This is a genomic window from Polaromonas sp. (assembly GCF_029945895.1).
Classification (GTDB): domain Bacteria; phylum Pseudomonadota; class Gammaproteobacteria; order Burkholderiales; family Burkholderiaceae_C; genus Polaromonas.
The window spans coordinates 1-53211 of record NZ_JAQSDL010000034.1; the positions used below are offsets into that span (position 1 = coordinate 1).

The following is a 53211-nucleotide window of genomic DNA, read 5'->3' on the forward strand; positions in this document are numbered from 1 at the left end:
GCGGCAGCCGCGCGGCGGGCGACACCTTCATCTCGCCGCGCAGGTTGCGGCAGGCGTCGACCAGGGTTTTGAGTTTGGCCACATGCGCCTCGGCCAACGCATCGATCTTGCCGGGCTGGCTTTGCGGATAGGCAGTCTGCCCGATGTACTCGCCCTTTTTCAGGCCGGCGACCGGTGCGACTTTTTGCCAGAGCTCTTCGGTGATGAAAGGAATCACCGGATGCGCCAGGCGCAGGATGGCCTCGAGTGTGCGGATCAGCGTGCGGCGCGTCGCGCGTTGCTCGGCGGGGCTGCCGTTCTGGATCTGCACCTTCGCAATTTCAAGGTACCAGTCGCAGAACTCGTCCCAGACAAACTGGTAAATGCTGCCAGCGACATTGTCGAGGCGGTACTCGGCAAACCCTTTGGCGACATCGGCTTCCACGCGCTGCAGGGTGGACGAGATCCAGCGGTCAGCCTGTGAAAAGCTCATGTAGTTGTGAAACTCGCCACCCGGCTGGCATTGTTCCTTGGTGTGTTCCGCCAGGCCGCAGTCCTGGCCCTCGCAGTTCATCAGCGTGAAACGTGTGGCGTTCCAGAGCTTGTTGCAGAAGTTGCGGTAGCCCTCGCAGCGTTTGCTGTCAAAGTTGATGCTGCGGCCCAGGCTGGCCAGCGAGGCAAAGGTAAAACGCAGCGCGTCGGCACCATAGGCCGGAATGCCCGCCGGGAATTCCTTTTCGGTGTTCTTGCGCACTTGAGGTGCCGTTTCCGGCTTGCGCAGGCCCTGCGAGCGTTTGTCCAGCAGCGGCGCCAGCTCAATCCCGTCGATCAGGTCCACCGGGTCCAGCACATTGCCTTCGGACTTGCTCATCTTCCTGCCCTGCGCGTCTTTCACCAGGCCGTGGATGTAGACGTGGTGGAAGGGCACCTGGCCGGTGAAGTGGGTGGTCATCATGATCATCCGGGCAACCCAGAAGAAGATGATGTCGTAACCGGTGACCAGCACACTGGACGGCAGGAACAAGTCCAGCTCCTTCGTTTTTTCCGGCCAGCCCAGCGACGAGAAGGGCACCAGTGCCGAGGAGTACCAGGTGTCCAGCACATCGGGGTCACGCACCAGGGTTTTGCCTGGTGCCTGGGCCTGCGCAGCAGCTTCGCTTTCGGCCACATAAACCTTGCCGTCCTCGTCGTACCAGGCCGGAATCTGGTGACCCCACCAGAGCTGGCGCGAGATGCACCAGTCCTGAATATTGCCCATCCACTGGTTGTAGGTGTTGACCCACTGCTCGGGCACGAATTTCACCGCGCCGCTTTCCACCGCGTCGATGGCTTTTTGCGCAATCGACTTGCCGGTCGGGTCCTTGTCGCTGACCTGGGTCATGGCGACGAACCACTGGTCGGTCAGCATGGGCTCGATCAGCTGGCCAGTACGGGCGCAACGCGGCACCATGAGTTTGTGTTTTTTCACGTCGACCAGGAAACCCTGGGCTTCGAGGTCGGCCACCACTGCCTTGCGCGCCACAAAGCGGTCCATGCCGCGGAATTTTTCAGGCGCATTGTCATTGATCGTCGCGTCCAGTGTCAGCACACCGATGATGGGCAACTGGTGGCGCTGGCCGACCGCATAGTCGTTGGTGTCATGCGCCGGCGTGACCTTGACGACACCGGTGCCGAAGGCCTTGTCCACGTAGTCGTCGGCGATGACTGGAATGTCACGGTTGCACAGCGGCAATTTCACGAGCTTGCCGATCAGGTGCTGGTAGCGCTCGTCTTCCGGGTGCACCATCACCGCCACGTCGCCCAACATGGTCTCCGGCCGGGTGGTGGCCACGGTCATCGAACCGCTTCCATCGGCCAGCGGGTAGCGGATGTGCCACATGAAACCGTCTTCTTCCTCGCTTTCGACTTCCAGATCCGATACCGCCGACTTCAGGATCGGGTCCCAGTTGACCAGGCGTTTGCCCCGGTAGATCAGGCCCTGCTCATAAAGCTGCACAAAGGTGGAGGTGACCACTTTGGACATCTTCGGGTCCATCGTGAAGTACTCATGTTTCCAGGCCACCGAGTCGCCCATGCGGCGCATCTGGCGCGTGATGGTGGTGCCGGACTCTTCCTTCCATTCCCACACTTTTTCGGCGAATTTCTCGCGGCCCAGGTCGTGGCGGCTTTTGCCTTCGCCCTGCAGCTTGCGTTCCACAACGATCTGCGTGGCAATGCCGGCATGGTCGGTCCCCGGCACCCACAGCGTGTTGTCGCCCTTCATGCGGTGGTACCGCGTCAGCGAGTCCATGATGGTCTGGTTGAAGGCATGACCCATGTGCAGGGTGCCGGTCACGTTGGGCGGTGGAAGCTGGATGGAAAACGAGGGTTTGGCCGCATCCAGCGTCGGTTCGTACATGCCGCTGCCTTCCCAGAGCGGGCCCCACTGGCTTTCGATGGCGGCCGGTTCGAAGGACTTGGCCAGGCTGTCCAGGCCTGGCGTGGGTACGGTCACCCGTGCATTCGGGGTATCGGCTGCGGGGGCTGCGGGCGTGGGCTTGGCGGAGTCAGTCATGGGGCAATGAAAAACGGCATCGCTTGGTGCAACACTGCACCAGATGCCGCCTTGGGTTGGAGGAACTGCCCTGATTTTATTCGACTCGTTGCGCCGGCGGGGCCGGAGCCTTCCTCCAGCCCGCGCCGCGTCAGGCGGTTTCGGCCGGCCTGGCCGCGGCGATGCAGGCTTGCAGCAGCGGCGTGTCACCGAGCTGGTTGGCCAGAATCAGGATCAGCCGGGCGTTCAGAAGCTCGGACTGCTCGCGGCTCAGGCCCTGGTGGGCGTCGAGCAGGCATTCGTAAAACGCATCCGCATCCTGAAAGTTGGGGGCGGTCTTGATGGCGGTTTCGGTTTTCATGGGAGGTTTTTCCGGATTCAGCGCAGGCCGAGGGTTTTTTCGACAGCAGCGACCAACTGGCCGTCCACCGCCTCGCCGGTGGCAGCCAGGTAGCCGTCGGGCCGCACGAGGGCCCAGGCGTGGCCAAACACATGGCAGGCGCCCTGCAAATGGCCGGTGCCCCGCACGTTGATGTCGCGCACATGTTCGCGCGCCTGCGCGCGGTCGTCCGGGCCGAGCACCTGTACGCTGCGCACCGGGGCGTGTTGGGCCAGCTGCCGCAGGCGCTGCAGCCCGGCGGCCGGGAGTTCGCCGAACACCAGTACCAGCAGGTCGCCGTCGGCCCACTGCAGCAGGTCGTTGACGGCACCTTGCGCGCCGTCTGCCCAGCGGAAAGCCACGTTCTGCACCGACTGCCCACCGGTGTTTTCGCAGATGGTCGAGTGCGTGTAGGTGTTGGCGACTGCCATGCGGCCGGTGTTGACCAGCGAGCGCGCGAACGGATACTGCTTGGCCAGGCTGATGGCGGCCGTGCGAAAGCAGCGCTCCATGCCGTCGGCCGGACGCAGGAAGCGTGCGGTGCGGTTGGTCACCTGCACGTTCTGCTGGGCTGCTTCAAGACGCTCCGCGTTGTAGCTCTCCAGCAGCGTGGCGCTGGCACGGCCGCCCAGCACGGCGGCCAGCTTCCAGGCCAGGTTGTCGGCATCGGCCACGCCGGTGTTGCCGCCGCGTGCGCCGAAGGGGCTGACTATCTTGGCGGTGTCGCCCATGAAAAACACGCGGCCCACGCGCAGCTTGTCCAGGCAGCGGCTGCGGTAGGCGTAGGGGCCCACCCAGATGATCTCGACCTCGACGTCCTTGCCGAACTGGCGCTGCAGGCGTTCGCGCACCACGTCCTCGCGGCTCACGGCGTCCGGGTCGGCATTGGGCGCCATCTGGTAGTCGATGCGCCAGACGTCATCGGCCATCAGGTGCTGCCAGACCGCGCGGTTGTCGTTGAAGGGTGCTTCGATCCAGGTGTGGCGCTCGACCGGCGGATGTTTGGAAAAACGCACGTCGGCGATGCACCAGCGGTCATCGCCGCGCTTGTTCTGCATGGTGGCGCCCACCCAGTCGTGAAAGGGCGTGTGGGAGCCGGAAGCGTCGATCACATGCTCGGCCTCGATCTGGTAGCTGCCGGCGGGCGTTTCCACCGTCAGCGTGGCGACATCGGCGTTCTGTGTGAAGGCGGTGACGCGCGACTTCCAGCGCAGGTCCACATGGCCGAGTTCGTAAATGCGTTCGACGAGGTAACCCTCGATGTAGAACTGCTGGATGTTGATGAAGGGCGGCTGGGTCGAGAGGTTGAAGTTGCTCTGCTGGCGCAGGTCGAAGGAGTAGACCTCGTCCTCACCGGCAAAGGTGCGGCCCACGCTCCACTGCACACCCTTGGCGGCAATACGCTCGTAGATGCCGAGGCGGTGGAAGACCTCCAGCGATTTCTGCGTGTAGCAGATGCCGCGCGAGGAGGCACCCTTGACGCCCACGGAGTTGTCTTCGTCCAGCAGCACGGCCTCAACGCCGTAACGCGCCAGCGCGCAGGCCAGGCTCAGGCCGGTGATGCCGCCGCCGACGATAACGATGGGGTGACGCCGGATTTGCTTTGCGTTGAGTTCGGGCGGAGCCACAAACGGGTATTCAGGCAGGACGTAGCCTGTGCCCTGGGTGAATTCGTAACCGTTGGTGAACGCCGTCCGGGCGTAGGCAGGTGGTGTCTCCAGCATGGCGTGTCTCGCTCTCGGCGTTGATTTTTTCAGTGTTTTCCGGGCCCAGCCCTTGTTGGGCGGGCGCAAGCAGCTATCAAAACAATAGTAAACGGGCGCGTCAAACGGCGGGTTTGCCGCCGAACTCCGGCCTGTCGTTTTGCTGCGGTTTCAGGGCTTCGGCGGCCTGGCCGGCCGCCTTGTCCTTGCGCCATTGCTGCTTGCGTGCTGTCCATTCGGCCAGGCGGGCGTGGGCGGTCTTGCTTTCCTCCTGCATGTGGAACTCGTCGGCCAGCTGCGCCGTCAGTTCCAGGCGCACGCCGTTGGGGTCGAAGAAGTAAATGCTCTTGAAGATGTGGTGGTCTGTCACGCCCAGCACCTCAACGCCGTCTGCTTCGAGGCGCGCCTTCATGGCTTCCAGGTCGGCCACGGTGTCGACGCGAAACGAGATGTGGTTGACCCACAGCGGCGTGTTGGGCGAGGGCAGGGCCGCCTCGTCGTTGCCCAGGTCAAAAAACGCAATGAAGGAGCCGTCCTGCAGGCGGAAGAAGAAGTGCGTGTAGGGGCAGTACTCGCCGGTGCTTGGAACGTAGTCGCTCTGGATGATGTGGTATAGCGGCAGGCCGAGGATGTCTTCGTAAAAATGCCGGGTTTCCTCGGCGTCTTTGGCGCGGTAGGCGTAATGGTGCAGTTGCTGCACCGCTGCGGGCGCCGGCAGCGGCGTGGTGGCAGGGCGCAGGGTGGGGGCGGTCATCTGGGCGGCCATGGCGATCTCCGGATTGGGTGGGTTCGGGTGTTTGAGCGCCCTGAAGTGAGCAAGGTTCAAATTCACCTATTCATAATGCATTTACTATAACGTAACTACTTTGCCCTGCCAAGTGCAGATCCGCTGGCAGCGGGCGCGATTATTGAGAATAATTATCAATTGCACTTGGCGTATAGCTTTTTTCTTTTTTTCAGATTGATGCCGGCAATTAGACGCAGTGCCTGAATGGGGCTATCGTGTTCTGGCCCTTGACGATGGCGTTCAAGGCAAGCCCCCTTTTCTACAACCACGAAGGAGATTTCCATGGCTGCTCTCAAAGGCTCCAGGACGGAAGAAAACCTGAAGGCCGCATTTGCCGGTGAATCACAGGCCAACCGCCGTTACCTGTATTTTGCAAACAAGGCTGACGTTGAAGGCCAGCCCGATGTCGCGGCGCTGTTCCGCTCGACCGCGGAAGGCGAAACCGGCCACGCGCACGGCCACCTCGAATGGCTCGAGCAGTGCGGCGACCCCGCCACCGGCATGCCCTTCGGCGCCACACGCGAGAACCTCGCCTCGGCTGTGGCGGGCGAGACCCATGAGTACACCGACATGTACCCCGGCATGGCCAAAACCGCACGTGACGAGGGCCATGACGAAGTGGCCGACTGGTTCGAGACGCTGGCCAAGGCCGAGCGTTCGCATGCGAATCGGTATACCAAGGCTCTGGCTGAGTTGGTGGATTGATTCATCCCTTCGCTACGCCGCCCGGGCGTAGCGATTTACGAAAGGGTTTTCCGTGAACCCTTTCCTAAATCCCACGACAAGAAGAGACAACACCATGGCTACAGAAGGCAATCTGCAGGCACCCACGCGTCACGCCATCGACTGGAAGAACCCGGACTATTACAACGAGGAGGCGACCTTCCACGAGATGGAGCGCATCTTCGACATCTGCCATGGCTGCCGGCGCTGCGTGAGCCTCTGCGGGGCCTTCCCCACGCTGTTTGACCTGGTCGACGAGAGCAAGACCGGGGAGGTCGATGGGGTGGACAAAAAGGACTACATGAAGGTGGTCGACCAGTGCTACATGTGCGACCTCTGCTACATGACCAAGTGCCCCTATGTGCCGCCGCATGAGTTCAACCTCGACTTTCCGCACACCATGCTGCGCGCCAAGGCCATCAAGTTCAAGAAGGGCGAGGTCGGTCTGGGTGAAAGGTTTCTGTCTTCCACCGATGTGCATGGCCAGTTTGCCGGCATTCCCATCGTGGTCCAGGTGGCCAATGCGGTCAATAAAACGAAGCCAGCCCGCGCTGTGATGGAAAAAGTGCTGGGCGTGGACAAAAATGCCTGGCTGCCCGAACTGGCAACAAAAAAATTCCGTTCCGGCGCCCCCGAGTCGCCGCCACACCCGGTCAAAGACGGCGCGAAGACACCCGGCAAGGTGGTGATCTATTCCACCTGCTACATCAATTACAACGAGCCCGGCATCGGCCACGACCTGCTCAAGGTGCTGGACCACAACGAAGTGCCTTATGTGCTGGTCGAGAAGGAAAAATGCTGCGGCATGCCCAAGCTGGAGCTCGGCGACCTCGATTCCGTGAATCACAGCAAGGAAGCCAACATCCCGGTGCTGGCCAAATACGCGCGGGACGGCTTTGCGATATTGAGCGCCGTGCCGAGCTGTACGCTGATGTTCAAGCAGGAAATCCCGCTGATGTATCCCCTGGACCCCGAGGTGCAGCTGGTCAAGGAACACATGTGGGACCCGTTTGAGTACCTGATGGCGCGCAAGCGCGACGGCCTGCTCAAGACCGAGTTCCCGGTGCCGCTGGGCAAGATCAGTTACCAGATTCCCTGCCATGGCCGGGTGCAGAACATCGGCAAGAAAACCGAGGAAATGCTCAAGATGGTGCCGGGCACCAGCGTGCACACACACGAGCGCTGCTCGGGCCACGCCGGCACCTTCGGCGTGAAGGTGCCCTACCACCAGCAGGCCATGAAAATCGGCAAGCCGCTGTTCAAGGCCATGGCCAGCCACAAGGACGGCGGCCTGCCTGACGTGATCAGCAGCGACTGCCCGCTGGGCGGCCACCACATTGCCCAGGGTTTTGAAGTCAACCAGCTTGGCGCACCGCCGCAAAAACACCCGCTGACCCTAGTCCGTACGGCCTACGGGCTGAAGTAGCCACGAAGGAGCCGTTTATGCAAGTCACCGGAAAAATCACCGCCGACAGCCTCATGACCCTGGAGGCCTACAGCAGGTACCGCAAGGACAACAAGGCCGCCGTCATGGCGCATCGCCGCTTGCGCAGCGTGCGCCTCGGAGAGCACATCAACGTGCAATTCGAAAGCGAGACCAGCATCCGTTACCAGATTCAGGAAATGCTGCGCATCGAGAAAATTTTCGAGGAAGAAGGCATCAACCAGGAGATCGAGGCGTATGCGCCCCTGGTGCCCGACGGCAGCAACTGGAAGGCCACCGTGATGCTGGAGTACCCCGACGTCAACGAGCGCAAGCGCGAGCTGGCCCGGTTGATTGGCGTGGAAGACCGTCTGTTTGTCGAAGTCGAAGGCCACCCGCGGGTGTACGCGATTGCCGACGAGGACATGGCCCGGGAAAACGACGAAAAAACCTCGGCCGTGCATTTTGTGCGTTTTGAGCTCAGCCCGGCCATGTGCGCCGCGGTCAAGGCCGGCGCCGGCGTCAAGCTGGGCTGCGACCACACCCACTACCCGGCGCATGTGACGATTCCCGCCGAGTCTCTGGCGTCGTTGGCCAGCGACCTGCGCTGAGCGGGCTTATTCTGCGTCGCGGCGTCCGGCCGCGTCTGGCTGTCGTAAAGTCGGGTCTGGCTTTACTTCACCCCCAGGGACCATGCTGTTTTTACTCTCGCCGGCGAAATCGCTGGATTTCGCTACACCGCCGCAGGTCGCCGTGCACACCCCGCCGCTGTTCGTCAAGCAGTCTGCCGAGCTGATCAAGGTGCTCAGGGAGAAAACCCCGGCCCAGGTCAGCGAGCTGATGTCGCTGTCGGACACGCTGGCCGGCCTCAATGTCGCGCGTTACCAGGCCTGGTCGTCGAAGGCCAGTGTCAAAAATGCCAAGCAGGCGGTGCTGGCCTTCAACGGTGATGTCTACGAGGGCCTGGACGCCAGCAGCCTGAAGGCAGCGGATCTCGACTGGGCACAGGCGCACCTGTGCATCCTGAGCGGGCTGTACGGTGTGTTGCGTCCGCTGGACCTGATGCAGCCCTACCGCCTGGAGATGGGCACGCGACTGGCCACGGCGCAGGGCAGCAACCTCTATCAGTTCTGGGGCGCGCAGATTGCCGACTACCTCAATGCGCGTGCGGCCGCCGACACCTCGCCGGTCATCGTCAACCTGGCCAGTGAGGAGTATTTCAAGGCGGTGGACCGCCGGGCCCTCAAGCCGCGGGTGGTCAGCTGTGTCTTTGAGGAGCTCAAGGGCGGCAAGTACAAGATCATCAGCTTCCATGCCAAACGCGCGCGCGGGCTGATGGTGCGTTACGCGATCGACAGGAAGCTGGCCACCGTCAGGAAGCTCGAAGGCTTTGACGCCGAAGGTTATCGTTTTGCACCGGCGGTGTCCGGGCCCGACCGGCTGGTGTTTCGCCGCCAGCCGGCCGGCTGAGGCCTGTGCCCACCATGCGCGACTACGAGGTCCAGCCCCAGCATGTAACACCCGAGGTGCAGGCCTGGGTGCGTGCCCAGGCCGCCCTGGGCCATACGGTGCCCACCATCCTCAAGGCCCTGCGCACTGCGGGTTGGCTGGCCGACGTGGCCCGCGAAGTACTCGCCGCGACGCTGCAGATGCCGCCCGGCGTGCCGGTGCCGCGGCCTGCCATCGGTGCAGCGCCGCGGCTGGATGCGGGCGACCGGCAGGTCGATGTGCTGATGCAGATGAGCCAGCCGCACATCGTGGTGTTCGGCAACCTGCTCAGTGACGAGGAATGTGACGCGCTGATGGCGGCCGCCAGGCCGCGCCTGTCGCGTTCGCTGACCGTGGCGGTCAAGACCGGCGGCGAGGAACTGAACGACGACCGCACCAGTCGTGGCATGTTTTTCACGCGCGGCGAGAACGAGCTTGTCAACCGCATCGAGGCGCGTATCGCCCGGCTGCTGGACTGGCCGCTGGAAAACGGCGAAGGCCTGCAGGTGCTGCAGTACCTGCCGGGCGCCGAGTACAAGCCGCACCACGATTATTTCGATCCCGCCGAGCCCGGCACAGCGTCCATCCTGGAGCGCGGCGGCCAGCGGGTGGGCACGCTGATTCTTTACCTGGGTGTGCCCGAAGCCGGCGGCGCCACGGTGTTTCCCGACATCGGGCTGGAAGTGGTGCCGCAGCGCGGCCATGCAGTTTTTTTCAGCTACGACCAGCCGGATGCATCGACGCTGAGCCTGCATGGTGGCGCACCGGTGCTGGCCGGCGAAAAATGGGTGGCCACCAAGTGGCTGCGTGAAAAACAGTTCCTTTAACACCCCTGTTGAGGCTCACTTCGTGTAGCCTCCTCTCCCCTTGCAGGGGACGGCGCCTGCGGCCTGGCAAAGCCAGTTCCGCGGCCCCTGCTGACAGAAGTCTGTGCACCCCCGTCCCACAAGCGGGGGCCGCGGGTCCGGCTCCGCCGGCCCTCAGGCGCCGCCCCCTTGAGGGGGGAACAGGCTACGCGGAGCGAGCCAGGACGGGGGTGTACATAATCAGCTTTATGAAAATCAGAGCAAACAACATCGACATCGAAATCGAAGACACCCACGCCGGTGACACGACTGGCCTTCCCGTGGTCCTTCTGATCATGGGCCTGGGCATGCAGCTGGTGGCCTGGCCGCCGGCCATGGTGCAGGCGCTGGTGGACGCCGGTTACCGCGTGATCCGCCTGGACAACCGCGACATCGGGCTGTCGCAGAAATTCGATCACCTGGGCCAGCCCAATCTGGTGTGGGCGAGCATCAAGTACAAGCTGGGCTTCGCAGTCAAGGCACCTTACGCGCTGCACGACATGGCGGCCGATGCGCTGGCTGTGCTTGACACGCTGGGCGTTCAGAAGGCGCATGTGGTGGGCGTCAGCATGGGCGGCATGATCGCCCAGCGGGTGGCGCTGGCGGCGCCGGAACGTGTGTTGAGCCTGACCAGCGTCATGAGCTCCAGTGGGGCGCGTGGTTTGCCGCAGGCCCACCCACACGTCATGCGTGTGCTGCTGAGTCGCCCTGCAGGCAAAGACCTTTCCTCGGTCACCGACCACTATGTCAGGCTCTTCAAGGCGATTGGCAGCCCGGGCTTTCCGGTGGACGACGCCGAATTGCGCGAGCGCATCACCGTTGCGGCGCAGCGCAGCTTTCATCCGGCAGGTGTCCTGCGCCAGATGGTGGCCATCGTTGCCGACAAGCGCCGCGCCGTCGAACTGGCGGGGTTGCGCGTGCCCACCCTGGTGGTGCACGGCAAGGCCGACCCGCTGGTGCCGTTTGCCTGCGGTGAAGACACGGCGCGGCGCATCCACGGTGCCCGCCTGGTCGGCATCGAGGGCATGGGCCACGACCTGCCCAAGGGCGTGGTTGAACGCCTGCTCGAGCCGCTGATTCCCCATCTCAAGGCCGCGGAGGCCGCATCATGAATACCCCCGACCAGTCCCAGCTGGGCAAACCCACGCCCTACATCGACCAGTACGACGCTTCGCTGCTGTTTCCCCTTGCCCGCGCCGCCAAGCGCGAGGAACTGGGCCTGAGCGAGAACCCGCCCTTTTTCGGGGCCGACATGTGGACCGTGTTCGAGCTGAGCTGGCTGAACCTGCGCGGCAAGCCGCAGGTCGCGCTGGTCCATGTCACCGTGCCCTGCGAGTCGCCCAACATCGTCGAGAGCAAGTCTTTCAAGCTCTATCTCAACAGTTTCAACAACACGCGTTTTGCGGATGCCCGCGAGGTGCGCGAGCGCATCCGCGCCGACCTCAACGCGGCCGTGGGCGCCGGCGTGGGTGTCAAGACGCTGGGACCGGAGTTGTTCGACCAGGAACCGGTGCACGAGCTCGACGGCCTGAACCTGGACCGCCTGGATGTGGAGTGCCAGCACTACACACCGGCGCCAGAGCTGCTGTTTGCCGACCACGAAGAACCCCCGGTCAGCGAAACCCTGGTGTCCAACCTGCTCAAGAGCAACTGCCTGGTCACCGGCCAGCCCGACTGGGGCAGTGTGCAGATCAGGTACGAGGGCGCGCCGATCGACCAGGAGGGCCTGCTGCAATACATCGTGAGTTTTCGCAACCACAACGAGTTCCACGAGCAGTGTGTCGAGCGCATCTTCATGGACATCTGGACACGCTGCCGGCCGCTCAAGCTGTCGGTGTACGCGCGTTACACGCGGCGCGGCGGGCTGGACATCAACCCCTTTCGCACGAGTTACCCGCAGGCGCTGCCGCCGAATATCCGCACGGCGCGGCAGTAGGCTGGGTGTCTGTCATTGCGGACCCGATCGCCATCCATGCCGCGATGGGTCCCGGATCGACTCCGGGATGTCAGGCCCCGCCACGTTTGCTACTTAATCAATAGCTGCCTGCGCCCGCCCCATAAGGGCTAGAGCCCGATTTCCTTGAAACTCTGGAGCGGGGACAGGCCTGCAAACTCGCCAGTCCGCTTTTCTTTCATCGCCGTCACCGCCTCACGCACATGCTGGTTGCTCCAGATCGCGCCCTGCAGCCAGCCCATCTGTTTGAGTGCGTCTTCCACCGAATGGTCACGGGTGTAGTGGATGGCCTGCTTGGTGCCCCAGATGGCGACGGGCGGCTTGGCGGCGATCTCTTTTGCGCACTGCAGCGCACCGGCCAGCAGGGCTTCGGGGGAGTCAAACACCTCGTTGACCAGACCGTAGCCCAGTGCTTTGGCGGCGCTGAGCCGGCGGCCGGTGTAGGCCAGTTCCTTGACCACGGCCAGCGGCACCAGTTTGGGCAGGCGCTGCAGGGTGCCGACGTCGGCCACCATGCCAATGTTGATTTCCTGGATGCAGAAAAAGGCATCAGCAGTCGCATAGCGCACGCAGCAGGCCGTCACCATGTCCACGGCGCCGCCTATGCAGCCGCCCTGGATCGCGGCGATCACCGGGATGCGGAGGTTCTCGAGTTTGGTGAAGGTGGCCTGCATGTCACTGAGCATGTCGAAGATGGCGGCACGGCCTTCGGGGCTCTGGTCGTCCATCGCAATCGCGCCTGAAAAGGTTTCCAGTGCCATGCCGGCGCTGAAATGTTTACCGGTGCTGGAGATCACCAGCACCCGCGCATTGCCGGCCTTGTGGAGGTGGGTCAGCACTTCATCAAGCTCGCGCCAGAAGGTCGGGTGCATGGTGTTCATCGCCTCCGGGCGGTTCAGCACCAGGTGGGCAACGTGGTCGGTGATCGACAGGGAAAAGCAGGTCAGTGGGTTCATGCCTGCCAATGTAAATCAGCGCGCCGGTTCCAGCCAGTCACACCTGAGACGGCCCCGGGCATGGGCGCGGGCACGCCAGCGCACGTACAGCTGCGGCGTGGCCATGCCCAGCAGGCACAGCGGACAGGCCAGGGGCGCGTCCAGCGCCAGGGCCGGCAGCCAACCCACCCAGCCCATGACCCACAGCGTTAGCACGGCGTCCCAGACCTGGTATTCCAGCGGACGCGTTTCCTTGTGCGCCAGATGCCACTGCTTGATGCGCTGCAATTCCAGCAAGGTGAGAGCGGGGTGCTGTGCGGATGTCGTGGGGAACGCCATAAAGCCTCCTGCAGAGTGCAGAGGCTTCAATGTAAGTTTCAAGCAAGCTTGTGTCAACGCCCGGCCTGCGGCGGCCCGGCGCGGTGGCCGGGCCGTTTCATCCGCCGCTATTTGGCGGTCGCGATGGCTTTGGCCAGGTCGGCGGTTTCCTCGCAGCTGGCGCAGATGGCCTGCAACCTGGCGAGCTGGGCTTCGGCCTGGGCCTTCTGGCCGGTCTTCAGGTAGGCGATGCCCGAGTATTCGAGCGCGCCCTTGTGTTTCGGGTCCAGGGTCAGCGCCTTGTTGTAGGCGGCAAAGGCCTCGTCGTATTTGCCCAGCCAGCGGTTCGAATAACCGAGGTAGTTCCAGGCATCGGCATTTTTCGGATTTTGCGCGACGACCTTGCTGAAGCTGCTGACGGCCTGGGTCCAGTTTTTGGCATCGATGGCTTTTTTGCCGACGACGAACTCGTCGATCCGGGCGTTTTCCACCGGCGTGGTGGGGGTGTCGGCGGCCAGCGCGGCTCCGGCCAGCACCAGACTCAGGACGGGCAGGGCGATCAGTTGGCGAAGGGTCAATGTAGTCATGTCAGGCTCCTTGGGGTTCGGTAACGGGGGTGCGCTGTCAATCAGCACCTGAGACAAACGGCGGAAACCGGAAAACGGATGCAAACCGGTCTGTCATGAAGCCCGGAAGGGCGGCGTCACCACAACTTGGCGCAGTTGCCACTGAACAGCACCGACGCGCTGGGGCTTAGGGCGGTAGGGCTGGTTTCCAGCGTGACCACCAGCTTGCCGACTTTGGACAGCAGTTTTTCCGATGTCTCGGGCAGCATGGAGACTGCCGAACCACTGGTCGGCACCGGGCCCAGGGCGAACGCCGGACCGCTCGCCGGAACGGCCCACAGCACCAGGGTGCCGCCGGCTGGCGCTGTGATCGGGCCGATGACCTTGATGGTCATGGTCTTGCCGTGGCGCAGGGAGCTGACCAGCAGCTTGCCATTGCCCTGGGCATCGGTGAGCAGGCCCACATAACTCTGCGGCAGTTTTTCGCCGGTGCGCATGGCCACCTGGTCACTCGACATGAAGAGGCCGGGTGCCGTGACAAACAGCACGCTGGCGGCCATCACACCGATGGCCAGGCCAGCGAAGCCAAAGCCCGCCGGCCTCAACCAGGCCATCCAGCCCAGCCAGGACGCCGGCGCACGCGGCGCCAGTGGCGCCACTGGCGCGACCAGGGTGCGCGCGGCAATCGCCGGCCAGAGCCGCGGCGAAGGCTGTTGCAGTGGGACTGACCGGGCGAGCTGGCCCAGCCGCGTTTCCCATTGCGTGACCAGCACCCGCAGGTCGGCCCGTTCGCGTTGCAGCCGTTCAAAACGGCGCCGGGCGCCACCCGTCAGCGTGCCCAGCACATACGACGAGGCCAGGTGTTCGAGCAGTTCGGGTTGTACATATCTCATGCCACCACCCCCTGCGCAGCCAGGCAGCCCTTGAGCCGGTCCAGCCCGCGTCGTATCCAGGCCTTGACCGAACCCAGCGGTGCGCCCATCTGCGCGGCCACTTCGGTGTGCGACAAGCCCTGGTAGTAGGCCAGCGCCAGGCTCTGCCGATAACTGCCCTCCAGCGCATTCATGCAGCCTTCAATGTGCAGGGCCTGGCTGGCCTGTTCGAGCAAGTGCATGGCGCTGGGCGCCGGCGTGCCGGTGGACGGGACATCTTCTTCATCGACGTCACCCGACTCGGGCAGTTCGTTCTCACGGCGACGCGTGCGGGCACGCAGGGCGTCCAGCGCCTTGTTGCGCACGATGGCGATCAGCCACGTCATGGGTTGAATGGTTTGCCCGGCGATCTCGCTGCGGTAGCCGCCGGCATTTTTCCAGATGCTCACATAGGCCTCTTGCAGCGCATCTTCAGCCGCCTGCCCCTGGCCCAGGATACGCACCGCCACGCCAAACAGATGCCGGTGTGTCCGCTCGTAGACCCGCGCGAAGCAGGCGTGCTCGCCCCGTGCCGCACCAGCGATCAGGGCCTCCAGGCTGCGGGAATCCGCAGGGGTGTTCAGCGTCATGCGGCCGAGTATAGGGAGTTCGGCTGGCGCGGCAAAGAGCGGCGAGCCGCTTTCCCCCCGGGCTAGATCCTGCGCCGGCGCGGCACCACACTCAGCTGCATCGTGGCCTTGGCGGGTGCGGCGCTCACGGTGGCCTGCTGCGGGGCGACGTCAATCAGCTGATCGGCGTGCCAGACCTTGACCTGCGCCGTGCCGTCGGGAACCTGTTCCACATTGGCGATGCCGTCGGCACCGGTCAAGACGGTCCACGGCGAGTCGCTGACATAGACATGGCCACGCATGGAGCCGTGGATGTGGCAGCCCAGCAGCACGGCGCCGGTTTTTTCAAACACGGCTTCGGCTGACTTTCCTGTTTTGCCGTCGGCCTTGCCGTCCAGTCGCAACTCGAAGCCGCTGCCAGCTGCGGCGTTGAATTGCGCAAATCCGGCAGCAGAGCCGCGCACGTGGTGCTCCCACGGGTCGTTGTTGACGAATTTCGCCCGGGCACCGACTCCAACCACGCTGACGGCCGGGATGAAGCGCATCTTTTCCTGGTTGATGGTCACCTGCAGCGGCAGCGGCGCCTTCGGGTCGCCCTTGTTGGCGGGCACGACGATCACCACGGCATCGGCCACGGGTTTGCCTTCCTTGTCCAGCACCAGGACTTGCAGGTTTCCGGCTGTGGCCCAGCCCGAGAGGGCGGCCAGTGCGAGGGTGAGCAGGGTTTTTTTCATGGCAGCGGATCCTTGGGGTGTCGGTAGGGTGGTTCAGCGCACGGTGATGGTGTCGCGGTGCATCGGGGCGAGCAACGCAAGCATCTGGTTCTGGGTGCGAAAGGGAATGCCTTTGGCGTCCATGCTTTGCTGCAACACCTCGACCAGGGCATGGAAGTCGGACTTCTTGATGTCCAGGTTGGCGTGGGCGCTTTTCATGTCGGCGCCCTTGTAGACGCAGGGGCCGCCGGACAATGCGCACAGCTGGTCCACCAGCTGCTCCTTGACACGCTGCTGGTTGGCCGGCTTGAAGTGCGGGCCGGTACGTGGGTCAGCCAGCAGGCGCACCATGAAGTCGTCCATCAGGGTGACCAGTCCGGCTTTTTCGCCGAAGGCCTTGTAGAGCTGGTCGACCTGCGGGGCGGTTTGGGCGAACGACGTGCCGGCTGCCAGGACGCTGGCGGCTGCGAGGGCGAGAGAGATCAGGGTTTTGTTCATGGCGATTCCTTGTCAACAGGTGGGGCGGTGCGGAAGGGGTTCAGAAAGCCAGCTGGGCCGACAGGTAGTAGCCGGTTTGCTTGCGGCTGGCGGTGGTGGCCGGAACAATCACGCCCAGGTCCACATAGGCCAGCGTGACGGAGACGTTCTTGTTTGGCGCCCAGGCGATGAAAATGTCTTTCCAGTCCTCCGAGCGCAGGCCGTTGCCCAGGCCGGCCGCGCGTCCGGCGGTCTCCAGCTTGTTGCGCATGAAACGGTATTCGGCGCCGACCGCGATGTTTTTGGTGAGAAGGTAGGCCACCGAAAACTCCGGCTGCAAGCTGTAACTGTTGTTGCCGCCGCCCAGTGTGGCGCCGTAGCCGAGCAGGCCGTTCTGGTTGGCCTTGGTGGCACGCAGCGTGCCGTTGACCAGCAGGCTCTGGCCCAGGAACAGCTTGGTGGCGCTGACATACAGGTCTACCCCTTCGCGTTTGGCGCCCAGCGCCTTCAGCGTGCCGTCCAGCCCGGTGGAGCCCAGCGTTTTGTACTGCACACCGACCGCCACTTGCGGCATCAGGGTGTCGGCGTCGAGCACGGCGTCGCCGAGCACGCGAACCTTGGCACCCACGATGGTCTGTTTCAGGTGCAGACCGGGCAGGCCCAGCGCGGTGCCGGTGATGCGGGTGTTGAAATCCTGCTGGGCGACCGACAGTTCATAGCGGTCGTTGATGCCGACCGAGGCGCCCACAATATTCAGGCCGTAGTCCCTGGTTCCGGCGGTGGTGACAAAAGCCGTGCCGCCGACCTCGCCCTCGGTGGCGTTGCTGCCTATCACGGCCCAGGGGGTGAGGCCGCCGCCGGCTGCGCCGTCAACGCTGCTGACGCCGCCGGTCAGCAACAGCTTGCCGGTGTCGGCATGGGCGCTCAGGCTGGCGCCGGCGCAGAACATGGCAGCGCAGGCGGCCAGCAGGGAGGGAGCGAATGTCATGGTCAGGTCTCCTGAGTCGGCACATGGCCGTGGGTGAAAAAATGTAAATAGTTGTATGCAGCTTGGATACGGCGCTGCCCGCGCGCTGGATTCAACTATTTCCGGCTTCGTTGGGCGGGCTGCCGAATCCGGCAGCCCGTCTCCTGCGTAACCCCGCCATGAACTTCATGCATGCACGCTTGTTGATGTGGCCGGGCCGGCTTGGCACCTGCCTGGCGGGTGCGGCCGTCACCGTGTTGCTGGCCGGTCCGGCGCTGGCCCAAGGCGGCGCGGCCCCGCGCGAATGGCGAACGCCGCCACCCGGTGACGTGTCGCGCGGCCAGGTGTTGTACGAGGCACGTTGCACCGCCTGCCACGCGGTGGACAGCAACAAGGTGGGACCGGCGCACCGCGGCGTGATGGGTCGCCGCGTGGGCAGCCTGCCGGGGTACCGGTATTCGGACGAACTCGCGCAGTCGCGCTTGCGCTGGACGCCGCAGACACTCAACACCTGGCTGCAGGACCCGGAAGACCTGGTGGCCGGCCAGCGCATGGGCTTTCAGGTGGACGACGCGCAGGAGCGCGCCGACCTGATTGCTTACCTGGCCACACTCCGGTAGGCTGTGCGGGCTTTCCGCCCGGTGCCGTGTTCTGGCGCCCGCATGCGGCGTCCATCGCCCGGTGTACCGGGCCGCCCTGGAGGACAATCGACATCAAGGGACGGTGATGGCCTGCAGTGGCTTGCGCGGGCGTGGCCTGTGATGTCTGTGATGTCTGTGATGTGATGGAGAAAAAGCATGTTTCCTCGTTGTTGGAAAGCGGCCCGATGGATGGCGTTGTGTGCGCTGGCGGCCGTGGTCGCGGGCTGTGCCTCGGTGCCCGGGGCCCGTGTGGCCCCGCCGGTTCAGGTGAAGGTCTTCGTGGCGGCGATGTTCGAGATCGGGCAGAACACCGGCGACCGTGCCGGCGAGTTTCAGCACTGGTATGAGCGTTACTGGATGGGCGCCACGCCTGTCGCGGTGACGGGTGCGCTCAATCCCGTTTATTGCAACACCGACGGTGTCTGCGGCGCGGTGCTGGGCATGGGCAAGGTCAACTCGTCGGCGTCGATGCAGGCGATTTTGCTGAACCCGGCCTTTGATTTTTCCAAGGCCTACTACGTGCTGTCGGGCGTGGCCGGAACGCCGCCATCGCGCGGCACCATCGGCGACGTGAGCTGGGCCACCTGGCTGGTGGACTATGACCTCGGCCACCGCTGGGCGCCCGAGGAAAACAAGGCGGGTGAGCCGACCTTCATGCCGCGCAAGGGGTACGAGGCTTACCGCCGCTTCCAGCTCAACCCGGCGCTGCTCAGCTGGGCCATGAATCTGACGGCCGACATGCCGCTCAAGGACTCGGAAGGCGCCCGCAAGTACCGCCAGCGTTATCCCGACAAGGCGGCCCGCAGTGCGCCTGCCGTCAGCACCGGCACACACATGACGGGGGACACTTTTTTCCACGGCCCCGGCATGTCGAAACAGGCGCAGTACATCGCCAGGCTTTACGGCGCCGACGACTACACCATCACCGAGATGGAAGCCGCCGCGCTGGCGCTGGTGATCAAGCGTACGCACGGCACGGATCGCGTGATGAGTTTGCGCGGTGCGGTCAACTTCGACCAGGGCAGCCCTGGTGAGACGACGCTGCAGCATCTGGATCCGGCGCCGGGCGAAACCGCCGGCGGCTTTGCCGAGACCGTGGACAACATCGCCGCGGTGGGCTCCCGGGTGGTCGATCACATCGTGCGCAACTGGCCGCAGTGGCAAGGCGGCGTGCCTGGCGGCCAGTAGACGGGAGCGCTTGCTCTCAGAACAGCGAGGCCGTGCTGTTTGCTATCGAATCAGGAGCTGCTTTCGCTCGTCCGTCAAGGGCTGGCGCCTGATTGGATGCTAAAACTTCGGGGCTGCCGAGCTTGGCCAGGGCGCCGGCGCGTACCCCCAGCAGGCGCAGCGGGCGAACCAGGGGGACGCGTTTGAGGCATTGGCCGCCGACCCGGCGCAGGGTCTGGGGGTCTGCCGTGAAGTAGGCAATGGTCTGGTCGCGCGTCGCAATCCTGAAGTCGTCGTAACGCAGCTTGATGCCTATGGTTTTGGCGACGTAACCCTTGCGCTGCAAGTCGTCGGCCAGCTTCTCGCACAGGCTGGTGAAGATGGCGCCCAGCGCTGCCCGGTCGCGCACCGCATGCAGGTCGCGCTCGAAGGTGGTTTCGCGGCTGATGGACACCGGCTCGCTTTCGGTGACCACTGGCCGCTCGTCGCGGCCCCAGGCGGCTTCGTGCATCCAGGCGCCGGTGGCCTTGCCAAAATGCCGGATCAGGAAGGCCGGTTCCCGGGCCGCCAGCTCTCCAATGGTGTGAATGGCCAGTGCCGCCAGCTTTTCACCGGACTTGGGGCCGATGCCGTTGATCTTGCGCACATGGAGCGGCCAGATTTTTTCCTGCAGGTCGGCCTCGTAAACAATCGAGATGCCTTTGGGCTTGTTGAACTCGCTGGCCATCTTGGCGAGCAGTTTGTTGGGCGCCACGCCGACCGAGCAGGTCAGGCCGGTTTTTTCGAAAATCTCTTTCTGGATCAGGCGCGCCAGCACGCGGCCGCCCTCACGCTGGCCGCCGGGCACGTCGGTGAAGTCGATGTAGACCTCATCGACGCCGCGGTCTTCCATCAGCGGCGCGATCTCGGTGATGGTGCTCTTGAACAGCCGCGAATACTTGCGCACCTCGTCAAAATCCACCGGCAGCACGATGGCCTGCGGGCAGAGTTTGGCGGCCTTCATCATGCCCATGGCCGAGCCTACCCCGAACTGGCGCGCGGCATAGGTTGCGGTGGTGATGACGCCGCGGCCCACATAGTCCTCGAGCAGCGGGAAATCGGCGACCGGGATGAAGCGCAATGCCCGTTCGCCCTGCGCTGCCATCAGTGCCTCGTCCACCTTGCGCCGGCCCCCGCCTATGACCACCGGCAGGCCCTTGAGTTGCGGGTAACGCAGCAGCTCGATGGACGCAAAAAATGCATCCATGTCGAGGTGCGCAATGCGGCGGATTTTCGACGCGCTGGAAGGGTTGGGCGGGAGGGGGGCGCTCACCCGGCAAACATAGCGTTGATCAGCCGGTCGCGAGGGGCTCGGCCGCAAAAGCCAGGGCCGCACGCAGCAGCTGCAGCGCCTGCGGGCTCGACAGCATGGAGTCGGGGCGGAACAACAGGCAGACCAGGCGGCGGCCGGCGTGGGCCAGGGCCACGGGCTGCCCCTGCCCGTCCAGTGCCCAGGCCTGCCAGCCGGCTGGCGGCTCGCCGGTCTGCAGCGCGGCGCTGGCATAACGCGCCGCAGCAAAAGGGCTGTCGCTGTACCACGGCGCTGCGGCGGTGGTGGTGCACAGCAGCGTGCGGCCATGCTCTGGCCGGCCGAGCAACACGGTCCAGCCGGAGGTGCCAAGCAGGCGCAAGGCTGCATCGCCAACCGCGACCAGGTGCTGCTCCGGACAAGCCGCCGGTTCACCTGCTCCGACGAGCAGGCCACAGGGCGCCTGCGGCGTGAGATCCAGGCCGAGGCCCAGCAGGCAGTCGCGCATGGCATTGCCAAAGGGGTCGCCAGCATTCATCAGGTGAACGGCAGCGGGCAGGGCGATGCCCGGCTGTGCAGCGCTGCGCGTGGCTGCAGGTTCCAGCCCGAATGCGCGCCAGAGCGAGAGTGTCTTGAGGCGGGACTCCTGCTCTTCGCGTTCCGGCGACGAGTCGGCCATCAGGTCACCGCCGGTGCGCACTTCAGCCACGTCGCCCCGGACCGCGGCGGCGCGCAGGATGGTGCCGGCGAGCGCATCGCCGTTGGATGCCACCTGCACCATCAGGCCGCCGTACCAGCCGCGCGGGCTGGCCTCGAGCTCCGCGATGGCCCGCAACGCTTCGGCCCGCGGGGTGCCGGTGACCATCACCGGCGCTGCCGTGGCCACCATGGCATCCCACGCATCGACGCCGTCGCGCAGCCGCCCTTCGAGCCGGTCCACCGCATGCACCACGGTCGCCAGCGACATCGGTCGGCGCCGGTCCAGCAGGCGCAGCGAACCGGGCTCGCACAAGGGTGCCAGGTCATTGCGCAGCGCGTCGGTGCAGACGGCCAGCGACGCGGCGTCCACCTCCTCATTGAGCAGCTCGCGCAGCGATTCGGCTTCACCCATGGCGCCGGGCCGGCGTGCCACGGTGCCGCACACGGGCAGGGTCTGGATGCTGCGGCCGGTCACGACGAGTTGCAGGTCGGGCGAGGCGCCGAACAGGCGCAGCCCCGAACCGTCGTTGACAAAAAAGCTGGCAGGTGCGGGATTGGCTTCGCGCAGGCGCCCGAACGCCGTCACGGCCGGCAACTGCACACGGCGCCGGTAGCTCTGGCTCAGGGTCAGGGAGACCAGCGGACGCTCGCGCAGGCAGTCCAGCGCGTCGCGCACCATGTCTGCATAAGCGCCCACCGGAAAATCGTCACAGGGTTCGGCGGCGACAGGGCGGGGGGTGGTCTGGATGGGGGCGGGTGCCGCGGGCGAGCCCGTTGGTGTGGACGCTGGCAACACGGGCCCCGGAAGGCTCAAGGCGACGTGATGCCAGGCGCCGGCACCGTCCCGCCGAAGCAGGTGCTGGCCGAAAAAGAGCATGCCCAGCGCGCCCGCGTCGTTGCCGGGTTCGGCCAGAAGGTGGGCCGCAAACGGCAGCGCGCCCAGAAGCAGAATATCGGGCGAGGGATCAAAACAGGCCAGAAAAGCGCGCAGGGCCGGGATGCCCGACGCCCGCGGACCGCGCACGACCTGGGAGCGCCAGCTGGCCAGCGCGGGCTGCGCCAGCAGGGCCTGGCCAAAGCCATTGAGGACCTCGACGTCCAGCCCGTTGCCGTAAAGACGCAGCGCCAGCGCGGGCTCGACCAGCAAGGTGGCCTGCAGCGGATGCAGGGCGGGAATGCCGGCATCCACGCCGAGATACATGCCGGGCTGTGTTTCCAGGCCCGCGAGAGCTTCCTCGACCTGCGCCAGGCTGGCTGCGCTGCGCCTGACGCGCAGATCGATCATGGGGGCGCTTATTCGACGGAGATGCCGGTGCGCTTGATGATGGGGGTCATCACGCGCAATTCCTGCTGCATGAACTTCTGCAGGTCCTGCTCGGAGCCGCCAATGGGTTCCATGTACTGGGCGTGGAGTTTTTCCTTGACCTCCGGCATGGCGAGCACGGCGTTGATTTCCTGGTTCATGCGCCGGACGATGTCGGTTGGCGTGCTGGCCGGGGCCATCACGGCCATCCAGGCGAGGTTTTCGATCTCGGGCAGGCCGGCTTCCTTCATGGTCGGGATGTCAGGCATGAGCTGGCTGCGTTTGGCGGTGGAAACTGCCAGTGCGCGCATCTTGCCCGCCTTGACCTGGGGGATCACCGCCACCGCGGGCACACAGGCAAACTGCACATCGCCCTGCAGGATGGCCAGGATGGACAGCGGCGAGGAGGCGTACGGAATGTGGACCGCGAAGGTGTCGGTCTTGACCTTGAGCAGCTCCACACCGAGCTGCGACAGGCTGCCGACGCCAGTCGAAGAGAAGTTGAACTTGCCCGGGTTTTTCTTCATGGCATCGACCAGCTCCATGAGCGTGGTGATGCCCGAGTCGGAACGCACAGCGCACACATTGGCCTGGCCGCCGGCCAGCACCACCGGGCGCAGCTCGGTGAACGGGTCATAAGGCAGCTTCTTGTAGAGCACGGTGTTGTACACCAGCGGGCCGTTGGTGCTGATGACGAAGTTGTAGCCGTCACCTGCCGACTTGGCGACAGCGCCGGTGCCATTGTTGCCGCCGGCGCCGGCGCGGTTTTCGATGATCACCGGCTGGCCCAGGCGCGGCGAGAGCTTGTCGGCCATGATGCGCGCGATCACATCCGGTGACGAGCCTGCGCCGTAGGGCACCACGATGCGTATCGGCTTGTTGGGCCAGGCCTGGGCCATGGCGCCTGCCGTGGCAAGCGCCACAGTGGCCGCCACGGCGCAGCGGGCCAGCAGGCGGGTCAGCGGAAAACGGGGGGTTGTGCGGGTGTTCATGGGGTGATCAGTTCCGTGTCGTGAAAAAAATTGCCCTCGCCGGCGATGTAGCCGGCGACGAGGGTGCGGTAGGTGGACTCAATGATATCGGGCAGTCCGGGGAAGGCGGCTTCATGCTGCGCGGCAAGGGCCCGCACACGCGCGAAGACTTCAGCCTGGCGCGCCGGTGCGGCCACCTGGAAGGCGTCGCGTTTGAAGCGGGTGGCGTCACGCACACACAGTGCGCGCTGCGCGAGCAGCCCGACGATCTGCTCGTCGAGCGAGTCGATGCGCTGGCGCAGCGCGGCCAGTGTCGGGGCGACCTCGACATAGTCCGGGTCCTTGAAGCGACGCACCGGGGGGGTGTGGGTGGCGGGTTCCTGCGGGGAATTCATGAAAGACGGGTGGCGGAGCACTGGAGTAATTGGTAAGTGAGCTTATTTGTTTTGAGACGCACTGTCATGGGGGCAATCCCCAAGAAGGCCCTCTGCCGGTCGGTCAGCGGCTTCATCGGACGCCTTCCGCCCAGCTTCGCAAACGAAGGAGTCAGCGGGTTGGACGAACAAATGTAACAAACTGTAGAATGGATTTTGTCCGGCGCGGCCTCCTCCTGATGGGCGGTGGACCGCCGCCGGCAAGCCATCCGTCCGGACCCGACAGAAAGAAGGGGTAAAACCTCGTGAATCCTGTGACGCCGTCGGAGCTCGCGCTCTGGTCAGCCATGGCCGGAGCCATCGTGCTGCTGTCCCTTGTGGCGGCGGCCGACCTGGTCGCGAGCCGCTCTGTCTCGGCGGCGCGTGGACTCGCTTTCATCCTGCTGACAGGCGGTTCGTCGATCTTTCTGTCCGGCCTGCCCGAAATGCTGCTGCCGGCATTGCGCGGACAGATATTGCTGCCGCTCAAGGCATCGTTCGGGTCCCTGAGCGGCGCTCTGGCGCTGACCTATCTTGGGGTCTGGGTTGGTGCCGCGCGCGATGATCGCCTCATACGCTGGACTGTGGCTGGCGGGAGTTTTGCGCTGGTGGGGGCGGCCGTGGTGCTGGCCATCATGGCCCTGCTGGAAGATGTCTGGACGCCGGCGCAGGTGATTGCTGCTGCGGCGGTGGTGAACGCCCTGTCGGTGCTTTGCGCGGCCATGGTGGCGGCCCGCGGTGTCATTCTGGGCGACGCGCTGGCACGCTGGATGGTGGTGGCCTGTCTTTGCCTGGCCGGCATGGTGGGTGGCCTGTATTCGAAGGCTCTTGAGGCGACCGGCCTGGGCATGGCGGTGTTGACCGTGGCCTGCACCATCGGCTACTTTCTGATCGTGATTGCGCTGACACTGCAGCGCAATCGGGAACAGCGCAAGCTCAAACGTGTGGCGCGGAGCCTGGCAGACCCCGCCTCGGGTGTTGACATGACACTGGGTTCCCGACTGCTACCCCATGTGGAAGATGCGTTGTGGCGCAGCGCGCGTGTTGGCCGGGACTGCGTGGTGGCGGCCATCAGCATCGCCAATCTCTACCAGCTGGGCGGGGTGGCAGGCCATGGTGTCGACCAGCAGATTCTGGTGGTGCTGCTCGCGCGCATCCGGCGCATCGTCGGGTTTCGCAACGTGGTGGGGCTGTACCATCCCCGCTGTTTTGTACTCGTGGTTTCCGCGGTGCAGGACCCGCGGCGCAGCCAGCTGCTGGCGGCACGTTTGTGCCGCGAGCTGCGCGAGCCCGTGTCGGTGAGTGCCGGGCATAACCTGCACGTCTTCAAGCCCTCCATCGGGGTGGGCCTGATCCGCATCGCCGGAAGCTGCACCGACGCCCTGGGTGTGATCAACCGGGCCGAGCAGCTGGCCCTGGAAGCCACACAACTTTCCGCCGGCGTGATCGGCGAGGACTTTATCGCCGCTTCCTACGGCGCCGCCACGGGATAGGTTCCGGGAAGCAGGATGCCCTTGTCTACCGTCTCGATGTTGGTGTGGCCGCAAAACGCCATCGTCAAATCAAGCTCGCGGTGGATGATCTGCAGCGCCTTGGTCACGCCTTCTTCTCCCATGGCGCCCAGGCCGTACAGGAAGGAGCGGCCGATGTAGGTGCCCTTGGCCCCCAGTGCCCGCGCCTTGAGCACGTCCTGGCCGCTGCGGATGCCGCCGTCCATGTGGACCTCGATCCGGTTGCCGACGGTGTCCACGATCTGCGGCAGGGCGCGTATCGACGACTCGGCGCCGTCGAGCTGGCGCCCGCCATGGTTGGACACGATGAGTGCGTCAGCGCCGGAGTTGACCGCGAGTTTCGCGTCCTCCACGTCCTGGATGCCCTTGAGGATCAGCTTGCCGCCCCAGCGCTTCTTGATCCATTCCACGTCGCCCCAGTTCAGGCCCGGGTCGAACTGCTTGGCGGTCCACTCGGAAAGCGAACCCATGTTCTCGACACCCTTGACATGGCCCACGATGTTGCCGAAGCCGTGGCGTTTGGTGCCCAGCATGCCCAGGCCCCAGCGCGGCTTGGTCATCAGGTTCAGGATGGTGGCCAGTGTCGGTTTGGGCGGCGCGCTCAGGCCGTTCTTGAGGTCCTTGTGACGCTGGCCGAGGATCTGCAGGTCCAGCGTGAGCACCAGCGCCGAACAGTTGGCGGCCTTGGCGCGGTCTATCAGGCGCTCGATGAAGTCGCGGTCCTTCATGACGTAGAGCTGGAACCAGAAGGGGTGGCGATCAGTTCCTGCCGCCACGTCCTCGATCGAGCAGATGCTCATGGTTGAGAGCGTGAACGGAATGCCGAACTTTTTCGCCGCACGTGCGCCCAGGATCTCGCCGTCGGCATGCTGCATGCCGGTCAGGCCGGTAGGCGCAATCGCCACCGGCATGGCCACGGGCTGGCCGATCATCTGCGTGGCCGTGCTGCGGTTTTCCATGTTGACCGCGACGCGCTGGCGCAGCTTGATGGACTGGAAGTCGCTTTCATTGGCGCGGTAGGTGCTTTCTGTCCACGAGCCGGAGTCGGCGTAGTCGTAGAACATGCGGGGCACGCGTTTTTTCGCCAGAACGCGCAGGTCTTCAATGGTGGTGATCACGGGCATACGGTCTCCTGTTATGTCCTGCATGGTAGCGGGCTGCCCGTTTTCCGGCGTGAATTACGCTTGCGCCCCGATGAAATTATTTTGATGCGCCGCGGCCAGGCTGGGCGTCGCGCACGCCAGCGCCGCGTACCTCCAGCCGGATCTCATCGAGCACCTTGCCGCCGGCATCGGCCAGCTGCACCACATGCCGTCCCGGCCAGGGCAGCCACTGCACCTGTGCGCCGCGGGCGAACGGCTTGCCGTCCATCAGCCAGCGCAGCTCGCCGCCCTGGGCGCTGAAGCTCACGCGCTGACGGTTGGGCGGAATGTCGGGGTCCAGCGCGATGATGGTGCCGTTGGTGGGCGCGGTGATGCGAGCGGCGACAGACGCCGTGTCGTCCCCCTTTTTAAAGCTTTTTTGACCTCCAGCCCTTGTCTGGTATGCGCTGGCAGCTCCTGAATCAATAGCAAAAAGAGCCTGCTCCGTGCCGCGCAGAAACCATTCTCCGCGCGCCGCCTCCACAGGCGCGCCCGCTGCGCCGGCAAAGGTCACCTGGCGTTGCACCAGGCCGGCCGGCGGCGCCGGGGCGCGGCTGGGCTCGGTGCGGTGCAGGTAATTCAACAGTGCGGCCCAGACCGGTGCCGCGCCGCTGGTGCCGCTGACGTCCCACATGGGGGCCCCGCTGGCATTGCCCACCCAGACGCCGACGGTGTAGCGCTGCGAGTAGCCGATGGCCCAGTTGTCGCGCATGTCCTTGCTGGTGCCGGTTTTCACCGCCGTCCAGAAACGTGTGGCCAGCACGCTGTCGGTGCCGAAGGTGCGCGCGCGCGCCATCGGGTCACTCAGGATGTCGCTGACGATGAAGGCGGCGCCGGGGTCCAGGGCCTGGACAGAACCCGTTCGGGCGGGGCCTGTCGAAGCCTTTTTCTTCCTGGCAGACCCTTCGGCAAGCTCAGGGCGAGCGGAAAAAGAAGGAGTGCTGTAACGCCCGTCATTGGCCAGCGCGCGGTAGGCGTTGGCCAGCGCCAGCAGCGAGACCTCGCTGCTGCCCAGCGCCAGGCTGTAGCCGTAGTAGTCGCCGGTTTCCCTCAATGGCAAACCCACGGCCCTGAGCTGCTTGTGAAAGGCATCGGGCGAGACCATCACGAGTGTGCGCACTGCCGGCACGTTGAGGGAGGCGCCCAGCGCGGTGCGTGCCGATACCAGGCCCTTGAACTGGCGGTCGTAATTCTGGGGAATGTAGAGGCCACCGGCCGTGGGGATTTGCGAGGACGAATCTTCCAGCAGCGATGCCGCGGTGATGCGTTTTTCGGCCAGCGCCTGCGCATACAGAAAGGGCTTGAGCGTGGAGCCGGGCTGGCGCAGCGCCAGCACCCCGTCCACTTCGGCCGCGCCGCTGAGTTCGCCGGATGAACCGACCCAGGCCAGCACCTCGCCGGTCGCGTTGTCCAGCACGACGATGGCACCGTCTTCCACATGACGGCCGCGCAGCTCGCGCAGGTGCTGGGTCAAGGTAGACACGGCAAAGCGTTGCAGGGGCGCGCGCAGGGTGGACGGTATCTCCGTTCGGGCCGAGCCGCCCGAAACCCTGGATGCTGCGAACCCCTCGACAGGCTCAGGGCGAACGGTGGTGGAGAGCAGTCTCCGCGCCAGATGCGGCGCTACTCCCTCGGTGGCGTCGAATGACTTGCGTTGCAGGGCCGCCGCCGCGAACAGGTCCAGACCCTCGCAATCGGCTTTCGCCGGGGCCTGCATGGTTTTGAGCACACCGCAGGCGCGCTGCGTGACCTGCACCGCTTTCGCATTCGGTGCCCGCACCAGCGCCGCTGCCAGCGCCGCCTCGCGTTCGTCCAGCCCGTGCGCCGCCTTGCCGAACAGCGTGCGGCTCAGCGCATCAATGCCGACGAGTTCGCCACGGAAAGGCACGAGGTTGAGGTAAGCCTCCAGGATCTGGTCCTTGCGCCAGCTGCGCTCCAGCAACTGGGCCGACACCGTCTGGCCGATTTTCTGCGTGATGCTGCGCCCGCCTGCGGCTGCACGCCAGTCCTCGTCGAGCAGGCCGGCCAGCTGCATGCTGAGCGTGGAGGCACCACGCGTTTTGGTGGCCCACAGATTGCCCCAGGCGGCGGCAGAGACGGCGCGCCAGTCCACCCCGCTGTGTTCGTAAAAACGCTTGTCCTCGCTGAGCACCAGCGCCGTGCGCAGGGCGGGTGAAATGTCCGGCAGCGCCACCCACTGGCCGCGCCGCACCGTGTTGTCGGTGCGCAAGCGCTGGATCACCTCACCGCTGCGGTCCAGGATCAGCGTGTCGGACGGACGGAATTCGCGTTTTACTTCATCAAAAGTGGCTGTAGCCCAGGCAGGACGGGCGCAAGCAGCTATCAAAAAAAGAGCGAGCGAAACACGGCGTGCAATAGGCAAGGGAACCCGCCAACGATGCATGCGATTTTCTGCCGGGCCGCCCCGAGGGAAATCAGCCCCCTCGGGGGGTAGCGCAGTACGTGAAGCGACAAGCGTGGGGGCCATATTTATTTGACGGCTTCCACCTTGACCCGCGCATTCGGCGTCTCGCCAAACATCTCCGGTGCATACATGGCTTCGACGCGGCTGGGCGGCAGGGCGAAGTCGCCGACGTTGTTCAGGCGCACGGTGTATTCCATCTTCACCACGCCTTTGGGCAGGTACTCGTAATAACTGCGGAAGGCCTCGAAGCTGCGTTCCTCGAAAGCCGGCCAGCTTCCACCCGATGAAGCGGATTTTTTCTCGCCGCTGGTGGCGATCTGCGAGTCGCGGCCCAGGCCGCTGCCGAGAATGGTGGCGCCGCCGGGCACCGGGTCGCTGATCACCACCCAGGTCATGTCGGCGCTGGCGTTGACTTCCAGCGAAATTCGCACCACGTCGCCGCGGGTGTAGATGCCCGTGACGGCTTGCTCCACCGGTGTGATGGTTTTCCTGATCTGGTAGCCGGCGTTGAACGGCGCTTTCAGGGGGATTGCCGCCAGCGACTGCAGCGTCAGCCAGGGTTTGCCTGTGCCTTGCTGAGTCACGGTCAGCGTGTCCTTGCCGCCGGGTGTCGTTGTGCCCCAGGGCAGGAACATGCTGTTGCCCCGCAGATTCCCGGGCGAGGCGGGCGCCCCGAAGAAGCTGCTCTGGTTGGGCGCGCCCAGTGCGTCGGTGGGCTTGATGCGTTCGACTTTCGCCCATTCCACACTGGCTGTCGCTGCAGCCAAAGCGGCTTTGGTGACACCGGCCACCGGTGCCGCTTCAAACTTCGCCGAGAACCTGTCCAGCGCCAGCCCGCCCCAGAGGTTGGCGGTGGTGGTGTGCCAGGCGCCTTTTTGCTGGCGGCCTATGAAGCCATTGGCCAGCTTGCCCATGTCGTCCTTCCAGGCCGGGTCGTCCATCACCGCCAGCATCAGGCGCGCGGTGTTGACGTCGCCATTGACCATCAGCCACCACCAGTAGTCGTCTTTCTCGGTGCTGAAGGTGAGCTTGGTGCCCTGGTACGACAGGCGCGATTTCAGCACCTGGGTCGCTTCCGCCAGCCGCTGCTCGCGTTGCGGCACGTCGCTCACACGTTTGAGGATGTTGAACCAGTCAATCACCGCGTGGGTAGGCCACTGGTTCGGTGCAATCGTGATGCTGCCCAGCATGCGGCCCTGCGCCTTGCCGTAACGCGAGAGCGCCTCGATGGCAGCCAGCTTGCGCACGTCCAGGTCCTTGCGGGGGCTCCAGAACTCGCGCTGGATGCGGCCTTCCACAAACGCAATCAGGCCGCGCTCCATGGGCGCGCGGGCGTCGTCCGGCATCGCGAAGGCCGGATTGAGGGCCGCGGCTTCGTGCGTGGCGGCCAGCAGGTAGGCCGTCAGCGTATCGCTGCCGCGCGAAGCGTCGCCGTCACGCGGCGGGAAATAACTGGCCAGGCCGTCGCTGTCGAGGTAGCCGGGCAACTGCGCCAGCACGGTCTGCCAGAGTTTGGCGTCGCGCAGGCCGACGGCCTTGCTGGTCTTTTGCTCCAGGCAGGCGAACGGGTAGTTGGCCCACCAGTCGCGCACGCCGTCCAGGCCTTCGGCGAGTTTCGGCTGCAGCGACATTTTCAGCCCCCCGCGGCCGGGGAGGGCGTCGGCCGGCGGGTTCACGTCGAGCGTGAAGGTCCCATCGACCTGCACCAGCGTGGCCTGCTGCACTGTCAGCGGCACGGCGGGGATGATGCGCTGGCGCGCTTTCAGGCCGTCGCGCGCGCCGCTGACCGTGTCCTTCGCTTCGATCTCCCAAAGGATGGCTTCCGCGCGTGTGAGCGCGAGTTGCGCCGGTGCCGTCACCATCCAGGCCACCTCACGCGCCTCGCCCGCAGGAATCTCGACGGTTTGCGGTTTGAGATCGAGCAGGGTGGCGCGCGGACTCACCTCCACCTTCATGTCTGCCTTGGTGGTGTTGCGCAGGGTGATCTGTGCGCGGAACTGGTCGTCCTCGCGCACCAGCGGCGGCAGGCCGCTGATGATCTGCAGGTCTTGCGTGGCCCGGATGCTGGTCTGCCCGGTGCCGAACAGGCCGGTGCCACTGTCGGCGACCGCGACGATTTTGAAGGTGGTCAGCGCATCGTTGAGCGGTATGGTGACGACGGCCTGACCATTCGCATCGAGCTGCAGTTTCGGGTTCCACAGCAGCAGGGTGTCCAGCAGCTCGCGCGTGTTGCTGCGCCCGCCGCCGCCACCGGCCGGCACGGCCTTGCGCCCATAGTGCCGGCGGCCGATGATTTCCATTTGCGCGGTCGAGGTTTCCACGCCCCAGGCGCGCCGTTGCAGCATCGCACCCAGCAGGTCCCAGCTGGTGTTGGGCATCAGCTCCAGCAGCGCCTGGTCCACCGCGGCCAGGGCGACCTCTGCATTGGCGGCCGGCTGGCCGTTGGGCAGCTTCGCCGTGACGGTGACCTGGGCCTGGCCGCGCACCGGGTAGCTTTCCCTGTCGGCCTGGACTGTCACGGCCAGCTGGTGGGCCTGCGTGCCGACGCGGATTTCCGCCAGCCCGAGGCGGAAGGCCGGTTTGCTCAGGTCCACCAGCGCGGTCGGCGCCACGTATTCGCGCCCCTCGTACCAGAACGAGGTCCACCATTCACGCGGTGCCTTGTAGCCCCAGGTGAAAAAGCTGTACCAGGGCACCTCGCGCAGGCGGCCGCGCAGGGCCAGCACGCTGACATACACATTCGGCCCCCAGCCCTCCTTGACCTTGAGCTGGACGGTCGGATCCTGGCCATTGAGCTGCACCACCTGGGTCTCGATGATGCCTTCACGCTCGATGGCCACCAGCGCGGTGGCAAAACGGAAAGGCATGCGCACCTGGAATTTGGCGGTCTCGCCGGGCTGGTAACTTTTCTTCTCCGGCAGCACGTCCATGCGGTCGTGGTCTTCGCCGCCGAACCACAACTCGCCCTGCTTGGTGACATAGACCGAGCTGGCGGCCTGGATGCTGTTGCCGTCCTTGTCTTTCGCGGTCACGACCAGTTCCACCTCGCCCGGCTCGCCAAGTCTGGCCTCGCACAGCAGCAGGCCGCGGTTGTCGCTTTTGCCGCTGCAGACGCTGCCGAGGTCCTTGATGTCGGTCTTGTTGTCGTAGGTGTAGAAACCGCCCACCATGCGTTTGCGGCTGGTGGTGACGATGCGCGCCACGGCCCTGACCTCCAGCGGCACATCGGCCGCGGGTTTGCCGCTCAGGTCCAGGGCCAGCGCCTGGAACCTGATCTTCTGGCTCGCGGAGACCCAGCCTTCGGTCTTGATGCCGGCCACCACGGCGGCCGGCCACAGCGTGGTGACGCTGCGAATCGTCTGCACCTCGCCATTCGGGTCGGCGTAGCTGGCTTCCAGCAACAGCTCCTGCGGTTGTTTGCTGGCGGGCAGATCGGTGATGCCGGTTTTGCCGCCGCCGTTGCGATCCAGGGTCAGGGCCAGCTTGTTGGCGACCACGCGCTGGTCCTGCGGGGCCGTGGCCTCTTCCTCACCGCCTTCACTGGCGGCGCGCTGCACGCGCGGCGGTGCGAAATTGAAGGCCTCGTAGTCGCTGTAGCTCAGGGTCTTGCTGCGCAGCAATGCGGACACGCGCACCGGCAGGTTGGCTGCGCCGCCACCCGAGACATAGTTGACCTGCACATCGGTGGGCACGGCTTTGACATTCACCAGGGCTTTTTTCTCGCTGGGCTGGATGCGGCCCTCAAGCACCGGCAGGCGGAACTCCTCCACACGGAAGGCGCCGGTGGGCGTGGCGCGGCTTCCCTGGCGCAGCTCCACCTGGTATTCGCCGAGTTTGGCTGCAGGCGGGATCGCAAAGCTGCTTTCGGCGCTCTGGCCGCCGGTGGCGGTCTTGCGCCAGTCCAACGGCTGTACGTATTGCTGGCCGCTGCCGGTGTGGGTGACGACCAGCTTGTCCGGCACGACATCGGCCAGGCCAAAACCCTGGCTGGTCTCCAGGCGCAGCAGGTGTTTCATGGACACGGTTTCACCGGCGCGCAGCAGGGTGCGGTCGAAAATGGTGTGGGCACGCTGGTCCGGGCGGATCTCGCTGCTGGTTGGCACGTTGAAGCGCCAGGGCTCGATGCCCTTGTGCCAATCGCTCCAGGTGAAGCTGATGTCTTCGACACTGTCAACAGTGCTTCCTTGAGCCCCCACGCTTTTCGCTTCGCGTAATGCGCTGCCCCCCGGGGGGGCTGTGCTTGCTTGGGGCGGCCCGGCGCCGCGCACGCGCGCACTGACAAAGTAGGCGTTGCGGTAGTCGTCGCCGCCGCAGCGCGGCGCCTCGGACGCCAGGCCCTTGAAATTGGCAATGCCTTGCGCGTTGGTCACGGCCTTGGCGAGTTCTTCGCCCTTGCAGCTGGAAACCCGCACCGTGGCACCGGCCACCGGCGCGCCCTTGTCCAGCGTGGTCACCCAGGCCAGCGCGTTTTCGCGCCCCAGCTTGAAATGCACGCCGAGGTTGGTCACCAGCGCCGAGGTGCGCACAACCATGGTCCGGCTGTCACCGTGGCGTTCGTCGAGGAGTGACGTGCCGAGTTTTTGCGAGGCAATTTCGACCACGTGAAAACCGGGCGAGAGCGGGATGCCGATCACCTCGAAGGGACGCGGGTCACCGCTCGCCGCTTTGGGCAGGTCCAGCGTTTTCACGCCGGGCTGGCCATTGAGCAAGGAGAGCATGCGCGACTGCACGTACGCTTTGCCCTGCGCGTCAAGCGCCTTGGGCAGCGTTCCCTTCACGTCCCGGCCGGCCTGGTCGCGGCCCACCTGGTAGTTGTTGTAGTGCTCCACCTTGCGGAACCAGGCAATGATGTCGGCATCGGTTTTGGGCTGCAGGTCGCTGACCTTGCCCGGCGCCAGACCCTTGACTTGCAGCGCGGCTTCGACATTGCGCAGCGTCACCGGCAGCAGCGCCGGCTCGCCCGCTTTGGCGCCGGGCTCGGCAAAACGCTCGACGATGCCGAACGGTGCGGCGGCGAACTTGGCCAGCGGCGGCATGGCGCCGGTCGCCACCTTCAGCGGAAAGTTGTCGCTATTGCGCAGGGGGCGGCCGGAAGCGTCCTTGAAGTCCTTGGGAAGCTCGAGCGTGAAGGCGCTCTGCTCTGCAAAAGGCGGCTTGAAGCTGACACCGTTGACGACGTTGTCGCCGTCGCCGCTTTCCGTGTCGAACACCGGCTTGAGCGCGCCCTTGACGGATTTGAGGAGAATCGCCTCGGCCAGCTTTCGCGGCACCGGCGCGTTGAAGTTCAGGCTCATGGGGCGAATCGGCAAACAGGCCGACTGCGCGTTTTCGCGCTCGCAGTTGAAGCTGGCAGAAAACGGCTCGCGTACCTGGAAGTTGTAGCGCCGCTCCACCGAGTTGGCCACGCCGCTCGGGGTGGCCACGCCTTTTCCGTACACCAGCTGGATTTTGCTTGCGGGTGTGAGGCGCCGGTTGCAGGCCAGCGTCACCACGCTCAAGGGGTCTTTCCCGGCGGCCTTGTCCAGGTTCTGCGACGTCAGCAGTGCCTCCCGTTCCTTGCCTTCAATCAGTTTCACGGGTACCCGCTCGCCCAGGCCTTCCACCGAACACCAGACGTTCTCCCGGACACTGGCCAGCGTGGCCGGGCCGTTGAGCTGCAGCACGAAGTACTGCTCTTCGTCGATGCGCTGGTAGGTGCCGGGCCGCAGGTTCTGCACAAAAGGGCCGCCGGTGTTGAACTTCCAGGACAGCTTGCCGCTGATGGACTGGTCTTTGGGCGAGCGGAAGGTGGGAATGCCCTGCAGTGTGCAGCTGACGCCGGGCGGCAGATCGCTGTCGAATTCAAAAGCCCATTGGCGGTCGCTGATCCAGCGGCCCGAGCCTTTGGTGGTCTGCGCGTCGCTGCAGCTCAGGCTGACAGGGGCGGGCGCCTTGGGGTCGCCGAAGTTGACGGCGCTGTCATCGAACTTGACGGCAATCTGCCGTACCCGTGCAACTTCCCCCTGGGGCGAGACGCTGGTGACCTGCAGCGCCTGGGCCTGCAAGACGCCTGCGGCGAGCAGGGCAGTGATTGTTTTTGCGATGGATAAGGCCACGTTTTCCCCTCAGATGAGGAAAGCGTAGCCGATCAGGGCCTGTCGCCTTTGTAACAAGGCGCAGCAGGCGGCGAAAACGGGTATAAAAAAAGCGGGCCGAAGCCCGCTTTGTCGATACGGCAGGCCCCGGTATCAGCCGAGATTCAGCGGCACAAAAATCTTGCTGTCGCCGCGCTGGATCAGCAGCGCGACCGACTTGCCGGACTTCGCCACCATGGCGCGCACCTGCTCGATGTTGCGCACAGGTGTGCCGTTGACGGACACCAGCACGTCACCGGCCTGAACCCCGGCCAACGCGGCGGGACCGCTGGCCTGCTGCACCAGCAGACCGCTTTCGACACCGGCTTCCTGCTGCTCGTCGGGCCGCAGCGGCCGCAGCGCCAGGCCCAGCTTGCCCTGCGCGGCACTGGTTTTCGGGTCATCGGCCTGTGCCACCTTCTGGTCGGCGCTGCCCAGCCGTGCCGTCAGCTCCCTGGCCGCGCCCTGGCGCCAGATCTCCAGCCTGGCGCTGTCGCCGGGCGCCGCCAGGCCGAGCACCGCCGGCAGGTCGCCCGACGACACGATGGGCTGGCCGTTGACCTTGCGGATCACGTCGCCCGACTGCAGGCCTGCCTTGTCGGCCGGCCCGCCCTTTTCAACACTGGAGACCAGCGCGCCCTCGGGCTTGTCGAGCTTGAAGGAGTCGGCAAAGGCCTGGTTGACCTCCTGCACCGCCACACCGAGACGCGCGTGTTCGACCTTGCCGGTGGCGACGATCTGGTTCTTGATGCGTCCCGCCACGTCGATGGGAATGGCAAAGGACACGCCCTGGTAGCCGCCGCTGCGGCTGTAGATCTGCGAGTTGATGCCCACCACCTCGCCGCGCGCATTGAACAGCGGGCCGCCCGAGTTGCCGGGGTTGATGGCCACGTCGGTCTGGATGAAGGGGACGCTGCTGTCGTCTGGCAGTGAGCGGCCCTTGGCGCTGACGACGCCCGCGGTCACGGTGTTTTCAAAGCCGAAGGGCGAACCGATCGCCAGCACCCATTCGCCGACTTTCAGCTCGCTGGTTTTGCCCAGCGCCACCACCGGCAGGTTGGCCGCGTCGATTTTCAGCACGGCCACGTCGGTTTTGGGGTCGGCGCCCAGCACCTTGGCGCGGAACTCGCGCCGGTCGGTCAGCTTGACGGTGACTTCCTTCGCGCCGCGCACCACGTGGGCGTTGGTCAGGATGATGCCGTCGGCGCTGACGATGAAGCCCGAGCCCTGGCCGCGCGTGGGCATTTCCTGCTGCGGGCCGCCGGGCCGGCCCTGGCCTTGCTGAAAGCGCCGGAAGAACTCGAAGAAAGGGTCGCCCTGCGTGCCCTCATCATCGTCCCCCTGGGCGAACGCGGAATCGTTGCTGACTTTGGTGGTTCCGGTCACGCTGATGTTGACCACGGCCGGGCCGTAACGCTCGGTGATCTGCGAGAAGTCGGGCGGTGCGACGGCCTGGATGGGCGCCGCAGCGGCGATGGCCGGCGTCGCCGCCGCATAGGACGCCGTGTGGACAGCGTTGAATGCGCTGACGCCAGCGCCGCCAATGGCGCCGGCGGCCAGCAGGGCAACGACGAGGCGGGTGTTTTTCAGTGCTGCAGTTGTCATGGCGGATTTCCTTGAAGGGGGCACACAGTGCGGTGCCGGTACTCATCAGCATGGCGCCTCTGCCTTAGGTGGGGCTTAAATGGTGCCCCCACGGTTGCTCACTGCGTGAGCGCCCTGCCCCCGGGGGGGCCGCTGCGCCTGCGGGCCGGCGGAGCCGGACCCGCGGCCCCTGCTTGAAGGGAACGGAGCCCATGCTCGTTCGTTGCGAGTCCGGATCCAGTAATTAAAATGACCTGCATCCCTTATGGAATGGCCGCAAGCAGCTATTAAATATATAGCGTCGGTTCAGATGGATGAAGGTGACTTCGGAAAGGTCACGCTCACCTGCAATCCGCCGAGGCGTTCGGATCGGGCCAGCTGCAAGGTCGCGCCGTGGCGCTCGGTGATCGCCTGGACGATCGCCAGGCCCAGGCCGCTGCCCGTTTCGGACGCTGCGCCGCTGGCGCGGTAGAAGCGGTCGAAGACACGCTCGCGGTCTGCTGCCGCAATGCCCGGGCCGCTGTCTTCCACCCGCAGCAGCGGCCGGCCCTGTGCCAGCTCGAGCGACACATCGACGCGACCCGCAGCAGGCGTGTACTTGACGGCGTTGTCCAGCAGGTTGCGCAGCAGCACACGCAGCGCTTCAGGCTCGCCCAGGACCTGCGCGCTGGCCAGATGCTCATCCGTCAGGCCCAGATCGATCTGCTTGAGCCGGGCATGCGGCAGCACGTCAGCCACCGCGAGCTTGACCACGTCCTGCAGATCAACCAGGACATTCGCCCCCGGCGCTGCCGGGCCCGGACCGGCCTCTTCGCGCGCCAGCACCAGCAGTTGCTCGACCAGCCGGATGGCACGGTCTATGCCCTGGTTCAGGCGGGCGATGCCGGCTTCGCGCTCGGCCGGGGTCTGGTCCGCCCGGCCGTTCGGGCGCAGCGCCTGCGCCTGCAGCTTGAGCGCGGTCAGCGGCGAGCGCAGTTCATGCGCAGCATCGGCCACAAAGTTCTTCTGCGCGTCAAAGGCCTGGCGCACCCGGCCGAACAGCAGGTTGAGTTCATCGACCAGCGGCCGCACTTCGTCGGGCAGGCCCGCATCGGCCAGCGGCGAAAAATCGTCGGCCTCCCGCTGCGCAACCTGGCGCCGCGTCCGTTCGATGGGCGCCAGCGACCGGTTGATGACCCACCACACCGCCAGCATCAGCAGCGGCGTCAGCAGCGCAAAAGGCAGCACGGCGCGCAGCGCCAGGGCGCGCGCGCGTGCGGTGCGGGCGTCCAGGTCCTGCGCGATCTGCACCGTCTGGAAAGGCGTCTGCAGCGAATACACGCGGTAGTGCTTGCCATGGGCCTCCACGTCGGAAAACCCCAGCACCGCGCGGGGCGGCAGCGCTGACCGCGTGGAGCGGAAGATCTGCGTGCCATCCTGGCCCCAGATCTGCACATAGAGGTCAAAGCCCGCATCGTCCTCGATCTCCGGCAGGGCGGCGCCCAGCGGGATGCCGCCGCGCAGCGTACGCGCCACCTGACGCAAATGGTCGTCGAACAGAGCATCGGCCTGTTGCAGCGCGCTGCGGTAAGCGGTGGCGGCCTGCAGCACGGCGCCCAGCAGGATGGCTGCCAACACGAACCAGAGCAATCTGGCCTTCAAGGAGTGAGCCCCCACGCCCGGCACTGCGTGTCCTTCGCGAGGCCTTGCAGGCCGCGGCTCGCGGGACGCTTCGCCTCTGTCGCTTGTCCAACCCTGCGCAGGCAGGTTTGGAGCCGCAGGCTCCAGCCCCTCGGGGGCGCTGCGCCTGCGGCCCGGCAAAGCCGGTTCCGCGGCCCCTGCTGGCAGGGAAACCGGCGCACCCTGCGTGTCTTGAGGTGCTGGAGGCGTCACTGTTTGGGCACCAGGTAACCGAGGCCGCGCACGGTCTGGATGATGTCGTTGCCGAGTTTTTTGCGCACGCCGTGGATATAGACCTCAACCGCGTTGCTGCTCACGTCGTCCTTCCAGCTGAAGAGTTTTTCCTCGAGCTGGGCCCGTGAGAGCACCGCGCCCGGCCGGGCCAGCAAGGGCTCGAGCACCGCCCACTCACGCGCCGAGAGCGACACCGGCTGGCCGTTCAGGCTGGCTTCATGGGTGGCGGGGTTCAGGCTCACGCCGCGATGTTCAAACGCTGGCTCGGCCCGCCCCGCGCTGCGGCGTATCAGGGCACGTATGCGCGCCAGCAGCTCGTCGGTGTCATAGGGTTTGACCACATAGTCGTCAGCACCGGCATCCAGGCCGGCGATGCGCTCGCCGACCGCATCACGCGCGGTGGCCACCAGCACCGGGGTGGTATCGCGCCGCGCGCGCAGGGAACGCAAGACCTCGAGCCCGTCGCGTTTGGGCAGGCCCAGGTCCAGCAGCACCAGGTCGTACTGCTCGCTGCGCAGGGCGGTGTCGGCCATGGCGCCGTCGCGCACCCAGTCCACGGCGTAGTGGACGGACCGCAGCACCGCCAGCACGGCCTCGCCGATCATGGCGTCGTCTTCCACCAGCAGTAAACGCATCAGGTGGCGCCCCCACGTTCGCGCACTACCTGTTGCCCTCTGCCCCCCGGGGGGGCGCTGCGCCTGCGGGCCGGCCCTTCGTCAGGCTCAGGACAGGCCGAGGCCGGACCCGCGGTCCCTGCTGGTTGAGTTCTGGTGGTGTGCGTTGGTCGCATGGCGGTGTTCTTTGCAGTGGTCAGTCTACAAAGCCCACCTTAACCGGGGCTTAGGCCAGCCGCGCCCGGTGCCGGGCGATCTGCGCCCGCACCTGTGCCGGCGCAGTGCCGCCCAGGGTGTTGCGGGCGTTCAGCGAGCCGCGCAGGCTCAGCACGTCGTACACGTCTTTTTCGATCTTGGGGTTGAACTGCTGCAGCACGGCGAGCGGCAGCTCTGACAGATCCACGGCGTGCGAGATGGCGGCTTTCACCGCGTGGGCCACGGCCTCGTGCGCATCGCGGAAGGGGAGCCCCTTCTTGACCATGTAGTCGGCCAGATCGGTGGCGGTGGCGTAACCCTTGAGTGCCGCGCGCTCCATGGCTTCGGGCTTGACGGTGATGCCGCCCACCATTTCGGCAAAGATGCGCAGCGTGTCCTTCAGCGTGTCGACGGTGTCGAACAGCGGCTCCTTGTCTTCCTGGTTGTCCTTGTTGTAGGCCAGCGGCTGGCCCTTCATCAGGGTGATCAGGCCCATCAGGTGGCCGACCACGCGGCCGGTCTTGCCGCGCGCCAGTTCGGGCACGTCGGGGTTTTTCTTCTGCGGCATGATGGAAGAGCCGGTGGTGAAACGGTCGGCAATTTCAATGAAGCCGAAGTTCTGGCTCATCCACAGAATCAGCTCCTCGCTCATGCGGCTGATGTGCACCATGGCCAGCGAGGCGGCGGCGGTGAACTCAATCGCAAAGTCGCGGTCGCTCACAGCATCGAGGCTGTTCTGGCAGACCTGGGGCTGGCCTTGCGCATCGACCATGCCCAGGGTTCTGGCGACACGTTCGCGGTCCAGCGGGTAGCTGGTGCCGGCCAAAGCGGCGGCGCCAAGCGGCAGGCGGTTGACGCGTTTGCGCACGTCCTGCAGGCGCTCGGCGTCGCGCGCGAACATTTCGACATAGGCCAGCATGTGGTGGCCAAAACTGACGGGCTGGGCCACCTGCAGGTGGGTGAAGCCGGGCAGGATGACCTCGACATTCTTCTCGGCAATGTCCACCAGCGCCTTCTGCAGGTCGGTCAGCAGCGCAGCTATCAGATCAATCTCGCCGCGCAGCCACAGGCGCACATCGGTGGCGACCTGGTCGTTGCGGCTGCGGCCGGTGTGCAGGCGTTTGCCGGCGTCGCCGGCCAGTTGCGTCAGGCGCGCCTCGATGTTCAGGTGCACGTCTTCCAGGTCCAGTTTCCATTCAAAGGCACCGGCTTCGATTTCAGAGCGGATCTGCGCCATGCCTTGCTGGATGGCCGCATGGTCGGCGGCGCCCAGGATTTTCTGCGCGGCCAGCATCTCGGCATGCGCCAGCGAGCCGGTGATGTCGGCGTCAGCCAGGCGCTTGTCAAAAAACACACTGGCGGTGTAACGCTTGACCAGGTCGCTCATGGGTTCGGAGAACAGGGCGGACCAGGCTTGGGATTTTTTGTCGAGTTGGCTCACGGGAGGCTTTCTGTGGAGGACCGTCTGGCGGCCGCGCTGGCGTGTCGCGGCGGCAACATTATTGGGGGAAGTACGGGTTTGACACCGGTTTCAAGCGGCTTGCCGGTGCAATACTCATGAACCTGATTTTATCTGCGTGCAGGAAGTTCCCGTAAAGCGGGCGCGCCTGGGACCTCCGGGCCAGCCCCTGCGCAGAAACCGGATACCTGCCAAGCGACCTTTTCATGCATTTCAAGCCCGACCTTTCGTCCTTTGGGGAGTCCACCGTGCTGGGCGGCCTGAGCCAGCCCGGGGATGCGCCTGCGCCCCTGCCGGCCCGTGTCAACGTGTTTGACGCCTGCAATGTCGGCGTAGTACTGCGCGCCGTGTTGTTCGTCGAGGCGGTGGTGGGCGTCGGCGCGATGTTCGGTGGCGGCATGTTTGTCGACTGGCTGCTGCGGTTTTCGCTGCTGACCGGCGGCGTGCTGCCCGCCACGCTGGCCTGGCTGATTGCCGCCTGCGTGCTCAAGGGGCGGCTGGCCCGGCTCGGCACCACCCAGCAGTGGGTGGCTGGCGTCTCCCTGGGCGCGCTGGCGGGCCTGTATGGCTGCGGGCTGCTGGTGCTGCTGAATCTGCTCAATCCGGCGCCCTGGTGGGCCAGCGCTGCGGCCGGCGCCCTGCTGTCGGCGGTGCTGGTAGCCGGGCTGGTCTGGCGCGCCAAGGCGCGTACACCGGCGGCCACGGCGGCGCGCCTGGCCGAACTTCAGTCGCGCATCCGGCCTCATTTCCTGTTCAACACGCTCAACAGTGCCATTGCGCTGGTGCGCGCCGAACCCGCCAAGGCCGAAGCCGTGCTGGAAGACCTGAGCGAGCTGTTTCGCCATGCGCTGGCCGACCAGGGCGAGGCCGTCACGCTGGGCCTGGAGATTGCCCTGGCGCGGCGTTACATGGCCATCGAGCAGATCCGTTTTGGCGAGCGTCTGCAGGTGCAATGGACTCTGGACCCCGACGCCGATGCGGCCAAATTGCCGCCGCTGCTGCTGCAGCCGCTGGTGGAAAATGCGGTGCGCCATGGCGTGGAGCCCAGTGCCCAGGGCGCGCAGATCAAGATCACCACCGAACGGCGTGGCGGGGTGGTGGTGGTCAAAGTGACAAACTCCACGCCCGCCGGTGTCGGTGAGCGGGGACACGGGCTGGCGCTGGCCAATGTGCGCGAGCGCCTGGCGCTGCTGCACGATGTGCAGGCGCAGTTCAAGACCGTGTTCAAGGACGGTGTTTTTCAAGTGAGGCTGGAGATCCCCCTATGACAGGCAAGCTGAGGGCGCTGATTGTGGATGACGAGGCGCTGGCGCGTTCGCGCCTGCGCACGCTGCTGGGCGACTGCACTGCGCCGCCGGCCTGCGTGGCTGGCGAAGCCGCGCATGCGGCGCAGGCCATGGACGCCCTGGGCCGCGAAACCTTTGATGTGGTCCTGCTCGACATCCGCATGCCCGGCGCCGACGGCATCGCGCTGGCGCAGACCATTGCCCGCCTGCCGCACCCGCCGGCGGTGGTGTTTGTCACCGCGCATTCCGAACACGCGGTGCAGGCCTTCGATCTCGAGGCGGTGGACTACCTCACCAAGCCCGTGCGCCTTGAGCGGCTGCAGCAGGCGCTACAAAAAGTGGAGCGGCTTGCGCAGGCAGGAAAAGGGCTGGAGACCGATTCGAGTGCTGATTTCCTGATCATCCAGGACCGCGGGCGGACCGAGCGTGTGCCGCTGGCCGAGGTGCTGTACCTCAAGGCCGAGCTCAAGTACATCACCGTGCGAACGGTGGGCAAAAGCTACATCCTCGACGGCAGCCTCAACGAACTGGAGGAAAAATACGCCCAGCAGTTCATGCGCATCCACCGCAACGCGCTGGTGGCCCGCCGCGCGGTGCGCGCGCTTGAAAAACATTTTGATCCCGAGGAAGGGGAGGGCTGGGCCGTGCGGCTCAACGGCATCGACGAATTGCTGGCGGTGTCGCGGCGCCAGCTGAGCGCGGTGCGCGAGGCCATCGCCGCGTGAGCCCGCCGCCTGGCCGAAGCCGCCTACCCGTTCTGGCGACGCCGTCCTGCACCGGCGGGCTGCCTGTGGCGGTGAAATGAACACCCGCAGTGTCGGAGGTGCCGCCCGGGGGCGAGAGCCTGTGACCCCGTCCAGCGCCAGACAAGGAACACCGATGAGTGAAGAAAAAACGCCTCAGACCATGCCCACAGAGCCTGTCGCCGCAGGGCCTGTTTCCGCCGATCCCGCCGATGCCACCGATCCCACCGATCCCGCGGTAACGACTTTCCCCGAGCCGGACCGGCTGCTTCTGCACATGCCGGTGGACATCCGCAACATGTCGCTGATGGTGCTGGCCGGCCTGGCCATCCTGTTCGTGCTGCACTGGGCCAAGGCGGTGTTCATCCCGGTGATGGTCGGCGTGTTGTTCAGTTATGCGCTCTCGCCGGTGGTCAACTGGCTGGAACTCAAGCGCGTGCCGCGCTGGCTCAGTTCTGCCGTGCTGCTGCTGGCGATTCTGGGCACGATCGGCTCGACGGCCTGGTCGCTGCGGGACAACGCGGCGCAGCTGGTGGAATCGCTGCCTGTGGCGGCACAAAAATTCCGCAATGCGACGAAGGTCAGGACCGGACAGTCGGACAGCACGCTGGACACCGTGCAGAAGGCCGCGTCGCAGATCGAGCAGGCCACCCAGGACGGTGCCAAACCGGGCAACACCCGCGGCGCCATGCGGGTGGTGGTCGAGCGGGCCAGCTTCAACGTCAAGGACTACCTCTGGACCGGCACCATCGGCCTGGTCACGCTGATCGGGCAGGCCGTCGCCGTCATTTTTCTGACCTATTTCCTGCTGCTGTCGGGCGACAGCTTCCGGCGCAAGCTGCTCAAGCTGGCGGGTCCCAGCCTGAGCAAGAAAAAGGTGACGCTGCAGGCCCTGCATGAGATCACCGGCCAGATCCAGCGCTACCTGCAGGTGCAACTGCTCACCAGCGCGCTGGTCGGGGCGCTGACCTGGCTGGCCCTGCTGTCCCTCGGACTGGAGAATGCGGCGGTCTGGGGCATTGTTGCCTTCGTGCTCAACTTCGTGCCTTATGTGGGTTCACTCATCACCGCCGCCGCCACGGCGCTGGTCGGCTTCCTGCAGTTCGGGACGCTGAACATGGCGCTGGTGGTCGGTGGCGCCTCACTGTTCATTCACACCATCGTCGGCAACCTGATCACGCCCTGGCTCACCAGCCGGGCCAGCCGCCTGAGCCCGGTGGCGGTCTTCGTCGGCCTTCTGGCCTGGGGCTGGCTCTGGGGCGTGTGGGGCCTGTTGCTGGGCATTCCCATCATGATGATGGTCAAGTCGGTCTGCGACCGCGTGGACGACCTCAAGCCTCTTGGCGAGTTTCTGGGGTCCTGATCCACTTGCGTGTTCTTGACCATTTTGGCTTTAAGCCCTTTTGTGGTCTGCGCAAGCAGCTATTGATTTGATAGCTAACACGGCACCGCCCCGCCGCCCGTTTTGTCCGCGTTGCCTGCGTCCGCAGAGCGTCTGCATCTGCGCCTGGGTCAGGCCGGTGGCGCACGAGGTCGAGGTGCTCATCCTGCAGCACCCGCTGGAGGTGGATCACCCCAAGGGCAGCGCGCGGCTGCTGCACCTGAGCCTGCCGCGCAGCCGCCTGGTGACGGGCGAGGTGTTTGCCGACGCGGCCCTGCTGGCGGCGCCGTTTGAGGCGGCTGGGGCCGTGGCGGGCACCCCGCGGCACAACCTTCTTTTGTACCCGGACATACCGCAGGATCAGGTCATGGGTGTGCCGGCCCCGCCCGCCTTGCCCGCCGGGTGGCTGCGCGAGCCCTCCAGGCTGCGCCTGATCGTGCTCGACGGCACCTGGCGCAAGAGCCGCAAGATGCTTTACTTCAGCCCGCCGCTGCAGCAGTTGCCGCGTCTGTCGCTGCAGGGCCTGCCGCTGTCGCGTTATGGCATCCGTAAAGCGCATCGGCCCGACCAGTTGTCGACGCTGGAGGCGACGTGTGCGGCGCTGGCGCAGCTGGAGGGGCATGCCGAAAAATTCCGGCCCCTGCTGACGGCCTTCGACAGCTTTGTAGCGAGCCAGCTTGCTTACCGGCAGGAGAAAGCCTAGTACGGCAACCCGAAAATATCGAAACATGAAAGCGCGCCTTCGTACCCATCGCGGCGTTGCAATCCTTGCGAAGGCGTACAGCCTTCGCTGCGGCTTGCGCCTTGTCCTGGGCACGAAGTCATCACTTTCATTTTGGCTCGCTACTTTCGTGTTGCAGTACTAGTCGCCCAGGTCAATCGTTTCTGCCAGCGGCACACCGGCCGGCGCCGCATAGTCAGCGACCACGAAAGCGCGCGTGGGGTGGGCGGCGGCGTTTTGCAGCAGCGCCAGGATAAAACCCATCGACGCTTTGTCCAGCGCGGCAAACGGCATGTCCAGCAGCGTCAGCGCCGCACCCGAGGCAAAGGCCGCCGCCAGCCAGACCTTGCGCTTCGAGCCGGTAGACAACATGAAAAGCTGCTTGGCCAGCTCCGGCGCCAGCGCCAGGCCAGCCACACACCGCGCCAGCATGCCATCGTCAAAACCGGCATACGCCTGGCGCTGCATGTCGAAGTAGTGCGTGGGCGTCATCTGGTCAAACGCCTCTGTGCGAGGCTCCGTCCAGAACACCTGCTGGCGATAAGCCGCGGCTTGATCCCGCAGGGACACGCCGTTGATCTTCAATATTCCTGAGGCTGCCGGCAGTTGCCCTGCCAGCAGACGCAGCAGCGTGGTCTTGCCGCGCCCGTCGCCGCCGCGCACGAAGGTGACGCCCGGTGAAATGGCAACCGACAAGCCGGCGAACAGTTCGCACTCGGGATAAGAAAAGCACAGGCCTTCCGCCTGGAGAACCACGGAGCAGGCCGCTGCGCGCGGGGAGGGAAGGCCTGGACGATCCGTCAGGTCAGGGTGTGTCATGTCTGTATTGGACACGATCCGCCATGGCCTGCACGCCGGCGCCAACCATCGTCTCCATCGGCGCGTACCAGGGGACTGCCGGGTCGGGAATGCCGGGCTGTGCAAAAAAAAGATCCCGGCCCTTCATTTTTCCTGCGCGCGGCCGTTATGCATGAAGGCACGCGTCACTGCGCGCCTGCTGTGCTCATCCGGCAGTCCGGATTCAGAAAATAAAGGAACAGTCATCATGAAAAAATTTCTCCAGGTGCTCGTGGTCGGTCTGGCCGCCCTGAGCTTCAACATGTCTGCCACGGCTGCCGGCGAACAGGGGTCGGCCGCAGAAGCCACCGCGCTCGTCAAGAAGGCTATTGCCTACATCAAAGCCAACGGCAGGGAAAAGGCCTTCGCGGAATTCAGCAATCCGAACGGCCCTTTCAGGGATCGCGACCTCTACATGACCACCGTTGACACGGACGGAAAGATGCTGGCGCATGGCGTCAATCCCAAGCTGGTCGGCAAGTCGCTGATCGAACTCAAGGACATTGACGGCAAATATTTCGTCAAGGAATACATCGACCTGGCCAAAGCCAAGGGCAATGGCTGGGTCGATTTCAAATGGCCCAACCCGATCACCAAAGTCGTCCAGCAAAAATCCATGTATGTCGAGAAAATGGACGACCTGGTCGTGGGTTGCGGCATTTACAAATAAGGCGGCTCCCTGAACAGCACCGCCCGGGCGGTTGCCGCGCCCCGCAGCGGGGCGACTCCGGCGGGGTCTGCAAGACAAGTCTGCCTCGCGCGGGCACTGCGGATGAAAACGGCGGCTTACCCTTGTCCGGCAAGCGCAGCATGCTTCAAAGAAGATAGCGGCTGCCGTCGCCTCAGGGTCTGGCCTGCACCAGCAGGCTGGCCTGCATCGGCAGGTCCGCCAGCCGCACTACTTCGCCGGGCGCCAGCACACGGTCCGGCTTGAAGCCTTCTTCCGGCGCCACATCGGCGCGTTGCCAGCGCAGCGTCACCACCCGTCCGTCAAGACGCAGCGTGATGCCAAACGATGGCCAGTGCGCGGGCACACGCGGCGTCAGCGACAGCTCGGCCTGGCGAACGGACAGGCCGAGCAGCGTTTCCATGGCCGCGCGGTGCAGCCAGGCCGCCGAGCCGGTGTACCAGCTCCAGCCGCCGCGCCCCACATAGGGCGCAGCGCTGTAGATGTCGCCGGCCAGCACATAGGGTTCAATTTCGTAGGCGGGGCCGCGTACCGGGTCGGCGCTACGGTGCGCCGGGCTCAGGGCTTCCAAGCTGCGCCAGGCGGCTTCGACGTCGCCGCTCAGGGCCTGCGCCATCATGGCCCAGACGCCGGCGTGGGAGTACTGGCCGCCGTTTTCACGCACGCCGGGCGGATAGGCCTGGATATACCCCGGGTTGTTGGCGGCATGCTGCAGCGGTGGGTCCAGCAGGCGCAGCAGACCGGCGTCGTGGTCGATCAACTGCTGCTTGACGGCCAACATGGCCGGCACGGTGAAGGGCTCGGTGGAAGCACCCGACAGCACCGACCAGGCCTGCGCGATCAGGTCGATGCGGCATTCGCTGTTGGCGCTGGAGCCGAGCGGCGCGCCGTTGTCAAAAAACGCACGGCGGAACCAGGCGCCGTCCCATCCGGCGTCGTGCAGCGCGGCGATCCAGCCTTGCCGTGCCTGCAGCCATTGCTCGGCGCGAGCGGTCTCGCCCCGGGCCTGGGCCAGCGGGGCAAAGTCCTGCACCACGCGGCACAGGAACCAGCCCAGCCAGACGGACTCGCCCTTGCCTTCGTGGCCGACACGGTTCATGCCGTCGTTCCAGTCACCGGTCCCCATCAGCGGCAGGCCGTGCATGCCCACGGCCAGGCTGCGGTCAATGGTGCGCGCGCAGTGTTCGTAGACGCTGGCCGACTGCGTGCTGGTTTGCGGCGGGTAGTAGGCGTCTTCAGCGCCGTCGGGAATGGCCGGCCCGTCGATGAAGGCCACCGATTCGTCGAGCAGGGCGATGTCGCCGGTGATGTCGACGTAGTGCGCGCAGGCATGAGGCAGCCAGAGCAGGTCGTCGGAAAAATGCGTGCGCACGCCTTCGCCGCCCGGTGCGTGCCACCAGTGCTGCACATCGCCTTCGGGGAACTGGCGCGAGGCATTGAGAACGATCTGCGCGCGCAGGCGCGCCGGGTCGGCCAGGCCCAGCGCCATGGCGTCCTGCAACTGGTCGCGAAAGCCGAAGGCGCCGCCGGCCTGGTAGAACCCGGCCTTGGACCACAGCCGGCAGACCACGGTCTGGTAGATCAGCCAGCGGTTGACCAGCGCGTCGAACAGGGGGTCGGGTGTTTGGACCTGCACCGTGCCCAGCAGTTGCGACCACCAGGACTGCACCTGCTGCAGGGCCTGGCTGGTGTCCCGCTGTGCCCACTGCGCTGCCATCCGCTCGGCGCCGGCCCCGTCGGCCGCATGACCGAGGATGAAGCTGAACCCCAGTTCTTCGCTGCCTGCCAGTACGAACTCGCTGGCGAGGGCGGCGCACGGGTCGACGGCGCCGCCGCTGCGCCGGCCCAGGCTGGCGGGCAGCACCAGCTGGCCCAGCGTGTCAAAAAATTCCCCGCGGTCGCAGGTCCACTGCGTTCCGCCCGCCGCACCTGAGAGGGCCAGGAAGGCCGTGCTGCCGCCAAAGCCCCCGCGTCCTTCACGCTGCTGGGCGAACACGGCCACCCGCTCAGCGCCGTTCCAGGTGTGCAGCGTGCGCCGGTTGCCCCGGGCTTCCCCCATCTGCCACTCGACCATGGCGATGGCGCGCAGCCGCCGCCGGGCGCCGCCCTGCTCGAGCCGCACGCGCACCTGCACCACCTTGATCGCGTCGTGCAGGTCGGCAAAAAACGTGGTCTCCAGCTGCAGGCCGGCGTGCCGCCCCTCAAACACCGAATAGCCCTGGCCATGGCGTATTTGCCAGCTGCTGGCCGGTGCGGCCAGCAGCGAGGGCGCCAGCGGAAAAACCTCGCCGCTGTCCAGGTCCTGCAGCAGCCAGTGTTCAAACGCGGGGTCGCGCACCGGGTCGTTCGACCAGGGGGTGACCTGGTGCATGCGGCTGTTGCCGGCCCAGGTGTAGCCACTGCCGGTCTCCGACACCTGAAAACCAAAAGACGGGTTGCCGATGACGTTGACCCAGGGCCGGGGCAGGCGCTGACCGCCTGTCAGCTCGAAACGGTATTCGCCGCTGGCGGCGTCGAAGCTCCCCGTTGCCACCCCGGCCGCCGCGACCGGCGCGTGACCGGCCAGCGCGGTGTGCGCCACCGCGTCGACCCGCTTGGGCAGCCAGCTTTCGCGCAGGGCTGCAACCTGCACTTCCAGGGGCCGCCCGTCGGCGTTGAGAACCACGCGGGCCAGCCCGGTCAGCGCGCTCTTTTCGCCAATGGACATTTCCTGCTCGCGCAGCAGGAAAAAACCCGCCGCCGTCGATGCGGCTTGATCGCGCGGGAAGCTGTGCTGCACCGCCTGCGTCAGGCGGTCGCGCAGCGCGAGGATGTCGCGTTGCAGCGGCATGAGGTAGGAGTTGACCTCGCTGTTGACCACCACCACATCGACGGCCAGTCCGCCGAAGGCCCACCAGGGCTGGGCGCGGAGCAGGGCATGCACCAGCGGCAGGCCGGCGGGGGAATGGATGCGCAGCAGCACGATGGGCTTGTCGCCGGACAGGCCGAAGCGCCAGAGCTGGCGCTGGTCCAGCGGGCTGCGTTCCGCCGGTCGGCCCACGCTGTACATCAGCGCCGTGCTCATGTCCTGCAGCGCCAGGTTTTCCTCAGGCGTGAGTGCCAGGTCGCGCAGCCGCACCTGGGCCAGCGTGGCGGCCATGCGGGTGGCACGCTCCACGTGCATGGGCTGCAGGTAGTTGTCGATGCGGGGTACCAGCTCCTCCGCCGTCTCGGCGGCCGTCGTGGCAAAACTCAGGCGAGCCAGTGCGCCCGGCGCCAGTCGCAGGGTCACGCGCAGGCTGGCCACCGGGTCCAGGCCGTTGACCGGCTGGTCCTGCGTATCAAAAGGCTGCTCGCCCAAGGCGGGCTGATGCGCCGGATGGTGGCGACCGGCGAACACGCGGCGGTCGGCAATACACGCCACCGAGATCAGGTCGGCATCGGCCTCGGCCAGAAAATGCGCCACCGTCATCTGCGGATCACCGTGCAGGCGTGGCCGGCGCGTCAGCATGAGGGCGCGCCACTGAGGCTCCCAGCGGGTCTGCACAAACAGGCTGGAAAACGCCGGGTGGGCCTCGTCGGCGCGCGGGTCGGCCAGCACCGCCTCAAAACAGGACACCAGCTCCAGCACCCGCTCGGTGCGCCCGGTGTTGAGCAGCGTCACGGTGCGCAGTTCGGTGTCGTCTTCGGGGCTGACCAGTACGGTCAGCGTGGTGCTCAGGTCCTCGCCCTGCGCGTCGTACTGCACCCGGTCGGCCATGAAACGGGCCTGGTAGTGCCAGCCCGGGCCTGGCGCCGGCCGGGCCGTGAGCGAGCTGATAGCGGGGGTACCGTCCGCATCGGCATGGACAAGGTAGAAGAAACTGCCGTAGCTGTCACGCAGCAGGTCATCGCGCCAGCGCGTGATGTTGCGGCCGCGCCAGCGGCTCAGCCCGGCGCCGTTGGCGCGCAGGGCGACGTTGTAGTGGCCGTTGGACAGCAGGTGGGTGGGTTTCCAGCCGCTGCCCAGCGGGTTCAGCTCGCGTGACTGGAACACGGGCTCGGGCGTGTAGCCGCCGGGCTCGGGCGGCAGGCGCGGGTCGGCACTGCGGACAATCTGCCGCGGGGTGTTTTCATGCAGCAGGGCCTCATGCGCACGCACCAGCGGGTCGGCGCAGAACCAGCGCCGCGGTGCATGCCTGCAAAGCACGTTGCACAGCGCCGCCAGCGCCATGCCCTGGTGGTGCGCCATGTACGCCTCAACCATGCTGGAAGCCTGGGCGTCCGACCTTTCCGGCTGGCGTGCGACGGTGAAGTCCATGGCTTCAAAAAACCCCAGCTCGCCGCGCGCGCCCAGTTTTTCCAGGCGCTGCAGGTTGCGCACGGCGCCGCGCGCATCGAACAGCGTCGCCAGCAGCGTGGCGTAAGGCGCGATCACGCGGTCGGTGGGCGGGGTGCGCCGCAGCGCCAGGCGCGGCACGCCGAAAGGCGAATACTGGAAGGCCAGCGAATGGTCCTGGGCGAAATAGCCGGACTCGGACACGCCCCAAGGGAGTTGTTGCGCAGCGCCCCAGGCTTGCTGCTCGGCCACCGCCGCGCGGGCCGCCGTGTGCAGCAGACCGTAACCGGGCTCCGACATCAGCAGCGAGGGCATCAGGTATTCGAACATCGAACCCGACCAGGACTTCAAGCCCGGCACCACGCCCACCGACAGGAAGGGGCGGCCGAGGGCTGCCCAGTGGCGCCGCGGAACGTCGCCCTTGGCAACCGCCAGAAAACTGGTCAGCCGGGACTCGGAAGCCAGCAGGTCGTAGTAGCTCGCGTCGAGTGCATGTTCCTGCACGCGCAGGCCGATATGAAAAAGATGGCGTTTGGCGTCGTACAGGCCGCGAAAGTCCATGGCCGCGTACAGGGCCTGGCAGCGTGCGGCCAATTGCAGCAGGCTGGCCTGCGCCGGCTTGCCGTCGGCACCGCTTTTCGCCAGGCCGGTACAGGCCTGCGCGACGGCCAGCAGCAGGCCGGCCAGGTTGCCGCTGTCGACGACCGACACATAGGCCGGTTGCAGCACTTCCAGCGTTCGTGTGTCGTACCAGTTGAGCAGGTGGCCGTCGTGCCGGGGCAGGCGGTCCATGCTGTCCAGCGAGGCCTGCAGCCGGCTGATGACTTCGTTCGTGCTGATCCAGCCGAACTCGCGGGCGCAGCAGATGGCCAGCAGGTACAGGCCGATGTTGGTCGGTGAGGTGCGATGCGCCAGTGTCGGCTCGGGCACCAGTTGCAGGTTGTCCGGCGGCAGGTGGTTGTCCTCGGCACCGACCGAATGCTCGAAAAAGCGCCAGGTGTCGCGCGCCAGCGTGTGCAGGTAGGTCCGGTCCTCGTCGCGCAGGTGGTGCGCCGGGTTCGGCGCACGCGGCCGGCTGGCCCACCAGGCGGCCAGCGGCGACACCGTCCACAGCAGGAACAGCGCCGTGCCGGCAACCGGGTGGGGACTCCACAGTGCGGCGACCGCCAGCGCCGCGCAAAGCAGCGACACCGGTGCCTGCTGGCGCACGAAGGCAGCAAGCTCATGGCGTGCGGCGGCCTGGGCCTGGGCAGCGGTGCTCCACTCAAGCAGTCCGCGCCGGCTCACGCTCATGCGCCAGACGGAGCGCGCGATGGCGTCGAGCAACAGGGCGGCCTGCACCGGCAACTGGCTGAACTGCCAGGCGGCGGCGCCCAGGGCGCGCAGTACTTCGCTGCGGCCCACATGGAAAAAATGACCCCAGGCGATGCCGCGGCGCGTCGGAACCAGGCCGGCCAGCGCGCCGAGCAGGGGCCCGGCCAGCAGGGCCGCGAAGGTGACCGACAGTGCCGTGGTCAGCGGCAGGGCCGCCGTGAAAACAACGCAGGCGAGCAGGCCGACGGTGGCGGGAATGACGACCGAACGACGCAGGTTGTCGGTCATTTTCCATAACCCCAACGCGTCGATGCCGTAGTGCCTGGCGTGCGCCATGAAGGGCAGCAGTTGCCAGTCGCCGCGCGTCCAGCGGTGAATGCGCGAGGCGGCCACACCCGCATGGTGGGGTTGCTCTTCGACCAGTGCAACGTCGCTGACAAAGCCACAGCGCGCGATGCTGCCTTCGAGCAGGTCGTGACTGAGAATGGACCCGGTCGGCAAGCGCTCGTCGAGGACGGCATGCACCGCAGCGACATGCAGCAGGCCCTTGCCGCTGAAACTGCCGCTGCCGAACAGATCCTGGTACACCTCGGAGACGCCGTTGCTGTACGGGTCGATGCCGCACTGCCCGGCAAACAGGCGGTGAAAAGGGGTGCGTTCGGCGGGTCCCGGCAGCGGCGTGACCACGCGTGGCTGCAGGATGCCGTAGCCGGCCACCACGCGGCGCGAGGCGGCGTCGACCCGCGGCATGTTCAGCGGGTGGGCTGCGACGGCAACGAGGTCGCGCAGGGCGCCGGGCGGCAGGCCGGTATCGCTGTCCAGCGTCACGATGTAGGGGATGGGGTCGGCCAGCCGCTGGCCTTCCGCCAGCGGCATGAAGCCGTCCATGCGGCCGGTGACCAGCGAGCGCAGCAACTGTTCGAGTTTGCCCCGCTTGCGCTCCCAGCCCAGCCATTTTTGCTGGGTGTCGCACCACTGGCGCGGGCGATGGATCAGCAGAAAGCGTGCCGGCGCTCCGGCCGGCGCGGGGTGGCGTGCATTGAGTGCGTTCACTTGCGCGAGGGCGGCATCCAGCAGCGCTTTGTCATCGGGCATGGTTTCCCGCGGGGCATCCACCCAGTCGGTCAGCAGGGCAAACTGGGCCTCGCGTTCGCGGTTGGCCAGCCAGTGCAGCTCAAGCCGTTCTGTCAGTTCGCCAATCGTCGCGCTGGAGCTCAGCAGCGTCGGCAGCACCACCAGCACGCGGTGTTCGGGCG

General features: G+C 65.9%; 41 protein-coding genes. 15 read left to right on the forward strand and 26 right to left on the reverse strand.

The window, feature by feature from the left end; genetic code table 11:
* From PSV33_RS04110 to PSV33_RS04130, 5 genes are all read right to left on the reverse strand, one after another.
* Positions 1-2533: valine--tRNA ligase (locus tag PSV33_RS04110; protein ID WP_300559016.1), on the reverse strand; the 2533-nt coding region annotated here is incomplete at its 3' end.
* Positions 2534-2663: 130 nt separating this feature from the next.
* Positions 2664-2873 (reverse strand): DUF2783 domain-containing protein, encoded by a 210-nt coding sequence (locus PSV33_RS04115; RefSeq protein WP_300559019.1) that lies wholly within the window; start codon positions 2871-2873, stop codon positions 2664-2666.
* Between the two features lie 17 nt (positions 2874-2890).
* On the reverse strand, positions 2891-4615 hold the full coding sequence (locus PSV33_RS04120) for an FAD-dependent oxidoreductase (protein WP_300559022.1): 1725 nt from the start codon (positions 4613-4615) through the stop codon (positions 2891-2893).
* 100 nt (positions 4616-4715) lie between these two features.
* Positions 4716-5360: a VOC family protein gene (locus tag PSV33_RS04125; RefSeq protein WP_300559024.1), complete on the reverse strand. Its 645-nt coding sequence runs from the start codon at positions 5358-5360 to the stop codon at positions 4716-4718.
* A gap of 155 nt (positions 5361-5515) precedes the next feature.
* The gene (locus PSV33_RS04130) at positions 5516-5665 is read right to left on the reverse strand and encodes a hypothetical protein (protein WP_300559027.1); all 150 of its coding nucleotides are present in this window, start codon (positions 5663-5665) and stop codon (positions 5516-5518) included.
* Between PSV33_RS04130 and PSV33_RS04135 the strand changes: the two genes are divergently transcribed.
* The 7 genes from PSV33_RS04135 to queF all read left to right on the forward strand — a co-directional run bounded on the left by PSV33_RS04135 (position 5664) and on the right by queF (position 11796).
* Positions 5664-6086 carry a rubrerythrin family protein gene (locus PSV33_RS04135; protein WP_300518213.1) on the forward strand — a complete coding sequence of 141 codons (423 nt, stop codon included), beginning with the start codon at positions 5664-5666 and terminating at the stop codon, positions 6084-6086. The genes PSV33_RS04130 and PSV33_RS04135 overlap by 2 nt on opposite strands.
* A gap of 94 nt (positions 6087-6180) precedes the next feature.
* Positions 6181-7530 carry a heterodisulfide reductase-related iron-sulfur binding cluster gene (locus PSV33_RS04140; RefSeq protein ID WP_300559029.1) on the forward strand — a complete coding sequence of 450 codons (1350 nt, stop codon included), beginning with the start codon at positions 6181-6183 and terminating at the stop codon, positions 7528-7530.
* Between the two features lie 17 nt (positions 7531-7547).
* The gene (locus PSV33_RS04145) at positions 7548-8138 is read left to right on the forward strand and encodes a DUF3501 family protein (RefSeq protein WP_300559032.1); all 591 of its coding nucleotides are present in this window, start codon (positions 7548-7550) and stop codon (positions 8136-8138) included.
* A gap of 82 nt (positions 8139-8220) precedes the next feature.
* Positions 8221-8997, forward strand: coding sequence for a peroxide stress protein YaaA (yaaA, locus tag PSV33_RS04150; protein WP_300559034.1), 777 nt, complete (start codon positions 8221-8223; stop codon positions 8995-8997).
* 14 nt (positions 8998-9011) lie between these two features.
* Positions 9012-9842, forward strand: a complete 831-nt coding sequence (locus PSV33_RS04155) for a 2OG-Fe(II) oxygenase (protein WP_300559036.1) — start codon at positions 9012-9014, stop codon at positions 9840-9842.
* A 227-nt stretch (positions 9843-10069) separates the two neighbouring features.
* Positions 10070-10972, forward strand: coding sequence for an alpha/beta hydrolase (locus PSV33_RS04160; protein WP_300559039.1), 903 nt, complete (start codon positions 10070-10072; stop codon positions 10970-10972).
* Positions 10969-11796: an NADPH-dependent 7-cyano-7-deazaguanine reductase QueF gene (queF, locus tag PSV33_RS04165; protein WP_300559042.1), complete on the forward strand. Its 828-nt coding sequence runs from the start codon at positions 10969-10971 to the stop codon at positions 11794-11796. The genes PSV33_RS04160 and queF overlap by 4 nt, the downstream gene beginning before the upstream one ends.
* Positions 11797-11924: 128 nt before the next feature.
* On the opposite strand, the gene PSV33_RS04170 is transcribed toward queF, so the two are convergent.
* The 8 genes from PSV33_RS04170 to PSV33_RS04205 all read right to left on the reverse strand — a co-directional run bounded on the left by PSV33_RS04170 (position 11925) and on the right by PSV33_RS04205 (position 17252).
* Positions 11925-12770 (reverse strand): enoyl-CoA hydratase-related protein, encoded by an 846-nt coding sequence (locus PSV33_RS04170; RefSeq protein ID WP_300559045.1) that lies wholly within the window; start codon positions 12768-12770, stop codon positions 11925-11927.
* Between the two features lie 15 nt (positions 12771-12785).
* Entirely contained in the window at positions 12786-13088 is a 303-nt protein-coding gene (locus PSV33_RS04175; RefSeq protein ID WP_300559048.1) for a hypothetical protein, read from the reverse strand.
* A gap of 107 nt (positions 13089-13195) precedes the next feature.
* The gene (locus PSV33_RS04180; RefSeq protein WP_300559051.1) at positions 13196-13654 is read right to left on the reverse strand and encodes a tetratricopeptide repeat protein; all 459 of its coding nucleotides are present in this window, start codon (positions 13652-13654) and stop codon (positions 13196-13198) included.
* Between the two features lie 116 nt (positions 13655-13770).
* Positions 13771-14526, reverse strand: a complete 756-nt coding sequence (locus PSV33_RS04185) for an anti-sigma factor (RefSeq protein WP_300559054.1) — start codon at positions 14524-14526, stop codon at positions 13771-13773.
* Positions 14523-15134 carry a sigma-70 family RNA polymerase sigma factor gene (locus PSV33_RS04190; RefSeq protein ID WP_300559057.1) on the reverse strand — a complete coding sequence of 204 codons (612 nt, stop codon included), beginning with the start codon at positions 15132-15134 and terminating at the stop codon, positions 14523-14525. Before PSV33_RS04190 ends, PSV33_RS04185 begins: the two co-directional genes overlap by 4 nt.
* 62 nt (positions 15135-15196) lie before the next feature.
* Positions 15197-15847, reverse strand: a complete 651-nt coding sequence (locus PSV33_RS04195) for a plastocyanin (protein WP_300559060.1) — start codon at positions 15845-15847, stop codon at positions 15197-15199.
* Positions 15848-15880: 33 nt separating this feature from the next.
* Positions 15881-16324, reverse strand: coding sequence for a group 1 truncated hemoglobin (locus tag PSV33_RS04200; protein WP_300559063.1), 444 nt, complete (start codon positions 16322-16324; stop codon positions 15881-15883).
* 40 nt (positions 16325-16364) lie between these two features.
* Positions 16365-17252: a DUF3034 family protein gene (locus tag PSV33_RS04205; protein WP_300559122.1), complete on the reverse strand. Its 888-nt coding sequence runs from the start codon at positions 17250-17252 to the stop codon at positions 16365-16367.
* Positions 17253-17449: 197 nt separating this feature from the next.
* On the opposite strand from PSV33_RS04205, the gene PSV33_RS04210 reads away from it, so the two are divergent.
* Both PSV33_RS04210 and PSV33_RS04215 read left to right on the forward strand, forming a co-directional pair.
* Positions 17450-17890 carry a c-type cytochrome gene (locus PSV33_RS04210; protein ID WP_300559066.1) on the forward strand — a complete coding sequence of 147 codons (441 nt, stop codon included), beginning with the start codon at positions 17450-17452 and terminating at the stop codon, positions 17888-17890.
* A 177-nt stretch (positions 17891-18067) separates the two neighbouring features.
* Positions 18068-19099, forward strand: coding sequence for a purine nucleoside permease (locus PSV33_RS04215; protein ID WP_300559069.1), 1032 nt, complete (start codon positions 18068-18070; stop codon positions 19097-19099).
* Between the two features lie 16 nt (positions 19100-19115).
* Here PSV33_RS04215 and PSV33_RS04220 read toward each other — a convergent pair whose 3' ends face one another.
* From PSV33_RS04220 to PSV33_RS04235, 4 genes are all read right to left on the reverse strand, one after another.
* Entirely contained in the window at positions 19116-20324 is a 1209-nt protein-coding gene (locus PSV33_RS04220) for a DNA polymerase IV (protein WP_300559125.1), read from the reverse strand.
* 85 nt (positions 20325-20409) lie between these two features.
* Positions 20410-22350, reverse strand: a complete 1941-nt coding sequence (locus tag PSV33_RS04225; protein WP_300559072.1) for a chorismate-binding protein — start codon at positions 22348-22350, stop codon at positions 20410-20412.
* Between the two features lie 8 nt (positions 22351-22358).
* Positions 22359-23360 (reverse strand): tripartite tricarboxylate transporter substrate binding protein, encoded by a 1002-nt coding sequence (locus PSV33_RS04230; RefSeq protein WP_300559076.1) that lies wholly within the window; start codon positions 23358-23360, stop codon positions 22359-22361.
* On the reverse strand, positions 23357-23734 hold the full coding sequence (locus PSV33_RS04235) for a chorismate mutase (RefSeq protein ID WP_300559079.1): 378 nt from the start codon (positions 23732-23734) through the stop codon (positions 23357-23359). The genes PSV33_RS04230 and PSV33_RS04235 overlap by 4 nt, the downstream gene beginning before the upstream one ends.
* 284 nt (positions 23735-24018) lie before the next feature.
* Between PSV33_RS04235 and PSV33_RS04240 the strand changes: the two genes are divergently transcribed.
* Positions 24019-25245, forward strand: coding sequence for a GGDEF domain-containing protein (locus PSV33_RS04240; protein ID WP_300559082.1), 1227 nt, complete (start codon positions 24019-24021; stop codon positions 25243-25245).
* On the opposite strand, the gene PSV33_RS04245 is transcribed toward PSV33_RS04240, so the two are convergent.
* The 7 genes from PSV33_RS04245 to argH form a co-directional block, all read right to left on the reverse strand.
* Positions 25224-26387 (reverse strand): alpha-hydroxy acid oxidase, encoded by a 1164-nt coding sequence (locus PSV33_RS04245; RefSeq protein WP_300559085.1) that lies wholly within the window; start codon positions 26385-26387, stop codon positions 25224-25226. The two genes, PSV33_RS04240 and PSV33_RS04245, sit on opposite strands and share 22 nt — an antisense overlap.
* A 76-nt stretch (positions 26388-26463) precedes the next feature.
* Complete coding sequence (gene pbpC / locus PSV33_RS04250; RefSeq protein ID WP_300559087.1) at positions 26464-28809, reverse strand: penicillin-binding protein 1C; 2346 nt, start codon at positions 28807-28809, stop codon at positions 26464-26466.
* A gap of 86 nt (positions 28810-28895) precedes the next feature.
* Positions 28896-34925: an MG2 domain-containing protein gene (locus PSV33_RS04255; protein ID WP_300559089.1), complete on the reverse strand. Its 6030-nt coding sequence runs from the start codon at positions 34923-34925 to the stop codon at positions 28896-28898.
* A 132-nt stretch (positions 34926-35057) separates the two neighbouring features.
* Entirely contained in the window at positions 35058-36548 is a 1491-nt protein-coding gene (locus PSV33_RS04260) for a DegQ family serine endoprotease (RefSeq protein ID WP_300559092.1), read from the reverse strand.
* Between the two features lie 285 nt (positions 36549-36833).
* On the reverse strand, positions 36834-38144 hold the full coding sequence (locus PSV33_RS04265) for an ATP-binding protein (protein WP_300559095.1): 1311 nt from the start codon (positions 38142-38144) through the stop codon (positions 36834-36836).
* 251 nt (positions 38145-38395) lie between these two features.
* On the reverse strand, positions 38396-39055 hold the full coding sequence (locus PSV33_RS04270) for a response regulator (protein WP_300559098.1): 660 nt from the start codon (positions 39053-39055) through the stop codon (positions 38396-38398).
* 205 nt (positions 39056-39260) lie between these two features.
* On the reverse strand, positions 39261-40670 hold the full coding sequence (gene argH, locus PSV33_RS04275; RefSeq protein WP_300559101.1) for an argininosuccinate lyase: 1410 nt from the start codon (positions 40668-40670) through the stop codon (positions 39261-39263).
* Between the two features lie 224 nt (positions 40671-40894).
* Between argH and PSV33_RS04280 the strand changes: the two genes are divergently transcribed.
* The 4 genes from PSV33_RS04280 to PSV33_RS04295 all read left to right on the forward strand — a co-directional run bounded on the left by PSV33_RS04280 (position 40895) and on the right by PSV33_RS04295 (position 44801).
* Complete coding sequence (locus PSV33_RS04280; protein WP_300559104.1) at positions 40895-41956, forward strand: sensor histidine kinase; 1062 nt, start codon at positions 40895-40897, stop codon at positions 41954-41956.
* Complete coding sequence (locus PSV33_RS04285; protein ID WP_300559106.1) at positions 41953-42699, forward strand: LytTR family DNA-binding domain-containing protein; 747 nt, start codon at positions 41953-41955, stop codon at positions 42697-42699. Before PSV33_RS04280 ends, PSV33_RS04285 begins: the two co-directional genes overlap by 4 nt.
* A 154-nt stretch (positions 42700-42853) precedes the next feature.
* Positions 42854-44080 carry an AI-2E family transporter gene (locus PSV33_RS04290; RefSeq protein WP_300559108.1) on the forward strand — a complete coding sequence of 409 codons (1227 nt, stop codon included), beginning with the start codon at positions 42854-42856 and terminating at the stop codon, positions 44078-44080.
* 67 nt (positions 44081-44147) lie between these two features.
* Positions 44148-44801, forward strand: a complete 654-nt coding sequence (locus tag PSV33_RS04295) for a tRNA-uridine aminocarboxypropyltransferase (protein ID WP_300559111.1) — start codon at positions 44148-44150, stop codon at positions 44799-44801.
* Positions 44802-44960: 159 nt separating this feature from the next.
* Here the strand turns inward: PSV33_RS04295 and PSV33_RS04300 are convergent, their stop codons facing one another.
* Positions 44961-45638, reverse strand: coding sequence for an ATP-binding cassette domain-containing protein (locus PSV33_RS04300; protein WP_300559113.1), 678 nt, complete (start codon positions 45636-45638; stop codon positions 44961-44963).
* Positions 45639-45864: 226 nt separating this feature from the next.
* Here PSV33_RS04300 and PSV33_RS04305 point away from each other — a divergent pair, with 226 nt between their 5' ends.
* Entirely contained in the window at positions 45865-46326 is a 462-nt protein-coding gene (locus tag PSV33_RS04305) for a cache domain-containing protein (RefSeq protein ID WP_300559116.1), read from the forward strand.
* A gap of 172 nt (positions 46327-46498) precedes the next feature.
* Here PSV33_RS04305 and PSV33_RS04310 read toward each other — a convergent pair whose 3' ends face one another.
* Entirely contained in the window at positions 46499-53197 is a 6699-nt protein-coding gene (locus tag PSV33_RS04310; RefSeq protein ID WP_300559119.1) for a glucoamylase family protein, read from the reverse strand.
* Positions 53198-53211: the final 14 nt, after the last annotated feature.

What these genes read in the sequence shown, in the direction of transcription:
- PSV33_RS04115 (WP_300559019.1), bottom strand. Translation starts at nt 2,873, where the DNA reads ATGAAAACCGAAACCGCCATCAAGACCGCCCCCAACTTTCAGGATGCG.
- PSV33_RS04120 (WP_300559022.1), bottom strand. Translation starts at nt 4,615, where the DNA reads ATGCTGGAGACACCACCTGCCTACGCCCGGACGGCGTTCACCAACGGT.
- PSV33_RS04125 (WP_300559024.1), bottom strand. Translation starts at nt 5,360, where the DNA reads ATGGCCGCCCAGATGACCGCCCCCACCCTGCGCCCTGCCACCACGCCG.
- PSV33_RS04135 (WP_300518213.1), top strand. Translation starts at nt 5,664, where the DNA reads ATGGCTGCTCTCAAAGGCTCCAGGACGGAAGAAAACCTGAAGGCCGCA.
- PSV33_RS04130 (WP_300559027.1), bottom strand. Translation starts at nt 5,665, where the DNA reads ATGGAAATCTCCTTCGTGGTTGTAGAAAAGGGGGCTTGCCTTGAACGC.
- PSV33_RS04140 (WP_300559029.1), top strand. Translation starts at nt 6,181, where the DNA reads ATGGCTACAGAAGGCAATCTGCAGGCACCCACGCGTCACGCCATCGAC.
- PSV33_RS04145 (WP_300559032.1), top strand. Translation starts at nt 7,548, where the DNA reads ATGCAAGTCACCGGAAAAATCACCGCCGACAGCCTCATGACCCTGGAG.
- yaaA (WP_300559034.1), top strand. Translation starts at nt 8,221, where the DNA reads ATGCTGTTTTTACTCTCGCCGGCGAAATCGCTGGATTTCGCTACACCG.
- PSV33_RS04155 (WP_300559036.1), top strand. Translation starts at nt 9,012, where the DNA reads ATGCGCGACTACGAGGTCCAGCCCCAGCATGTAACACCCGAGGTGCAG.
- PSV33_RS04160 (WP_300559039.1), top strand. Translation starts at nt 10,070, where the DNA reads ATGAAAATCAGAGCAAACAACATCGACATCGAAATCGAAGACACCCAC.
- queF (WP_300559042.1), top strand. Translation starts at nt 10,969, where the DNA reads ATGAATACCCCCGACCAGTCCCAGCTGGGCAAACCCACGCCCTACATC.
- PSV33_RS04170 (WP_300559045.1), bottom strand. Translation starts at nt 12,770, where the DNA reads ATGAACCCACTGACCTGCTTTTCCCTGTCGATCACCGACCACGTTGCC.
- PSV33_RS04175 (WP_300559048.1), bottom strand. Translation starts at nt 13,088, where the DNA reads ATGGCGTTCCCCACGACATCCGCACAGCACCCCGCTCTCACCTTGCTG.
- PSV33_RS04180 (WP_300559051.1), bottom strand. Translation starts at nt 13,654, where the DNA reads ATGACTACATTGACCCTTCGCCAACTGATCGCCCTGCCCGTCCTGAGT.
- PSV33_RS04185 (WP_300559054.1), bottom strand. Translation starts at nt 14,526, where the DNA reads ATGAGATATGTACAACCCGAACTGCTCGAACACCTGGCCTCGTCGTAT.
- PSV33_RS04190 (WP_300559057.1), bottom strand. Translation starts at nt 15,134, where the DNA reads ATGACGCTGAACACCCCTGCGGATTCCCGCAGCCTGGAGGCCCTGATC.
- PSV33_RS04195 (WP_300559060.1), bottom strand. Translation starts at nt 15,847, where the DNA reads ATGAAAAAAACCCTGCTCACCCTCGCACTGGCCGCCCTCTCGGGCTGG.
- PSV33_RS04200 (WP_300559063.1), bottom strand. Translation starts at nt 16,324, where the DNA reads ATGAACAAAACCCTGATCTCTCTCGCCCTCGCAGCCGCCAGCGTCCTG.
- PSV33_RS04205 (WP_300559122.1), bottom strand. Translation starts at nt 17,252, where the DNA reads ATGTTCTGCGCCGGCGCCAGCCTGAGCGCCCATGCCGACACCGGCAAG.
- PSV33_RS04210 (WP_300559066.1), top strand. Translation starts at nt 17,450, where the DNA reads ATGAACTTCATGCATGCACGCTTGTTGATGTGGCCGGGCCGGCTTGGC.
- PSV33_RS04215 (WP_300559069.1), top strand. Translation starts at nt 18,068, where the DNA reads ATGTTTCCTCGTTGTTGGAAAGCGGCCCGATGGATGGCGTTGTGTGCG.
- PSV33_RS04220 (WP_300559125.1), bottom strand. Translation starts at nt 20,324, where the DNA reads ATGGATGCATTTTTTGCGTCCATCGAGCTGCTGCGTTACCCGCAACTC.
- PSV33_RS04225 (WP_300559072.1), bottom strand. Translation starts at nt 22,350, where the DNA reads ATGATCGATCTGCGCGTCAGGCGCAGCGCAGCCAGCCTGGCGCAGGTC.
- PSV33_RS04230 (WP_300559076.1), bottom strand. Translation starts at nt 23,360, where the DNA reads ATGAACACCCGCACAACCCCCCGTTTTCCGCTGACCCGCCTGCTGGCC.
- PSV33_RS04235 (WP_300559079.1), bottom strand. Translation starts at nt 23,734, where the DNA reads ATGAATTCCCCGCAGGAACCCGCCACCCACACCCCCCCGGTGCGTCGC.
- PSV33_RS04245 (WP_300559085.1), bottom strand. Translation starts at nt 26,387, where the DNA reads ATGCCCGTGATCACCACCATTGAAGACCTGCGCGTTCTGGCGAAAAAA.
- pbpC (WP_300559087.1), bottom strand. Translation starts at nt 28,809, where the DNA reads ATGCATCGTTGGCGGGTTCCCTTGCCTATTGCACGCCGTGTTTCGCTC.
- PSV33_RS04260 (WP_300559092.1), bottom strand. Translation starts at nt 36,548, where the DNA reads ATGACAACTGCAGCACTGAAAAACACCCGCCTCGTCGTTGCCCTGCTG.
- PSV33_RS04270 (WP_300559098.1), bottom strand. Translation starts at nt 39,055, where the DNA reads ATGCGTTTACTGCTGGTGGAAGACGACGCCATGATCGGCGAGGCCGTG.
- PSV33_RS04280 (WP_300559104.1), top strand. Translation starts at nt 40,895, where the DNA reads ATGCATTTCAAGCCCGACCTTTCGTCCTTTGGGGAGTCCACCGTGCTG.
- PSV33_RS04285 (WP_300559106.1), top strand. Translation starts at nt 41,953, where the DNA reads ATGACAGGCAAGCTGAGGGCGCTGATTGTGGATGACGAGGCGCTGGCG.
- PSV33_RS04290 (WP_300559108.1), top strand. Translation starts at nt 42,854, where the DNA reads ATGAGTGAAGAAAAAACGCCTCAGACCATGCCCACAGAGCCTGTCGCC.
- PSV33_RS04300 (WP_300559113.1), bottom strand. Translation starts at nt 45,638, where the DNA reads ATGACACACCCTGACCTGACGGATCGTCCAGGCCTTCCCTCCCCGCGC.
- PSV33_RS04305 (WP_300559116.1), top strand. Translation starts at nt 45,865, where the DNA reads ATGAAAAAATTTCTCCAGGTGCTCGTGGTCGGTCTGGCCGCCCTGAGC.